Origin of the sequence: Kitasatospora sp. NPDC057904 (genome assembly GCF_042887925.1) — a bacterium.
GTDB lineage: Bacteria > Actinomycetota > Actinomycetes > Streptomycetales > Streptomycetaceae > Kitasatospora.
The window spans coordinates 54,750-106,172 of record NZ_JBHVOL010000023.1 but is presented as its reverse complement, the minus strand read 5'-3'; the positions used below and the strand labels follow the sequence as shown (position 1 = coordinate 106,172).

Genomic DNA, 51,423 nt, shown 5'->3' with positions numbered 1-51,423 from the left:
CCAATGAAGATCGCCCCTGATCGAGCAGCAGCCCGCTACACTCCACCGCGCAGCCCTCTGAACAGGCAAAACGTCGAAGTCCTGCTGGAGTACTAGTCCGCCCAGCACGCCGGCCCGGCCCGGGCCGGCGGCCACGCACCGCGGGGGAGGGGCGGCCCATGCCGGAGCAGCCGTCGACGTCGACCGGCACCACGGCACCCGAACGGACGCTGCACGGGCTGCTGCTCCTGACGGAGGCGGTGGTCGAGCTGTGTCTCGCCCCGCTGGGGCAGGACGTTCCCGTCCTCGGCCTCGACGTCTTCGACCGGCCCGAACCGGGCGCCGGCCGCGGCGACCTGCTCGTCGCCGTCCGCGTCGATCCCCGCTCCGAGCAGGCCCTCGCCCTGGTCCGGGCGGCCGGACGCGACGGCGCCGCGGGCGTCGTCTTCCGCGACGAGGGCGCCGGCCCGCCGAACGGCGCGCTGCGCGCCGCCGCGGCCGAGGCCGGGGCGGCACTGCTCTTCCGCCACAGCTGGGTCGACTGGGCGCAGCTGATCGCGGCCCTGCGCGCCGCACTGGAGGTGGCCGGCGAACCGGAGGCCACCACCGTGCCGCTCGGCGACCTGGACGCGCTCGCCGAGGCGCTGGCCCCCCTGGTGGGCGGGGCGGTGACCATCGAGAGCCCGCACTCCCGCGTGCTCGCCTACTCCTCGAACAACAAGGACGTCGACGACATCCGCCGGGACACGATCCTCACCCACCGGGTACCGCCCGACCGCGTGGAGGCGATGCGCAAGAACGGCTTCTTCCACCGGCTGCGCACCACCCCGGGCGCGCTCCACCGCCGCCCGCTCGGGGACGTCCCCGAGCGCGCGGCCATCGCGGTCCGCGCCGGCGAGGAGATCCTCGGCTCGATCTGGGTCGCACCGACCGACCGCCCCCTGCCGCCCACCGTCTCCGACGCCCTCCAGGCCGCCGCCCGCGTCGCCGCCGCCCACCTCCTGCACGACCGGGTGCGCCGCGCCGGACAGCGCGAGCAGGTCCTGGAAGCCGCCCGAGCCCTGCTGGACGGCCGGGGCTCGGCCGACGCACCGGCCCGCACCGGGCTGCCCCCGGCGCAGCCGTGCGCCGTACTGGCCATCGCCGCCACACCCGAGAGCCCTGACACCGACGGCCGGCTCGCCCGCACGGCGGCCGGACACTGCACGGGACAGGGCCACCACGCGCTCGCCACGGCCTCCCGCGACGGCGCCCGGGTCCTGCTCGGCGGCCTGGACCGGGACCCGCGACGGGCCGCCGCACAGCTCACCCGCCTCGCCGACTCCCTCGCACGGGAACTGTCCCAGGACCCCGCCCACCCCGTGCGCATCGGCATCGGCGAGGTCCGGGACCGACTCGACCTGGCAGCGGAATCCCGCCGCACCGCCGACCTCGCCCTGCGCGCCCTGCTCTTCGCCCGCTCCGCCCAGGCCGCCGCCCGGGCCTTCGCCTCCGTGGCGGACCTGCCCGACACCGTCGCCCTGCTGCACGCCCTGGACGCGCTGCGCGACGCCGTGCCGCCGGCCGACAGCTCTGTCGAACGGCTGCGCGCACACACCACCCGCACCGGCGAACACGTGCTGCTCGACACGCTGCGCGCCTACCTGGACCACTCCCGGGACGGCGCCAAGGCCGCACGCGCCCTCAACGTGCCCGCCGGCACCTTCCGCTACCGCCTGGAGAAGGTGAAGAAGGTCTGCGGCATCGACCTGGACGACCGTTCCAATCAAGTGAGCAGAAGTGGGTCTTGGACCCAGGTCTGATCACTGCGTGCATCCCGAACGGTGTTGGATGCCCGGCTGGTCGCCCGCGTTCTCGTGGTCCCCGCCCGGGCGCGTGCATCGTGTGCACGGTCCGTGGCGGGGTGGCGGGTTTCCTCGCGCCCCCGGATGCCTGGTCCGGCCTGGGCGGTCCGATGCCCGCGACGATCGCTCTGGTCGTCGTGGGGCGGTGCCGTCCGTCGCCGGATCGGGTGTCCGAGGGCGCGTCGCCCGATCGCGACAGCGGCGCTGTCGTGTCGGGTGGTCTTACGGGTTGGCGTCGCGAGCGGCTTCTGCCAGTGCTGCGCGCCCCACCGGGAGGTGTAGGCGGGGTCCACGGCGACGATGACCAGGTCGAGCTCGGCGGCCATGGAGACGAGGCGGGCACGGAGTTTCCCGGTGGGGATGCCGGAGAGGAGCTGGCGGAAGCGCTTGCGGCGGCCGTGCTTCTCGCGGGTGGTCTCGGCGGTGAAGTCCAGGTTCTCCAGGCCAATCGCTCTCATGCCGCAGCGCTTGGCCCAGTGGAGGAGTTGGGTGATGGCGTGGCGGATCTGGGCGTCGCGGTGGGTGGCGGTGCCGGTCAGGTCGTAGGGGAACCGCTGGGGGTCGCCGACCGGGTTGCCGTGCGTATCGAGGTGCCAGCAGGCGAAGTGGTCGGCGTTGGTGTCCACCCCGACCATCCCGGCCGCGCGGGCCGCCTCCAGCGGCATGGTCTTCACGACGGGGCGGGTCCATGAGGCGTCCAGGTACCAGCGGCCCCGGTCCACGTCCAGGTGGATGCGGTATGCCACCGCCCGGTTGGCCTCGATGCGGTCGGCCCACTCGGTGCCCCGGTGCGGGAATGTCACCTTCGCGGTGAGGACGTACCGGCCGTGCCTGGCGTTCGCCAGGTCGGCGAGCGGGGCGGGCAGCTTGATCGACACTTCGCCGTCGGGGGTGACGCGGATCGTCTCGTTGCCGAACCGCTTGCCGGACTCCCCGTCAGCCGACAGGAACCGGCGCGCCGTCTCCCAGCGTTCCCGCCATTGCTGCTCGGTGAGCTGCGCGGTGTCGAGGTTGTGCCGGGTGTTGAGCAGTTTCCGGCCGCCGCGTACCACGTGCACGATGCCGTTGTCGCGGTCGGCGGCGACAGCCGCGCGTCGCTCCTCAAGGACGTGCAGGCGCCGGGTCTTGACGAACCATTCGTGCTTGGACCGGTATCCGCCCGGCTGTCGCCTGCTGCCCCTCTCGACCAGCGGCAGCGACAGGCGGTGGGAGATCGTGCGGATGCCGGTGTCCAGGTAGTCCAGGTGCGCGGCCTGCCCGCGACGCGACAGCGCCCACTGGTCGTGCGTGGCCTTGGTGATGCTCCCGGCCCAGCGCGACGACGACTGCACGGTCAGGTCACGTTTGCGCGTGGCCCACGTCTGGTTGCCGTGCTCCAGGCCGTCAGCGCAGCGCGCCTTGAGGTCACGCGACGCCAGCGAACCGAGGTGCCCGCCGACCAGCCGCAGCACCTTCTCGTTCTCGGGGGTGAGGCCCTTGAGACGGTCACGGACCGTCACACCCGACGGGCCAAGGGAAACGAACGGCGCGTCGATCCGCCGCAGCGGCTTCCCCGGCCCGGTCACGCCATCCCCCTCTCCGTCAGTGCCACCACCCTGGCACAGGCCACCGACAGTCGCTTCACCGGTCCAACAAGCCATGATCGAAAACGAACTCATGGACACCCACGTGCACGAAAACGACCTCGATCCCCAGCAGTTCACAACCCCCGGCGCTGAGCCCCGCCCCGCCGACTCCGTCGCACGGCACGAAGAAACCGCCCCCGGGCCCTCGCCCCGCACCAAAGGGGCGACCGCCCGCCCGCCGCCCCCGGCCACGACACGGCCCGCACCCCGCACATCCGCGCCGTGGGACGAAGACACGGCCCCCCGGCGCCCGGCAGCCTGGACCCAGGCCCCCGCGAACCCTCCCGGGCCCCACCGACGACACCCAGCGGAGCAGGGCACCATGACCATCCGACAGTCACCCGACCACCCCTCGGCCGCCCGCCGCGAACGCGTCCTGCGGGAAGCCGTCCAGCGCAAACTCCTCGACCCCGAACAGGCCCTGCTCGCCGCCTTCGTCGACCTCGACGGCGTCGAGGCGAGCGTCACCGCCCTGCACCGGGCCTTCCCCGACTCCGTCCACGCGCTGCACACCTTCGCTGCCAAGGCCAACTGCCTCGTCCCGCTCCTCGAACGGCTGCGCCACCTCGGCATGGGCTGCGAGGTCGCCAGCCCCGGCGAGTTCGCCCAGGCGCTCGCGGCCGGCTTCGACCCCGCGCGGATCGTCTACGACTCCCCGGCCAAGACCCGCGGCGAACTCGCCCGCGCCCTGGAACTCGGCGCCGCGGTCAACATCGACAACTGGCAGGAACTCGACCGTGTCGACGCCCTCCTGCGCACCCGCCCCTCCCGCTCCCGCCTCGGCATCAGGATCAACCCGCAGATCGGCGGCGGCACGATCGGCGCGATGTCCACCGCCACCGCCACCTCCAAGTTCGGCATCCCGCTCGCCGACGACGGCAACGCCGAACGCCTCCTCGCCGCCTACCGCGCACACCCCTGGCTCACCTGGATCCACGTCCACGTCGGCTCCCAGGGCTGCCCCCTGGACCTCATGGCCGACGGCGTCGCCAAGGCCGTCGCCTTCGCCGAACACGTCAACGACGCACTCGGACGACGCCGGATCACCGGCATCGACATCGGCGGCGGACTGCCCGTCAACTTCACCGACGACACCACCGACCCCACCTACACCGCCTACGCGGACCGGCTGCGCGCCCACGCCCCCGCCCTGTTCGGCGGCGGATTCCGGGTGGTCACCGAGTTCGGCCGCTCCCTGCTCGCCAAGAACGGCTTCATCGCCGCCCACGTCGAGTACACCAAGACCGCCGGCGGCCGGCACATCGCCCTCACCCACGCCGGCGCCCAGGTCGCCACCCGCACCGTCTTCATGCCCGAAGCCTGGCCGCTGCGCATCACCGCCCACCACCCCTCCGGCGCCGCCAAGCACGGCGACCCCGTCCCCCAGGACATCGCCGGGCCCTGCTGCTTCGCCGGCGACCTCGTCGCCCGCGCCCGGCCGCTGCCCCTCCTGGAACCCGGCGACCTCGTCGCCCTCCTCGACACCGGCGCGTACTACGCGACCACCCACTTCCAGTACAACAGCCTGCCCGAACCCGCCGTCCACGGCTTCACCGTCGACCCCGACGGCACCGTGCACTTCGAACTCCTGCGCCCCGCCCAGACCACCGACGACCTGCTGCCCATCGTCCGCTGACCCGCCGGACGCACTGGGGCGCCGCCACCTCGAACCGCGAGGTGACGGCGCCCCTGTGAACGGCCGACCGGCCGGGTCAGCCCCAGTAGCCTTCGGTGCCCGGACAGCGGCGGTAGGTGTTCGACGCCCACAGGGCGTTGCCGGAGCCGTCGTAGATGACGAAGTTGCCGTCGGCCTGGACGATCGCCTGCGTGCCGCGCGTGCTGTGGGTGGGGGGCTTGGTCAGCGACGACCACAGGGCGACGTTGCCCGACGGCCCCTGGTTCGTCCAGATCACCATGCTGCCCCCGCCCGACCCGCCTTCGAAGTTCACCCAGGTCGTGTTGGAGTTGACCGTCCCGGTGGACCACTTCGGCTCGCCGTTGCTGGTGCAGTAGAGGACCAGGTTCCCGTCCCCCTGCATCTTCAGGACGGTGAACGGCCCCCACCACTCGTGGTAGGGCGTGTAGTTGCCGCCGTCCATGTAGATCGTCGTCTGGTGGTTGCAGCCGTCGCCGCCGGTGCACCCGATCGTCGCACTGGCCGGAGTCGCGGAAGCGACCATCGCGACGGAGACCGCGAGGGCGCCGATCAGCGCGAGGCTGCGGCGCCTGGCCGCGCCGGACACCCGTTGGAGCATGGACCGCATGTGAGCCCGCCTTTCACGTCGGATCACGAGTCGGATTGCCATGTCGCCCGCCGGGGCGCAGTCCTGTCCCGCCCCGACGCCCCAAGCCTGCCGGGAGCGGCCCGGTGAGGTCCCGTATCCCGTACAAGTCCGTACACGCGGCCCGCGTACCCCCGCGCGACCCCGTTCCGCCCGCACCCGAGGCCCCCGATTTCCGAAATCCCCGCAGCACCACCGGAGAATCGACGCCGAGCCCCCGCCGGCCACACGCGAGTGACGCGGCTCACACGGAACCCCGCGCAGCCCGCGGACAGGGAGGGACATGGAACTGTCACAACGAGCGCGCCTGCGCGCCGGCGACCAGGCCGCGCTCGGCGAGGTCTTCGACGCACACGCCCAAGCCGTGTACGGCTACGCGCTGCGCACCCTCGGAGACTGGGCGGCCGCCGAGGACGCGGTGTCGCTGACCTTCCTGGAGGCCTGGCGCCTGCGCGCCAAACTGCACGACGGTGACGACGACCTGCGCCCCTGGATCTTCGGCATCGCCACCAACGTCCTGCGCAACACCGCCCGGGCCGCCCGCCGCCACCGCGCCGCGATGGCCCGCCTCGCCGAACGCGAGGCCGTGCCGGACTTCGCCGACGAACTCGTCTCCCGCATCGACGACAGCGCCCAACTCGCCGCCGTACGACGCGCGTTGCCAGAACTACGCCGGTCCGAACGCGAAGTGTTCCGCCTCTGCGTGTGGGTCGGGCTCGACTACGCGTCGGCGGCCGAGGCCCTCGGCGTCCCGGTCGGCACCGTCCGCTCGCGCCTGTCCCGGGCACGCACCCGGCTGCGCACCCTCGCCGAGACCGAACTCAACGAGCCGGCAAACCGCCGGGAACCCGCTCCCGCCACCGGACAGGTACGGGTCGGCGGCTTCGAAGCCGCCCGGTCGCTGCGGGAGTCGCAGGAGTTGCAGGAGTTGCAGGAGGAAATCCGATGAACAACTCGCCGAACAACTCGCCCGAGCTGCTCCCCGCCGACCGCCAACGGTTTCTGAAGGAGCACCTGATGAGTGAGATCGCCGCCGAGACGAAGGCACCGAAGCCGCGGCGCAGGCTGGTGTGGCTGGTCGCCTCCCCGCTGGCGGTCGGCGCGCTGGCGGCCGTCACCCTGGCCGTCCCGGACCGCCACCACGGCGACGCCGCCCCGGCGGCCCCGGCCCCGTCGGCCTCGTCCGCCCCCAGCCCCAGTGCCAGCCCCACCGCCACCCCGCTCCCGGAGCCGACCGACCCCGCGGGCCTGCTCGCCCGCGCCGCGAAGGCCGCCGCGAGCAGCCCCGACCCCGGCGCCAAGGGCGCCCAGTTCGTCTACCGGCGCGAGATCCAGGACGGCGCCCGCGAGACCAAGCACGAGCGCAAGTCGTGGATGTCGGTCGACGGCAGGTCCCAGGGCCTGATCCTGGATCCGACGATGGGCGGCGGACGGACCGACTGGCCCGCCATGCTCTCGACCGCCTCCGGGGCCCCGCGAACGGCGGGCTTCTCCGCCCCGACCTACGAGTTCGTCGCCTCCCTGCCCACCGACCCGCAACAGCTCCTGAAGCAACTGCTCTCCGCCGACCGCTCCAAGATGGTGGCGGGCATGCCGATGACGCCGAAGCTGTACAACCAGTTCGCCTTCGGGGACGTCCAGATGATCTTCCAGAACATCGCGGCACCGCCCGCCGTCGCCGCCGCGCTCATGGAGGCGGCCGCGAAGATCCCCGGCACGGCCGTCGTCGCCGACGAGGCGGACGCGGCCGGCCGCCACGGCGTCGCGGTGGTCGGCACCAACGGCACCATGCGCGTGGCCCTGGTCTTCGACAAGACCACCGGCGCCTTCCTCGGCGTGCACGAGGTCCTCCTCTCCGACCTCCCGCCCGCCGGCCCCGACGGCCTCCCGCCCGCCGGCACCCCGTCCCCGGGCGCCGGCAACGGCAAGGGCTACGACTACGCCTCAGCCATCCTCACCACGGCCATCGTCGACAAGCCGGAGGCCGAACCGGCCAACTGACCAGGAACCTACGGGCGGTACGAGACGCTGAAGCCCGGCGATGTCGTCCCGAACCGCCCGAGCAGCCGGCGCAGCTCGGAGGCACCCACGGGGGTGGTGCCTTCGAGCTCCGCCCACCCCGTGAAGACCAGCTCACGCGGCATCACGACGAGCCCGGTGACCGCGTCCCAGAACGCGTCCCAGTCCATACCGTAGAACGACGGGAACCCGAGCTCCCGCTTCAGGACGGCGTGCAGGCCCCGCACGTCGCGCACCGGACCCACGTCGATGACCACCCGCCGGGCCGGCGGCGCATCGGGCTCCTCCGGACAGCCCCAGAACGACGGGAGCCACCAGCACAGCACCGACCTGTCCTCCGGCCAGGGCCGCCCGCGCCCGCCGTCCCACTCCTCGAACCGGTCCGTCAGCGGGTCGACCGGCCGCCAGGCGGCGTCGAGCGGCTCGTCCTCGGCCGCCGGGCGCACGAAGTGCCGCTCCCGCTGGTCACAGGCCCCGTAGGCGCGGAAGTTCCGCTGCGCCTCGACGAGCGAGACCCGGTTCGCGCCGCCCGGGGTGAACGGCCACCGGATCTGCACCCGGTCGTCCTCCCAGAAGCAGACCGGGCAGACCGCGAACGAGCCGGGCCAGCCGTCCTCGGCGTCGAAGACGAGGTGGCCGCAGCAGGGGCAGGGACGACGGGTATCCATCCGGCCAGTGTCGTCCGTTCCCCAGCGCGGTAGCGACCGGGTTTTCTCAGCCGTCCTCACCCCGGAAGCCGCCCGCCACCGGGCCGTCGAGCTGGTCGGGGTCGATGCTGAGGGTCACGCCGCCGTAGGTCTCGTCGGCGCTGCCGCGGTACTGGTGGATGCGGTGGTGGCCGGTCCACAGGTCGTCGGGCAGGCCGGTGGTCGTGGGGTTGCGGTCCCAGCGGGCGTACCAGAGGGCGTCGGGCAGGGGGGCGCGGCCGCTGCGGGCGGCGTCGACGATGTCGGCGATGCCGGAGTTCAGGCTGGAGTAGAAGCCGGACCGGTAGCCGGCGGCGTGCAGGGCCTCGGTCCAGCCGACGGTGAAGTCGACGACCGCGCGGCTGCACTCGGCGTCGTCGGCGGGGTAGGCCTCCATGTCGAGGTAGACGGGGCTGCCGGCGCCCAGGCCCAGTGTCCGCAGGGCCGCCGCGGCCTCGTCGGCTTCCTGCCCGCCCTGTTCCTCGGCCCGGGCCGGATCGATCCGCAGCGGCTTGTCCGCGCGTTCGGCGCACGGCGCCTGGAGCCCGACGTGCGTGGGCACCAGCTTCCAGCCCATCGCGCGGGCCTCGGTGACCCACTGCGGCGTCAGCCGCGGCTGCGCGCAGCGGCGCTGGCGACCGCTGCTGTAGATGTTCACCGCGCCGTACGGCGAGGCGGTGCGCCACACGGACAGGGCCTCCAGCGGCGGGGCCGTGCAGGCGTCGAACCCGGCGCCGGTGAACCGGTACTCCGGCAGCGGCGCGGCGAGAGGAGACGGGCGGGAGACCGACGGTTCCGCGGCCGCCACGGGGGCGAGCCCGTGGGCGGTGCCGGGGAGCATGAGGAGCACGGCCGCCGCGGGGAGCGCGGCCAGGGACGGAAGGCGCATCCACCTGTCCTAGCGGCCCGCCGGGCATCCGCTGCGTTACCGGGCCGACACGCCGCGCCCGTTCACCCGCAATCGGGACACCGCCGGGGCCGAAAAGGCCCCGGAGCGGCTCCGGGCGGGCGGCTAGATTGCACGGCATGACCTCCGATACTCCCCAGGCCCTGAGCCCGGTGTCCCGCACCGCGCTGTCCGTCGCCAGGGTGCGCGCCTACGAGAGCGCCCGGCCCGACGCGCTGTTCGTCGACCCGTACGCCACCGCGTTCGTCACCGCCGCCGGAATGGAGGCGGCCGCCTCCCGTCCCGGGCTCAGCGGGCTGGCCAAGGGCCTGGTCGCGCACGGCATCCTGCGCACCCGCTTCTACGACGACCGTCTCCTCGCGGCCGCCGCGGACGGGGCGGAGCAGGTCGTGCTGCTCGCGGCGGGCCTCGACACGCGCGCCTACCGGCTCGACTGGCCGGCCGGCACCCGGGTGTTCGAGCTCGACCTGGACCCGGTGCTGGACTTCAAGCAGACGGTCCTGGACGACGCGGGCGCCGTACCCGTCGGCCACCGCACCGCCCTGCCGGCCGACCTGCTGGACCCGCGCTGGCCCGAGCGCCTGGTCGCGGCCGGCTTCGACCCGGCGCGGCGCTCGGCGTGGCTCGCGGAGGGACTGCTGGTCTACTTCACGGCCGAGGAGGCGGCCGGCCTGTTCACGGCCGTCGCCGCCCTGGCGGCCCCGGGCAGCCGGCTGCTGCTGGAGCGGGGCCGGGACGTGAGCCGCACCCCGCACGACCCGGCGCTCGCCCACGTCACCGGCCTGTGGCGCGGCGGCCTGGGCCCCGACACCCACCACTGGCTCGACCGGCACGGCTGGACGGCCGGGCTCACCGCCCTGGACCAGATCGCGGACAGCTACGGCCGCCCCCTGTCCGGGCCGTCCACCGGGGGGTTCATCGAGGCGGTGCGGCAGCACACGGCCGGCTGACCCGGCTCCCCGGCCCGCACGCCCGGCGCGCGCCGCGAGCCCCGCGCCGGGGGAGCGGTGGTTCGCCGGACCGGACCCGGGCGGTCCGCCTACCCTACGAACTGTCCTGCCGCGCACCGGTCCTGGCCCTTGCACAAGGAGTCCCGTGTCATCGTCGCCCTCGCCCTGTGACCCCCAGTTCGCGCCCGTCGGTGACGTGAGCACGGCGCTCATGGTGATCGACTCCCGGCTCAAGGCGATCTACGACGGCCGGACCGGGGCGGACCCCGAACGCCAGCGCATGCTCGACGAGTTCGCCGCGTCGCTGGGCCCCGCAGAGTTCGCCGAGCTGCTGGACGGCGCGTGCACGCTCGTGTACATGTACATGAGCTGGATGCGGACGGTCTGCGAGGAGCACGACAAGGACGTCGTCGAACACATCGTGCCGACCCTCGTGTCGACGATGCGGATGATGCCGAGGACGTTCAGTCCCGAGGTCATCCCCACCATGGCGGGCCTGCTGATCGCCGCGGGCAGCGGCCTGAGCCCCAACCTCTGGCGCGCGCAGTACGGGCCGTGGACGGACGCCGAGATGAACCCGCTGGAGGCGATGGTCGCCCTGCTCGCCGAGCACGTCAACCGGATGTCCGGCGGTGACCACGACTTCGCCACCCGCCTGATCGCCGACGCCCTGTCCAGGGCCGAGGAGGAGGAAGAGGAGTGAGGGCCGGTCAGCCCGCCAGCGCCTTGGCCGCGGTGGCGGCCAGCTGCTGTTCGACGGCGGCCTCCTGGGCGGCGTTGGCGGCGCCGAGCTCGCGGCGGTCGGCCACGGCCTCGATGCTGTAGTGGTGGCCGGCGAGGGTGAAGACGACCTTCGGCATCCCGCCGTCCTCCTTGTTCTTGAGCAGGACGGCGTCGTCCCCGACCCCGGGCACCGGGGACGAGGTGGACCGGTTGTTGGTGGTCACGGCCGTGAACCGGGTCGCGTCCAGCTCCTTGACGCTCACGAAGGACTGACGGGAGCCCCAGGTGCAGCCCCACGCCACCTCGGTCGACGCGCCCTCCGCGCGGAGCGGGACCGAGGCGGCCAGGGCCCGGGTGACCTGGTCGTTCGTCAGGACCGAGCACGGGTCGGCGGGACGGCTGCCGACGGGCTTCGCGCCGGTGGCGACCGTGGCCGCCGGAGCGCTCGGAGCGCCAGTGACGGGGGCCGGTGCGGCCTGAACCGGGACACTCGCCGGAGCACTCGCCGAAGGAGCGGCCTGAGCGCCCGTCGAGCCGCCGCCCGAGGAACACCCCGCGAGCACGCCCGCCACCCCCAGGGCGAGCACCGCAGCCGCAGCCGCCCGGCGACCCTTCGCGGTACAAGTGTCCACCGTCATCAGCACGTTCCTCCCCTGACCCCTACCGTACTCACCCGCCCGCCGCCGCGCCGCCGAATCCGCCCACACCCGCCGGCGGGGCACACTGACGCCCCGTCCGGGCCGCCCGCCGGATGCACGGCCCGGCCGTCAGCCCAGGGCTTCGGCGAGTTCGGGGAGGTAGCCGGCGAGGAAGCCCAGGTCGGTGGCGCGGGCGTACTCAGGATGCTCACGCCAAAGGGGGAGGCGGGCCAGTGCCGTGCGGCCGTAGTAGCCGCCGTCCCCCGCCCCCACGGAGGCACCGGGGTCGCCGGGCCAGTCGGGGTCGGCCGCGGCGAGCGGCAGGCACCGTTCGAAGAGCCGGTGGCAGACCTGCAGGCCCCGGCGCATCACCACGTGGTACGGCTCCTCGGCGCCGATCGGGTAGGGCTCGCGGGCCAGGACGGGGCCGGTGTCGATGCCCTCGTCGACGCGGTGGAGCGTGGCGGCGAACTCCGTCTCGCCGTCCAGCATGGCGTACACCAGGGCGACTTCGGGCATCCCGCGGTAGGCCGGGAGGGGGCCGTGGTGGACGTTGAGGACGCGCAGGCCGGTGGACAGCACCGGGGCGCGGAAGATCATCCGGTTGTTGACCGACCAGACCAGCCCGTCCGTGCAGGCCGCCGCCAGCTCGTCCGCGACCGTGTTGACGTCCGTGGCGGCGAGGTGGCGGACGCCGGGCGGTGCCGCGCCGCCGTCCGCGGCCGGGCCGCAGACCAGGTCCACCGGCAGCCCGCTGTCCAGGGTGTGCCGTACGGCGCGCCACAGCAGCGCGCCCTCGCCGACGAAGATCATGCCTCGCTCCGTACGGTGTCGACGGCGGTGACGACGCGGCCCAGGGTGAGCCCGTCGCTGAGCGGTCCGAGCCGGTCCAGCAGCCGCCGTTCGGCCGAGCCGCCGGGCAGCTGCCCGCCGAGCAGTTCCTCGCCGAGGGCCGACAGCATCTCCAGCACGGCGAGCGAATCGCCGCCCAGCGCGTGGAAGTCGGACGAGTCGTCGAGGGCCGCGGCCTCGCAGCGCAGGACGCGCGACCAGATCCGCGCGGTCACGGCCGCCACGCCCCGGTCGTCGCCCGGCCCTGCCGGTGCGGTGGCGTCGCCGAAGGGGTCCGGCAGCGCCTTGCGGTCGGTCTTGCCGCTGGCGGTCTCCGGCAGCGCGGGCAGGACGCGCACCACCGTGGGCACCAGGTGCGGGGGCAGCGTCCGGGCGAGCTCGGCCCGGACGGCGCCCTCGTCGAAGGCGGCGGCGCGGGCGTCCCGGGCGAGGACGACGAACGCGCACAGGGCCCGCACGTCCCCGGTCCGGCCGCGGGCGACCACGGCGGCCTGGGCGATGTCCGCCAGTGCGGTCAGCGCCGTTTCGACCTCGGCGGGTTCCACCCGGTGGCCGCGGATCTTCACCTGGTCGTCGACGCGGCCCGCGTACTCCAGCTGCCCGTCGGGCAGGCGCAGCACGAGGTCGCCGGTCCGGTAGGCGCGGCGGCCGTCGGGCAGGAGGACGAAGCGTTCGGCGGTGAGGTCGGGGCGGCCGAGGTAGCCGCGGGCGAGCTGTGCGCCGGTGACGTAGAGCTCGCCGGGCCGGCCGTCGGGGACTTCGCGCCGCTGGTCGTCCAGCACGCTCACGCCGGTGCGGTGCACGGGGACGCCGATCGGCGCCGAGCCGCGGGTGATGCCGTCCTCGACGACGGCGACGGTGCAGGCGAGCGTGGCCTCGGTGGGGCCGTAGGCGTTGACGATGAGGCAGTGCGGGCCGAAGTCCTCGCGCGCCCGGCGGGCGGTGGCCGCGGTGAGGTTCTCCCCGCCGAGCTGCAGGGCGCGGATGCCGGCCGGGCGGATGCCGAGGCGGGCGGCGAGGCCGAGGTGGGTGGGGGTGAGCGACAGGGTGTTGGCGAGCCGGCCCTCGTACATGTCGCGGAGCTTGAGGTGGTCGAGCTCGCCGGGCACCGGCACGACCGCGCCGCCGTGCAGCAGCGGCGGGAAGATCTGCATCAGGGACAGGTCGAAGCCGGGGGAGAAGGAGTAGGCGGCGCGGGTGCGTTCGTCGCAGCGCATGAGCGGGGCCAGCCAGCCGACGGCGTTGACCAGGCTCCGGTGCTCGACCTGCACGCCCTTGGGGCGGCCGGTGGAGCCGGAGGTGTAGATGACGTAGGCGAGGTCGTCCGGGCCCGGCGCGGCGGCGGCGACCGTCTCGCGCGCCTGGTCGTCGATCGGGCTGTCTGCCGTGCTCTCCAAGGGAATCGACGTTCCGTCGAAGTCCTCGGCGAGGCCCGTCCAGGCGGCCTCCGCGAGGCAGTACCGGGCCCGCGCGTCGCCCAGCAGCTCCGCGACGCGGCGCGCCGGGTTGCGGACGTCGACGGGCAGGAACGCCGCGCCCGCCTTGAGGACGCCCCACACGCCCGCGAGCCCGTACGCCGTGCGGTCGGCGAGGACCCCGACGACCTCGCCGCGCCGCACGCCCCGCGCGAGCAGTGCGGCGCAGACGGCGTCCGAGCGCCGGTCGAGTTCGTCGTACGGCCAGTGCGCGCAGTCGCCGGTCACGGCGGTGGCCTGTGGGGAGCGGGCGGCCTGTGCGCGGAAGAGTTGGACGACGGTGGTGTCCAGCGGCGGCAGCCCCTCGGGGCCCGGGGTGAGGAGCCGTTCGGCGGCGCCCGGTTGCAACTGCCGTGGAGCAGTGGCCGGTTCGCCGGTCGTGAGCGCCTCGGCGATGCGGTCGATCAGCGCGTCGCAGCGCTCGCCCACGTCCGCGGCGCCCCGGGCGGAGACCACCAGCTCGGTGTGGCCGGGCAGTTCGAGCAGCACGACGCTGAACGGCACCAGGGGCGCGTGGACGGGCAGCGCGTAGGCGGTCGTCGCGGTGAAGGCGTCGGTGCCGAACTCCGCGGGGTCCAGCCGGCCGGCGTGCGAGACGATCGCCGAGGCGAGGTGGCGGTGCCGGGCCAGTTCCGCGGCCCTGGAGGCGCGGACGAGGGCGGCGGCCGCCGGCAGCGGGAGCCGGGCGAGCGCCGCCTCGGTGCCGGTGGCCAGTTCCCGCCGCTCGGCGAGGGCGTCCAGCAGCCGCCGGTGGACGGTGTCCGGGTCCTGGCCGGGCGGCACGTCGAGGAACACGGGCAGGGTGAGGTTGGCCGTGGCGGACGCGGCCCGCACGTGCCGGCGCAGGTCGACCGGCACCATGATCCGGGCCGGGGCGCCGACGGCCCCGGCGAGCGCCGCCGAGACCCGTGCGGCCGCCGCCGGGGCCCGGCCCGGCACGGTCCGCCGGCGCCACACGGCGACCGGGCCCGCCGGGCCGCCCAGCGGCGAGCGCTGGTCGAGCCCGAGGCGGGGGCGCTGCCCGCTGCGGCCGAGCGCGGCCAGCAGCCGGTGGTCGGTCAGCGGGTCCGCGGCGTCCTGCGCGGGCTCGCCCCGCAGGGCGCGGAAGACCTCGGCGGCCCAGGTCTGCAGGCCCTTGAGGTCCATCACCGCGTGCGCGGCGCGGAAGACGACGGTGGTCGGCTCGACGGCGGGTTCTCCGGCGGCTTTCCCGGCGGGTTCTCCGGTGGCTTCCCCGGTGAGGAGCAGCACCTCGCAGGCCGGGGAGTCCTCGGCCTGCGCCAGGTGGCCGGTCAGCTCGGGCAGTCCGGTCAGCGCGGCGCGGTCGAAGGCGGGCGCGTCGACGGCCACGACCCGGGCCGGCACCCCGCCGTCGTGCCACGTCCGCCCGCGCCGCACGACCCGGGAGCCGGGGCAGGCCCGCGAGGCCCGTGCCACGGCCCCGGCCAGTGCCCGGGCGTCGATCCGCCCGGCGCCCTCGACCACGAGCTGGATCACCATCAGCTCGCCGAGGCGCGCGGCGGCGAGGTAGGACCACTCGGTGGGCGAGACGGGCCGCCGGAAGCCGGAGGTGGAGTGGTGCACGGTCAAGGCTTCACCTTCCTGGTGAACTCGTCGACGCCGCCGATCTCCTCGATCCAGGCGGCCAGCCGGGCCATCCCGGTCGCGTGGTCCACCACCGGCGCGCCCAGGTCGCGGCGCGCCGCCGAGGTGTCGTACGTGGCGGACCGGGTCAGCAGGGCCAGCGAGTAGCGGGACAGGGGCGGGGAGGTGCGTTCGGCGAGCGGGGGCAGCTTCCAGAGCAGGTCCGCGGCGAAGGCGGCGGCCTTCAGCACCGGGAGGGGGACCCGCCGGGTCGGGGGCGTGCCGCCGAAGCGCTCGGCGAGGGCGGCCAGGGTGCTCCACACCTCCACCGGCTCCGGGTCCGCGACGAAGTAGGCCCGGCCGCCCACCCCGGGGGCCCGGGCGGCGCGCACGCTCGCCGCGGCGGCGTTGTCGCAGTGGCACAGCGAGGCGAGGACGGGCTGGCCGCCGGAGAGGTCGGGCAGGCGCCCGGCCATCATCTTCGCCAGCAGGCGCGGCATGAACCCGGAGTGGTCGCGCGGGCCCCACACGGCGCGCGGGCGCAGTGCGACGGTGGTGAAGTCCGGCCGGTCGGCGGCCAGGACGAGGCGTTCGGCGGCGGCCTTGGTCTCCGAGTACAGGTTGAGGAAGCGCCGGGGGTAGGGCTCGCTCTCGTCGATGCCGAGCCGGTCGCCGTCGCGCACGCCCATCAGCGCGCTGGGGCTGCCGATGAAGACGAACCGCCGGGCCCCGGCGTCGCGGGCGGCGGTCATCAGCCGCCGGGTGCCGTCGACGTTCTCGGCGTAGAACCGGGCCCGGGTGCCCCGGTCGGTGACCCGGGCGGCGCTGTGGTGCACCGCGTCGACGCCGTCCGCCGCCGCCCTGAGCGAGGCCTGGTCCCGCAGGTCGCCGAAGGCGAACTCGACGCCCGCCACGGTGCGCAGGTGGCCGAGGTCGCTGCCCTCGCGCACCAGCACGCGGACCTCGTCGCCGGCTCGCAGGCAGGCGTCGACGATGTGGCTGCCCAGGAATCCGGACGCGCCCGTCACCAGGACCTTCACGACGCGCCGCCCTTCGCGCCGGCGCGGGCCCGGCGCCACCACGTCGCCCCGAAGAGCATCGTGAGGGCGGCGGTGGCCGACGGCCTGCGGGCGGTGGCGCGTTCCTGCTCGGCCCGCAGCGCGGCCGGTATCTGCGCCGCGTGGACGACGACGCTCAGGAAGGCGTCCACCCACCACAGCGCGGTGAGCACCGGGTGCTCCCAGGGCAGCAGCGGCCACGCGGCCAGGTACGCCCAGCCGGCCAGCGGCACCGCGCGCAGCGCCAGGTCCGCGGCGCTGGGGCGCCGGCCGCCGGTGAGCCGGTCCTCGGCCCAGCCGGCCAGCAGCTCCCGGCGGATCTTGGCGTTGTGGCGCACGTCGACCGGGAACGCCGGGTGCACCAGGAAGTCCGCGACGGGCTTCGTCATCGGGTGGTCCGCCCCGAGGGCGCGCAGTTCCTCCTCGATGCGCGGCCACTGCTCCCGGCCGGTGCCCGGCGCCAGCTCCACGCACAGCACCGGCCGCCGGCGCCCGCGCGGCCCGACGCCGACCAGCGCGGTGCGCCGCACCCGCGGGTGGGCGTTGAAGACGCCTTCGCAGCGCACCGTGTGCAGGTCGCCTTCGGGGGTCCGCACCCGCTGGCTCTTGCGCCCGCAGAACCAGATCCGGCCCTGCTCGTCGATCCATCCGACGTCACCGGTGCGGTGCCAGCGGGTGTCACCGTCCTGGATCTTGTGGTCGGCGTCGGCCCGCTCCGCGCGGAAGTAGCGGGGGCTGACGGCCCGTCCGCTCACCACGATCTCGCCCATCTCGCCGGGCGGCACGGCCAGGCCGGGCGTCCAGCGGGGCAGCGGGTCGTCGCCGATCGCGACGGTGCGCACCGCCATGCCCGGCGCCGGGCGGCCCAGGCAGACGCCGAGTCCGGCGGCCGGCCCCGCGGCCGGTGAGCCGGTGCTCCCGTCCGCGGTCCCGGCGGCGCTCCCCGCGGCCAGGGCCTCGCGGCTCTCCAGCAGCGCCATGGGCAGGGCCTCGGTCGCCCCGTAGGTGCTGAACACGCGTGCCTCGCCGGGCAGGACGGCGCGCAGCCCGGCCAGCAGCGCGGGGCTCACCGGGGCGCCGCCGGAGATGACCAGGCGCAGCGAGGGCACCGGGGCGCCGGTCGCGGCCAGGTGGGCGGCGAGCGGGGCCAGCAGTGCGGGGGAGGCGAACATCGCGTCCACCCCGAAGCGCCGCACGGCGTCGGCCAGCGACGCGGGGTCGGCGGCGCCGACCCGGGCCATGTCCATCCTCGGCACGACCACGGTCCGCCCGGCCACCAGGTCGAACACGCCCATGAGCGGCATGGTGACCAGGGTGGTCCGTTCGTCGTCCGTGAAGTGGGCCTCCTCGCTGCCCCGTGCCATCGCCAGCAGCATGCCGGCGGTGACCTCGACCGGCTTGGCCGGGCCGGTGCTGCCGGTGGTGTAGCCGATGAGCGCGAGGTCGTCCGGGCCGGTGGGCGCGGGGGCCAGCGGGGGCCGGCCGGCGCCGGCGGTGATCAGCCTGCGCAGCGCGGTGCCGTCCGGGCCGCCCACCGTGACGGAGCTGCGCACGCCGGCGAAGGCGTGCGGGCGCAGCCGGCGCAGCACCTGGGCCTTCGGGACGCCGATGAAGGCCTCCACGCGCACGCGCCGCAGGCAGTCGAGCATGCGCTCCAGGCCCATGCCGGGGTCCACGACGACGGGGACGGCGCCCACGTGCAGCATGGCGAGGACGAGCGTCAGCAGGTCGCCGCCGGGCGGTACCAGCAGGGCCGTGCGGGTGCCGCGGCGGATGCCGTGCGCCTCCAGGCCGGCGGCGCAGGCCGCGACGGTGGCGGCGAGTTCGGCGTAGCCGACGGTGGTGTAGGCGGCGCGGCCGTCCGGTTCGGTGCGGTCCGCGTCGGGGTGGACGAGTGCGGCCGTGTCGGGGGTGCGGGCGGCGTGGTCGGCGAACAGCCGTGCGGGGGAGGCGTGTTGCTCGCGGGGGAGGGAGGGGGCGGGCGTCATCGGACGGTCCCCCCGTCGCCGCTGCCGGTACCGTCGTCGCTGCCGTCGCTGCCGTCCGTGTCGGGGGCGGTCAGGCGGTAGAGCGAGGCCGCCGAGGTGAGCCCGGCGCCGACGGCGAGGAAGAGCACCTGGTCGTGTCCGGCGAGCCGGCCGGTGTCCAGGGCCTGGAGGTAGCCGTGGACGAGCGCGGAGGTGTGCGGGTCGCCGTGGACGCCCTCGACGGTGACGGCGGCGTCGGCGGCCAGGCCCAGGCGCTTGGCCAGGCGGGCGGCGAACCCGGGTGAGGGCTGCGAGGTGACGAGCAGGGTGCGGTCGAGGGCGAGGCGGGCGCGGCCGTCCTCGGTGCCGTCCCCGGTGCCGTCCTCGGCGCTCAGGACGGTGCGCACGGCGTCGGCGGCGAGGTCGAGCATCCGGTCCAGGGCGTCGCCGTCGCGCTCCACGACGATGCTGCTGCGCCCGCTGGCGCCGACGTCGGGCAGCGGCAGGTAGCCGTTGACCCCGTGCCCGCCGGGCAGGGAGCGGTGGTGCACCCGGCCGAAGCCGCGTCCGTCGTCGGTGCGTTCGAGCAGCAGGGCCGCCCCGGTGCTCGCGTATGGGAAGGCGGGCGTGCCGGCGCGGGAGGCGTCCGACGACGGGTGGGTGTCGGCGCAGACCACCATGACCCGGCGGGCGCCGCCGGTGGCGAGCAGGGCGTCGGCCGCCTGGACGGCGTTGAGCACGCCGCAGGCCCCGTTCATGAGGTCGAAGGAGAACGCGGCCCGCCGCTCGGGGGAGCGCAGGTAGTCGAGGTTGATGCCCAGGCGCTTCTGGATGAGCGCGGCGACGGACGGCTCGACGATGTTGGAGTCGCGGTAGACGCCGACGTTGATCAGGACGTCGACGTCGGCGGAGGCGAGCCCGGCCCGCTCCAGGCAGGCGCGGCCGGCCGCGGCCGCGTGGCCGATGGAGCTGCCGGAGCCGTCGGCCGGGGCGAGCGTGGCCGAGGTTATGACGGTGGCCATGGGGTCACACCTCCAGGGAGGAGACGGTCGCGGACAGGAAGCCGGTCACGACACCCGAGGCGGCGGGCACCATCAGCACCTTCGACCCCCCGGGTATGCGGCCCTCGGCGAGCGCCTGGTGCAGCACCAGGTAGTGCGAGGTGGTGGCGGTGTTCGCCAGCCGGTCGACGACCGACAGGGACGGCGGCATGGGCGCGCCGAAGCGGCTCGCGCCGGTGGTGTTCATGAAGTCCACGAACCGGGTGCCGACCTGGTGCTGGATGACGAAGTCGTAGCCTTCGTCGGCGAATTGACGCCCCTGTTCGGCGAGTTTGTCCCCGTGGAAGGCCGGCCACAGCGAGAGCCGGTCCTCGGCGTGCATCTCCTTGTTGTTGGTGTACATGGCCATGCCGCCGGTGCCGTCGCTGGGCATGCCGAGGCACAGGTGCGAGTACTCCGAACACGTCATCAGCTCGATGTCGTGGATCACGTCGCGGTCGTCGGTCGCGCGGTCCATCACCAGCGCGACGGCGGAGTCCCCGACGGACATCGACGCGAACTGGGGGTCCCTGCTGTCCTCCATCTCGCGCGCGGCGGTGAAGGCGATGGGGGTGATCTGCTCCCCGCTCAGGACCAGGCCGTTGCGCACGGTGCCGGCGCGGATCATCCGGTCCAGCAGGAGGACGCCGGTCATCATGCCGGCACAGGCGTTGGAGACGTCGAAGCGCAGGGCGTGGTGCGCGCCGATTTCCTCGGCGATGCGGTGCGCGAAGGAGGGCTCGAACTGCAGGCGTCCGCCGTCGGCCATGCGGCTGATGGAGCAGGAGATCACGGCGTCGATGCCGTCCGGCGCGTGGCGGGAGCGTTCCAGGCAGTCCCGGGCGGCGGCCACGGCCATCGTCAGGCTGTCCTCGGGGTCGTGCGCGGTGTCGTCCGCCACCCGCCGCTCCGTCGTCCCGGTGATCTTCACGAGGTCGAACTCCGGCGCCTTCTCCAGGCGGCCGAGGAGTTCCCCGGTGCTCATCACCGTCGTGGGGAGGTAGGCCCCGATGGCTTCTAACCGAGTCTTGTTCACGACACCCTTCTTTCTTTCCAGCGCGGGTCCGGCTGATTAAAGGCACGTAAAATCACGCGAGGTGATTCGACATCACCCCGCCACGACCTTCATGCACGCCTGAACCCGATGTGCCCATGGCTACTTCGCGGACTTCTCCCAGGTCAGGGGAGTGCCGCTACGTGACGCGAGCGCGCCAATCACCGTCGGAGACTATCGCATTACGCAAAGCGACCGGGCCTCATGGGCATGTGACGATCGCCACCCGCTATTTCCGGCCGCGTTCGCGCGAGGGCACAACCATCCTCTCTGTACGGATGGTTGTGGCCGTCCGATGGCCGATCCGAAGGGCGGGACGGGTGATCCGGAAGGGACCATGGCCCTCTTTTTCCCGGATATCCCGCCCCGCCGCTATCGCGCGAGGTCCTGACGGACCGTCGCGAGGACCTCGGGGTCCAGCCTCCCGGTGCCCACGTCAAGCAGCCACCGCTCCAGCTCTCGCCCCGCGTCCTCCAGGCGGCGCGGCGGCCCGTCCGGGCCGTGCAGGGTCACCAGTCCGCCGGACACGACGATCTCGGCGGCGTCGTCGTCCGCGCCGGTCCCTACTCGCAGTCCCCGGTAGCCGAGCCCGTCCCGTGGCCGCGCGCCGGCGCCCGCCGGCGCCAGCGCCTCGATCCGGCGCGCCAACTCGCCTGCCGCGGCGGGCTCCAGGGGGAAGCGGGGGTTGGGGCGGCCGCTGTAGAGGTCCACCTCGACGATCACCGGTGACCGCCCTTCAGCGGATCCGCTGCCGCTGGCTGTTGCAGCCGTAGAAGTAGCCGCAGAAGATCGTGTAGGGCCCGCGGTCGGCCGTCTCCGGGTCGTAGATCACGTTCCCGCTGTTGTCGTAGTTGCGGGCCGCCGTCCCGCCCGGCTTATGGCCCCAGAAGCCCTCCTTCTGCTTCCGGTACCAGTGGAAGTCGCCGCCGCCGGGGATGACGACCAGGGCGACGAGGAAGCGCGGCTTCTCGCCGTCGGGGAAGCAGTCGAACCGGTGGTGCATGCCGTCGCAGAGCGCCGCGCGGGTCATCTCGCCGCAGTCGATCCGCGTGTACATGCTGCCGCAGCCGCGACCGGGCTGCGCGAAGGTGTTCGTGCGCCAGTTGCTGGCGTAGTTGTAGCAGTTGTTGCCGGCCTGGACGGTCGGGTCGTTGTTCCAGAACCCGGGGTTGAACGCCCCGAGCTCGATCGTGCAGGTGACCGCGGGGCGCTCCTCGCGCGCGCCGCCGGCCGGCTCGACCCCGTCCTGCGCGGAGATCCCGCTGCTGCCCGACAGCTGCCCGAGCAGGAACTCCCGGAAGGACGCGTCGAGCGGCGGCGTCGCTCCGGCGAACGTGTCGGGGGCCTGGCTCCAGTCCGCGATGGTGATCAGCCGCTCGGCGACCTCCGCGACGCGCCCGGCGGGCGCCTGCGGTCCCACCGGGACGTAGAGGCGCGAGTCCACGTCGAAGTCGCGCGCGAGCCCGTCGTCGAAGGTCTCCAGCCAGAACCCGCGCAGGCCCAGACCGCCCGTCAGCGGTTCGGAGGGCCGGGAGCCGGTGAACAGCGTCCGGTCCCGCGTCAGATCCCGAAGAGCCGCGCGTGCCTGCGCCTCATCGGTGATGTCCGCGACGGGGTCGGGCCGGCCGGAGTAGACGTCGGCGGTGATTCTCAGCATGCGTCCGGGTCTCCTTGGGTGAGGAGTGGCTTGGGGCTTCGGGCGGCGACCGCGAAGCGTCCGCCGCCCGGCCAGGTGCAGCCGTTTCTACACGTCCCGTCACGGGCCGGAACCCCGCCGCGCGGCGGCCCGGGCGGATGTCGTCCCAGCGGTTCAACGCCGCACGGGCACGCGCACGGTGGGGCCGGGACGCCTCACCCCGCGGTCGGGGCGAGCAGGTGGTCCAGGACCCGTCCGAACACGGCCCGCCCGGCGGCGGCCACCAGCGGGTCGAACAGGCGGGGCAGGCCGGCGATCCGCAGCTCCTCCTCCCACACGGCCTCGCTGCCCGCGCCCAGCGCGCGCACCCGCAGTTCGGCGTGGCCGCGCACCACGCGCCCGCGTTTCTCCAGCCGACACAGCCCGGGCAGACCGTCCCCGGGGGCATCCAATGCGACGATCTCCATCGGGTCGTCAAAACCCAGCGGCCCCAGCCCGGTTCGCGCCAGGACGACGTCCCCGGTCTCCCGCCCGCCGCCCCGCACGGCCCGCACACGCGTGAGCGGCACCCGGTCCCCGTGCCGGGGCCAGTCGGTGAGCCGCGCCCAGCACTCGTCCGGCGGCAGCGGGCAACGACGGGTCAGGACGAATCGGGCCATTCCGCCACTCTAGTGCCGGGCGGACGTCAGGCCGGGCGCAGGCCTTCCAGGACCGGCGTGACGAGGAGGGGACTGCGCAGGGTCTCCTCGGGGCCGGCGCCCAGGAGGACGCGGTAGTAGACCGGGGCGTAGAGGATGTCGACCATCGTGCGGGTGGGCAGGTCGGCGCGGAGCTGGCCGGCGGCGACGGCGGTGTCGAGGCGGCGCACGCACCGCTCGATGCGGGGTTCGAGGAAGGTGGCGCGCAGGGCGGCGGCCAGGGCGGGGTCGCTCTGGGCCTCGGCGATGATGCCGCGGTAGAGCGTGCCGGTGTCGCCGGTGAGCATGGCGGCCACGGCGGTGAGCTGGGCGGTGAGGTCGGCGGCGACGTCCCCGGTGTCGGGGAAGTCCATCGAGTCGCCGATCCGGTCGTTGACGGCGTCCAGGGCGATCGCGCCCTTGGAGGGCCACCAGCGGTAGATGGTCGGCTTGCCGACGCCCGCGGTCGCCGCGACGGCCTCGATGGTGGTCTTGCCGTACCCCTTGGCCGCGGCCACCTCGAAGACGGCGTCCAGGACGGCACGGCGGGCGCGTTCGCTACGGCGTTCGGGGTTCGGCTGGGGGCTCATGGTCCGGAGTCTAGCCCAGACGTGACGTTACGTTTCGTTTTGACAGTCGGCGCGGGACCGCTCTAGCCTCATCGACGTTACGAAACGTTTCGTAACGCCAATCCGGAATCCCAAGGAGTCCCCCGTGACCGCTCCCGCCGCTCCCGCCACCCCGTCCGCCGACCGCCACGCCCGCGGGCTGGCCCTCCTGCACGAGGTCGCCGGCCCCGAGGGCGCCGGAGTCCTGGACGGCCTCGCCGGCATCGCCCCCGACCTCGCCCGGCTGACCGTCGAGTTCGGCTACGGCGACGTGTACACCCGCCCCGGCCTCACCCTCGCCCAGCGCCAGCTCGTCAACGTCGCCGCCCTCACCGCGCTCGGCACCGCCGCCCCGCAGCTGCGCTTCCACATCGACGGCGCCCTCAACGTCGGCGTCGAGCCGTCCGCGATCGTCGAGACGGTCCTCCACACGGCCGTCTACGCCGGTTTCCCGGCGGCACTCAACGGCATCGCCGTCGCGAAGGCCGCCTTCGCCGCCCGGCCGGGGCTCGACTACACCCCCGTCCGCAGCGAGGCCGACGGCGCGGAGACGCTGCGCGAGCGGCACGAGCGCGGGCTCGCCGCGCTGGAGCGGGTCGACGGGGAGGCCGGGGAGCGCGTCGTCGCCTCGCTCGCGGACATCGCCCCCGCCCTGGCCGACCACATCGTCGACTTCGCCTTCGCCGACGTCTACTCCCGCCCCGCCCTCGACCTGAAGACCCGTGAACTGGCCACCGTGGCCGCCTGCACCGCGCTCGGCACCGCAGGACCGCAGCTGCGGGTCCACCTGCACGGCCTCCTCAACGTCGGCGGCACCCGGCAGGAGGCGGTCGAGACGATCACCCAGATGGCCGTCTACGCGGGCTTCCCGGCCGCGCTCAACGGGATCGCGGCCGCCCGCGAGGTGTTCGCCGAGCGCGACGCAGCAGGCCGGACGGGGCAGTAGGCGTCCGACGTAGCCTGCGCATATGGCGATCAACAGCTTCGGGGACGGGGGCGGCTGCATCAGCCCATGCTTTCCGGTCTTCGCGGTCGGCTTGTGCATCGCCATCGCGCTGGCCGGCACCCCGGAGCCGGTGTACGGGACGCCGAGGCTGTCGAGGAGGCCCTGGAGCTTGCCGTCCTCGGCCCACTGGCCGGCGATGGCCAGGAAGGCCATGTCCGTCTCGCGGACGCGGTCGGTGAAGTCCTTGTCGGTCGGGTCGAGCACGACGTGCGCCAGGTGCCGGCGGACCAGTGACTCGCGGACGGCCTCGCCGGAGATCAGCGAGCGGTCGCGCTCACCGGAACGGCCGCCGGTGACGAGCGCGATACGACGTTCAGCAGACATGCCCATCTTCCTTTTGTCACAGTCTGGTTCGGAATGCGTGGGACTTCGGGCAGGGGCCGGGCGAGCCGATAGCGTCGACGGGAAGGACGCCCCGGGCCGGGGCGGGTGTCGATGGAGTGGAGCCACCGTGGTCCCCATGACCTTGCAAGAGATCGCCGAGGCCGTCGGGGGTGCCCTGCACGACGCCCCCGACCCGGGCGCGGTGGTGGACCGGCCCGGCGTGATCGACTCGCGGCTGGTCGAGCCAGGGGCGCTGTTCATCGCGCTGCCCGGTGAGCACACCGACGGGCACCAGTTCGCTGGGGCCGCCGTGGCCGCGGGTGCGGTGGCGGTGCTGGCGGTACGGCCGGTCGGGGTGCCGGCGGTCGTGGTGCCGGACGTGCAGGACGCGATGGGCGCCCTGGCCCGCGCGGTGCTGGCACGGCTGAACGCGCCGACGGTGATCGGGCTGACCGGCTCGGCCGGGAAGACCAGCACCAAGGACCTGCTGGCCCAGGTGCTGCAGACCATGGACACGACGGTGGCCACGCCGCTGTCGTTCAACGGTGAGATCGGCCTGCCGCTGACCGTGTTCCGGGCGGACGAGAGCACCCGGCTGCTGGTGTTGGAGATGGGGGCGCGCGGCGCCGGGCACATCAAGTACCTGACGGGGATCGTCCCGCCGAAGGTCGGCCTGGTGCTGAACGTCGGGACCGCGCACGTAGGCGAGTTCGGCGGCGGGAAGGAGTCGATCGCCGTCGCGAAGGGCGAACTCGTCGAGGCCCTGCCCGCCGACGGCCTGGCGGTGCTCAACGCCGACGACCCGTACGTCATGTCGATGGCACCGCGCACGGTCGCGCCGGTCCTGACCTTCGGGGTGCACGCCGGGGACGTACGGGCCCTCGATGTCGAGCTGGACGCCGCGGGCCGGCCGTCGTTCACCCTCACGTACCGGGGCGACAGCGCCCCCGTGAAGCTGGGGCTGCACGGCGCCCACCACGTGTCCAACGCGACGGCCGCCGCCGCGGTGGCGATCGGCCTGGGCGCGAGCGTGCGGCAGGCGGCGGAGGCGCTGAGCGGTGCCCGGCAGCTGACGCCGGGCCGGATGGACGTCACCGAACGGACGGACGGCGTGACGGTGATCAACGACGCGTTCAATGCGAACCCCGATTCGATGGCCGTCGCCCTGTCCGCGCTCACCGCCATCGCGGGCGGCGGGCGGAGGACGGTGGCGGTGCTGGGCGAGATGCGGGAGCTGGGCGAGGAGTCCGAGGCCCACCACGCGGAGCTGGGCCGCCTCGTTGCCCGTAGCGGGATCACCGACCTGATCGCGGTCGGCGACTGGGAGGCCCGGCTGGTGCACACCTGGGCGGTGGAGGGCGGCGTCAACGGCACGCTGGTGCCGGACCGGGACGCCGCTCTCGACCTGCTGCTGACCTACCTCAAGCCCGGAGACGTGGTGCTGATCAAGGGCTCCCACAGCGTCGGGCTGGAGGACACCGCGATGCGGCTCGCCAAGCCCGACGCTGCACGCTGACTACCTGGCCGGGACCGCCACCGGGGTCTCGGCCAGCCGCAGCAGGACCGCCCGTCCGACGCGACCGGCCGTCCCGGTGCCCATCGTCATCACCAAGTCGCCGGGCTCGACCAGCTCGGCCACCACGTCCGCCACGTCGCGCCCGTCTCCCGCGGTGTGGGCCCGGCCGCCGTGGGCGACGACCTGCGCGGCGATCGGCGCAGTGCTGACCCCCGTCAGCGGTGACTCGACCGTGGCGTGCACGTCGAGGAGGACGACCTCGTCGGCCGCCGCGAGCCGGCGGCCCATCTCCTCGCCGAGGGCGGCGGTGCGGGTCCAGCCGGTCGGCTCGAACACCGCGATCACCCGGCCCTCGGTGAGCATCCTGGCGGCGGCCAGGTCGGCGGTGATCTCGCTCGGGTGGTGGGCGTAGGAGTCCAGCACCGTGATCCCGCCGCGCCGACCGGTGATGGTGAGCCTGCGCTGGACGCCCTGGAAGGCGTTGATACCGCCCACCAGGTCGACGGGCTCGGCTCCGAGCACGCGGCCGGCGGCGAACGCGGCGGCGGCGTTCATCGCGTTGTGGCGGCCTGGGACGGCCAGGATGAACTGGTGCCGGGCCCCGTCGGTGTCCTGCACGGTGACGTGACTGGCCTGCCCGTCCCACAGGACGCGCATCACGCGCACGTCCGCGCCCCGGCTCTCGCCCACGGTCACCACGCGCGGGCCGGGGGCGAGCTGAAGGCGCTCGGCCAGCAGCCGGGCTCCCGGGTCGTCGGCGGAGACGACCAGCACGGAGCTGTTGCGGGCCAGGCGCTCGATGGTGTCGAGGACGTCGTTCAGGTCGACGTACTGCTCGGGGTGGTCGTCGTCCACGTTCAGGACGACGGCGACCTGCGGGTGGTAACGGCCTGCGGTGCGGTCGCTCTCGTCCGCCTCGGCGATCAGGAGGCCGCCGGTGCCGTGATGGGCGTTGGGGCGGCCGACGGGGGCGCCGCCGATGGAGTACGACGGGTCGAGGTGGGCGAGGGCGGCGCTGAGGATGGCGGTGGTCATGGTCTTGCCGTGGGTGCCGGCGACGGCGACGGACCGTTCGGCGCCGGCGATCAGGTGGGCGAGCACGTCCGAGCGGTGCACCACCGGGATGCCGCAGCGGCGGGCGGCGGCGACCTCGGGGTTGCTCGGCGTCACCGCGCTGGACCACACGAGGACGGTGGCGTCGGCGGGCAGGTTGGCGGCGGTGTGCCCGACGAAGACGCAGGCGCCGGCATCCTCCAACGCACGCAGGGCGGCGGTGTCGCTGGTGTCGGAGCCGGAGACCCGGCTGCCGCGCTCCAGCAGCAGGCGGGCGACCGCCGACATGCCGGCACCGCCGATGCCCACGAAGTGCGGGCGGGCGAGGTCGATGGGTCCGTCGTGGACGGGGACGATCACGTTCCTGGTTTCCATGCTGTGCGCTCCAGTTCGGAGTCCAGCCCGTGGTGGGCGATCGGTGGAAGGGCGCTACGCGCGGGTGTCGTCGTTCGGCGCCGGGTAGGCGGCCGGGCGAGCACCGATTCGGGCCGTGTCGAAGTCGTTGTGCACGATGACGCCGAGCAGGACGATCACCACCGCGTTGCCGACCGCCCACAGGACACCGAGGAACGCGCCGACGGGATCGCGGTGCCGGCCTCGGTGGCGGGACGGGGACTCGTACACGGCTAACTCCTCGCGGCAGAAAGGAAGATGGACGGCTGGTGCCGGCCGGGCGCTGGAAGTTCGCGTCCGATGGGGTAATGACAGCCGGAGGCAGGATCGTGACGGGATGGTGAGCTAAGGTCACTCACGGTTCATTCATCACTCACTGGGGGCGGAGCGGATGGAGACGAGGGCCGACCACGACGCGGTCGACCAGGCCATGGAGGCGTTCGCCGCCGAAGTCGCCCACTGGCGGGAGGTGCGCGGCCTCTCCAAGCGCGGGCTGGCCGGGAAGATGGGCTTCGACCCCTCGTACGTCAGCCACATCGAGTCCGGCCGCCACAAGCCCACCGAGGAGTTCGCCCGCCTCGCCGACGAGACCCTCAACGCCGGGAAAGCCATCTGGCGGCGCTGGCTCGACTACGACGCCGCCCGCTCCCGCAGCCGCACACCGACCACACCGCCGGCGCCGCGCCGTTCCGAGCAGCCGTACGCCTCCGGCTCCGCACTTGTGGTCGAGCACGACGAAGCCGCGCTCCAATTCGACGGATGCACCTACCGGTTGACCATGCGCCGTCGGCTACGGAACACCGGCACCGAGCCCGTCACCCGCTACCTCATCCGCATCGCCGTCGACCGCTACCCCGGCGAACCCGAGCGCTCCAACGCCCACTACCGTGAGCACCCACTGACCTGGGACGAACTGGCGCTCAGTGCCTCGTGCCAGGGCGAGGACATGCGGTGGCAGGCCAAGCACGACCGCGACGCGTTCAAGGAGGTCTGGCTCCTGTTCGACAACGAGCACGGCCGCTTCCCGCTCTACCCGGGCGACGCCACCTGGATCGAGTACGCCTACAGCGTCGGCGCCGACAAGTGGGGCCACTGGTTCCAGCGCGCCGTCCGCCTGCCCACCGAACACCTCGCCGTACGCCTCGACTTCCCCGCCGCCCTCGACCCGGTGGTGTGGGGCACCGAGACCTCCATGACCGCCGAGGCCGTGCCGCTCCGCACCGCCGTCAGCCGCCACGACGACGGCGAGCGCCGGCACTTCGCCTGGGCCACCGACAGCCCGCCGCTGCACGCCCGCTTCCGCCTCGAATGGCGCTTCCGCGCCACCGCCAACAACCAGCAACAGACCAAGGAGACCAGGTGATCGAGGTGCGGCCCAGCCAGCAGATGCAGTCCCTCGGCGTCATCCAGCAGGGCACCCCCATCCTCAACCGGCAGGCGGAGCCCTTCGACCTACCGACCGAACGGGCCACCGCGCAGGCCGTGATCGACGAACTGTTCACCGCCGTCGACCGGATCGGCCGCGTGCACTCCTTCGCCAAGGGCATGGGCCTCGCCGCCCCGCAGATCGGAATCCCCCGCGCCGCCGCGATCGTCCTGCCACCCACCCCCGGCGCGGAGCCGATCATCCTGCTCAACCCGAAGGTCACCGCCGTCTCCGACGAGACCGACGAACAGTACGAGGGCTGCCTCAGCTTCTTCGACGTCCGCGGCATGGTCCCGCGACCCCTGCGGATGGACGTCACCGCCGCAGCCCTCGATGGCACCGTGACCACGGTGCCGTACGCGTTCGGCCTCGCCCGCCTCATCGCCCACGAGATCGACCACCTCGACGGCATGCTCTACACCGACCGCATGCGCTCCGACGTGCACCCGATCCCGGTCGAGGAGTACCGCGGCACCGGCTCCACCTGGAGCTACTGAGGCCGATCACGTACCTGCAGCGGCATGGAGACGCCGGTTCGGCTGCCCATTCACCAGTTCCTGGAGAGCCAAGCAGTCTACAGCTCGCCCCCCTCGGACGAAGATTCTGCCGTCGTCGCGGACGGCCTCTACATGCCAAGGCAGGCAGTCGAGGCAAGGCCAGATCTTGAATCCGTGATGTTTGGTGGCGCGCCTGAGTTCGACCGCAGTTGGCTGCCACTGCGTACCCATGGCCCTGCTGGGTGACAGCGGCCAACTCCACGGCCTCAGGTGAGGTATCGAATCTGGCGTGGCGGGGGATCCCTTCCGAAGGTTCTGTGCGGCTCGAAGCTGGGCGCGCTCGCCCGAATCCCGAGGCGGAGCCGATAAGAGGTTCAGACTGATATCAGGGGCCACGTGCCACGCGTGGGGTCGAGATCTAGACGTGCGTGGGCGATGTCCAGGAGGTGGACGATATGGCACCTGGGGAACCTCCTCCCCTTACTACTGACAGCAGATCACGGCTGGCGAGTCTGAGGTGCTGGAAGGACGAGAAGGAAGCCCTTATGGACAGGCTTCCGTACTGGCTTTTGTTCAAGTCTTGGAAATGGATCCTGATCGTCTTAATTCCTTTTATGATCTCTGGATTCGTGATCGGCTTTGGCGATGCCTGGGAGATCCTCGTTGGCCGGAGCTCCGCCAGGAATGCAGGATGGCCAGCCGTCACCTGGCCGCTGTCCGTCCTGGGCTGGCTCGTTGTACCGGCCTTCATCGCCGGCGTAGTCGGCTACATCGTTAGCAGGCAGATCAGTGACCGCCACGAGAATCCGACCGGCAAGGTCGCTCGGGAGCTACACGAGAATGCACCTAGCCTGCACGAGGGTGGACCATGAGGACCTTGGCGGATGTACACAGAGGCGGTGGGGACGGCAGACTGTTTGCGACCGACTTCGTGAAGGTGCACGGCGGTGACTGGCCGGAGGCGAGTGAGCACTGGCGGCTAACTGTCCTGCACTTCTTAAAGGAGTCCAGTGACATGGAGGGAAAGTCGAAAGCGCGGAAGCTTGAGCTGGCCGAGTGGGCGGCGCAGGAGAGCCTCTGGCTCGATGCCAAGGACGGATTCTGTGGCTACCCAAGGTAACGTGAGGTTTCCGCCTTGATCGTCAGGGAAGGTGAAGTGCATGAAAGACCGTGGCAAGCGATCGAATCAAGAGATCATGCGTGACCTGCTGGTTGCCAACCGCCCTGACATCGATCAGAAAGTGGTGGATGAGCTTTCCCGTGCCATGGCCGAGAACGCCGACGTGGGGGCGCCGAGCGAGAGGCAGATCGATGATCTTCGAGAGCGATTCCCGTCCCGCGGTACGGCCCCCACGGAGGCGCATCGCCAGGATTCGGACCGCGAAGCGACGGCACCCAGGGGTAGGAGCATGACCGCTCGCGACATCATGCACAGTCGCTCTGCGTGCATTGCCGAAACGGCGACGCTCTCCGAGGCTGCCGAGATGATGGCGGAGAAGGGCGTGAGCGCCCTGCCCGTCTGCGACTCCAGTGGACGCCTCCAAGCGATTATCACCGAGCGTGACATCATCATCAAATGCGTCGCTCTAGGGAAAGATCCCTCGACGATGACAACCGCCGAGGCGGCCGGAGCGGCGCACGCCGTTCACGCAGACGACCAGATCGAGATGGTTCTGAGGAGGATGGAGCAATACCAGATTCGCCGAGTCCCGGTGATCGACAACGGCAAACTGGTTGGCATGATCAGCGAAGCCGATCTTGCAGTGGCCCATCGTGGAGGCTCACGCCTCACGGATGCCCAAATCCTGGACTTCATGGCCTCGGTGTACGTGCGTCCGTGACGCCCTCCGACACCTACTGCGCGGCCCCAGGGCGAGCTCGGTAACATGAGCAAGCTCACCGCCGTGGCCGCCATAACTTGCGCCCAGCCAGCGCAGCCACCGTGGCCGCCTGCACCGCGCTCGGCACCGCAGGACCGCAGCTGCGGGTCCACCTGCACGGCCTCCTCAACGTCGGCGGCACCCGGCAGGAGGCGGTCGAGACGATCACCCAGATGGCCGTCTACGCGGGCTTCCCGGCCGCGCTCAACGGGATCGCGGCCGCCCGCGAGGTGTTCGCCGAGCGCGACGCGGCGGGCCGGACGGGGCAGTAGGCGCCCGACGTAGCCTGCGGGCATGGCGATCAACGGCTTCGGCGCGACCGAGTTCCAGCTGGTGCTGCTGCGCAGGATGGCCGACTACCACCCCGACCTGGTCGAGGACGCGGTCCGGCGGCTCGGGGCCACCCGGGCCGGGATGCGCGAGGCGAACAAGCGCTGGCAGGCGATGGTCCGCGCGCCCGGCTTCCCGCGCGGCGCCGCCCGCTACACCGCCGTCCTCGGACCGCCCGGGGCGAGCGTGGCGCGGCCGATCGGGGACCTCGCCTGCACCGCGCGGCAGTGGGAGCTGCCGCTCTGGCCCGGCCTGCGCTTCGAGATCCTGCTCGGCCCGGCCGACGCCGGCGCCCCGCTGCTCAACGAGTGGCTGGTGCGCGCCGCCGGCACCCCGGCGCCCGAGCTGCGCACCCCCGCCGACCTGGCGCCCTGGAGCTGCGTGGTCGGCGACGTCGCCACCGCCTTCCCGCCCGCCGTGCCGCGCGAGGGCGGCGCCCCCACCCGCTTCCAGCTGGACTTCGGCGTCCCGGACGAGGACGGGCGCGTGCGCGCGTACACCGCGGACTTCACCTGGGGGCTGCTCCAGGAGGTGCGGGAAGCGTGAAGGGCATGACCGGGAGATGAAAGGAAGGATTCAGTTTATACCTTGCATTTGCAGGTCGATGCGGGACTGTGTCAATGTAATCGCAGACATCAAGCGGGATTGACACGGGAAAGCGAAGGATCATGTCGTACGGCGCACGCGTCATCGTCGGAGTGAACGGCTCGCTGCACAGCCTGACCGCCCTGCACCGCGCGGCGGCCGAGGCCCGGGCCCGGGGCGCCGTCCTCGTGCCGGTGCTCGCCTGGACCCCCGTCGGCGGCGAGCGCAACTACCGTGCGCAGCCCTGCCCGCCGCTGCTGCGCGAGTGGGAGGACGCCGCCCGCACCCGCCTGGACCGCGCGCTGGAGGAGGCCTTCGGCGGCCTGCCGATCGGCGTGCCGGTGGAACCGATGGTGGTCCGCGGTCAGGCCGGGCCCGTCCTGACCGGGCTGGCAGAGCGCCCGGGCGACCTGCTGGTGGTCAGCACCGGCCGCCAGGGCGGCGCGCGCGGCAGGCTGCGCCGGCTGCTGCCCGGCTCCGTCACCCGCCACTGCCTCAACCGGGCGCGCTGCGGCGTGCTCGCCGTGCCGCCGTCCGGTCTGCTCGACGACCTGCGCGCCCTGCACCGCGGCATCGACCTGCGCGAGCTCGTCGCCGCCTGACGGGCGCCGCGCCGTCCGGCGAGCTCCGCGCCCGGGAAGCTCCGCGCCGCCCGGCGGGCACCGCGCCCGGCATGCTCCGCGCCTAGGATGGGGAGCGGTTCCCGGAGCCGGGGTTCCCCCACCCGCGAGCCGGTGTGGCCCCGGCTCCTGCGAGGTTCGTCCCGCCATGGCGCATCCCCTCACGTTGCTGCGGACGGCGATGGGCGTGTCCCAGGCCGAGTACGCCGGTCTGGTGGCCCGGGCCCACGCCGACCTGGGCCTGGGGCAGATGGCTGCCCGCCGGGAGAAGGTGTCGCGCTGGGAGGCGGGGCGGATCGTCCCCGAACGCTCCGCCCAGCTCGCCATGGCGCGCATCCACGGTGTCCCGGCCGGCGAGGTCCGCCGCCTCGGCTGGCCGCACTGGCTGCACCTGGCGGGAGCGGAGGCGGCCGAGGGCGGTACCGGCACGCCCCACGACGGCCGGCGGCCGTCCGCGGAGGACCGCTGGTCCGCCTTCGCCCTGCAGGGCCCCGCGCTCGCCGCCCGGCTCACGCGCACACTGGCCCTGCTCGGCGCCGCCGGGCCCGGATCCGGCCGCGCCCCGGGCCGCGAGGGCCCGCCCCTGTGCGAGGAGCGCCTGCAGTGGACCGAGGCCAGGACGGCCGCCCTCGAACAGCACGAGAACGGCACGCTCGTCCCGCTGGGCGCGCTGTACGCCGCTGCGCTCGCCGAACACCGCCTGGCCGTCCACCTGGTGACCACCACCGGCTACGACGGGCCCACCGCCCGCCGGCTCCTGCGGCTCGTCTCCCGCACGGCCCTGGTCTGCGCGTGGCTCGCCAGTACCCTCGGCCAGGAGCCCAGGGCCGAGCGCCACAACCTCGCCGCCGTCCGCGCGGCCGCCGCCGCGGGGGACACCGGGTGCGTGTCGGCCGCCCTCGCGCAGCTCGCCAACCGTCACATCATCGCCGGTGACGCGGCCGACGCCCTGGCCGTCGTGCGGGCCGCCCGCCTCGCCGACCCGCACCCCGCGCCGGGCGGCTCGGCCGGGCTCCACCTCAAGGAGGCGATCGCCCTTGCCCGCCTGGGGGAGGGCGAGGCCTGCGCGCGGGCGCTGGACCGGGCGGAAGCCGTGGCCGGCACCCCCGACGACCGCCACCCGCCCGACCCCTCCGCCGAGTTCGACCTGCACGAGCGCTACCTGCCCGTCGCCCGCGCCACCGCCTGGCTCCACCTCGGCCGCCCCCGCCGGGCCCAGCCGTACTTCGGCCCGCTGACGCACCCCCGGCCCCCGGCGTCCGCCGCCCCGCCGTCCCCCTACACGCCCCTGGCCCTGCTGTACACACTCGACGCGCACCTCGCCCTCGGAGAGTTGGGCCCCGCCGCCACGACCGTCCACCACGCCATCGACGTCACCGGGGTCCTCCCGCCCGGCATCGCCCTCCGCTACCGCGAACGGCTGGCCCCGCACCGGCACGAGCCCCTCATCGGCCAGGCCCTCGACCACCTGGCCGACAGTACTTCCTGACGCACCGGCGCTCCCTGACGGACCGGCGTTCTCTGGCGGACCGGCACCTCCCCGCGCCGGGAGCTGTACGAACGACCACCCACCACGGGCTTCATCACGATGTCATCGCCCGCTGTCACTGTCGTCCGGACACCTCGGCCGACCGCCCAGCGCACCGCACCACACCGGAGAGCGGACGCGTCGGCCCACTGCGTGGGGAGAAGCGAATGCGAGCACGAAGGATCGCGGCCGCCGCGGCCGGACTCCTGATGACCACCGGGCTGACGGCGGCCCAGGGCACCGTGGCCCAGGCCGCCACGACGCGCGTGACCGCCCCGTGCGAGGGCACCTACACGATCGTCGTCGGCGGCACCGGCAGCAAGTGGTGGGACGACGGCTTCCGCGGCAACATCCAGCAGCACGTCGGGTATCCCACCGACATCCCGAACGGCGCGAGCACGCGCGCGGGCGTCAACGAGCTGAACCGGCTGGTGCGCGACCAGCGTGCCGCGTGTCCGGGCCAGCACGTCAAGATGGCCGGGTACTCCCTGGGCGCCGGGGTCGTGCACGTCTGGGTCAGCGAGAACTGGCGGACCTTCGACAACGTCAACGCCATCCTCGTATCGGACCCCAAGCGCCAGGGCCCGCCCGGGGCCAACGGCGGGGCGGTGCCGTTCGGCGGCCTCATCGGCTACCCGCTCGCCGGCGCCGACCGCAACTTCGGCAACGTGCCGGTCAAGACGATCTGCAACTGGGACTACGTCTGCGACGAGTCGGCCGGCATCTGGACCTACCCGGCCAACCACGTCAACAACTACAACGTGGACCGCGACATGGACCACCACAACGACAGCGCCAACGAGGAGTGGTACAACGGCGTCTGGCACCCCGCCTCCTGGTAGGCGCGCGGACGCGCACGGCACGCACCACCCTTCGGCCGCCCGGCAGTCCGCCGGGCGGCCGCCCCCGTCACCGGGATTTCATCGCCCCTCCCTAGCGTGACCGTGTCCAGACAGAAGCACGGGAACGCAGGGGAGAGGACGGCCCGATGGCACGGAGGAGATCGACGATGCGGCTGCCGGTGGCGCTCATGGCCGCGGCGGCCCTGCTGGGCACGATGGCGGTCGCCAAGGCACCCGCCGGCACACCCGACGCAGCGCCGGGGCCGGACAGGCCGACGATCCGGTACACCGAGTACGGGATCCCGCACATCATCGCCTCGACCCTGGGCGGCCTGGGCGAGGGCTACGGGTACGCCGCGGCCAAGGACAACATCTGCACCCTGGCCGACACCTACCTGATGGTCAACGCCCAGCGCTCCCGCTACCTGGGCCCCGACGGCAGGACGAGCCCCGGCGAGAAGCAGAACACCACCACCAACCTCAACAGCGACCTGTACTTCCAGCGGATCAACGACAACCGGGTGGTGGAGCGGCTGATCGACCAGCCCGCCCCCAACGGGCCGGAGCCGGAGGTCAAGGATGCCATCCGCGGCTACGTGAAGGGGTACAACCGCTACCTCGCCGAGACCGGCGTCAACAACATCTCCGACCCGGCCTGCCGCGGCGCGGCCTGGGTGCGCCCGATCACCGAACTCGACGTCTACCGGCACGCGCACGCCGAGATCATCATGGGCGTCGCCGACCCGCTGCTGGACGGCGAGGTCAACGCCGCACCCCCGGGAGCATCGGCGGCACCGCAGGCCGCCGCACCACGGGCGAAGGCCGGACAGCAGGAGGCCGCTCCGCGGGAGGCCGCGCCGCAGACCGCCGCTCCGCAGGCCTCGCCCGAGGAGACCGCGGCGAAGATCGCCGACGCGATGGCCGCCGCCCGCAGCGAGGGCAGCATGGGCAGCAACGCCCTGGCCGTCGGCGCGCAGGGCGTGGCCGCGGGCACCGGTACCGGCATGCTCCTCGCCAACCCGCACTTCCCCTGGCAGGGCAAGAACCGGATGTGGCAGAGCCAGCTCACCATCCCGGGCCGGTTCAACGTCTCCGGAGCCAGCCTGCTCGGCCTGCCCGCCGTGAACATCGGGCACACCGACGACGTCGCCTGGAGCCACACCGTCGCCACCGTCGCCCCGTTCGGCCTGTTCGACGTGCAGGTGGACCCGCTGCACCCGACCAACTACCTGGTGGACGGCGCCTGGCAGCCCATGACCTCCCAGCAGGTCGGCGTCGACGTGCTGAACGCGGACGGCACCGTCGGCCGGGTCACCCGCACGCTGTGGTCCACCCGCTACGGGCCCGTCACCACCTCCATGCAGGGAATCCCGCTGCCCTGGGTGGTGAGCGCCCATGCGGTGCGCGACGCCAACATGGACAACCTGCGGGCCCTGAACACGTGGCTCCACCTCGACCAGGCCAAGGACGTCAACGACGTCGTCAGCGCCCTGGAGACCACCGAGGGCGTCCCCTTCTTCAACACCGTCGCCGCCGACCGCAAGGGCAACGCCCTCTACGCCGACATCCAGGCCGCCCCGAACATCACCGACGCCCACGCGCAGTCCTGCCTCACCCTGACCGGCCAACTGCTGTTCAACCAGCCCCTGAAGCTGCCCAACATCCCGCCGATCTCCATCTTCGACGGCAAGCGCAGCGAGTGCGACTGGCCCGACGACCCGAACGCGGTCGCGCCCGGCCTGCTGGACCCGCACAAACAGCCCCGCCTGATCCGCTCCGACTTCGCCGGCAACGCCAACGACAGCGCCTGGCTCGCCAACCCCGAGCAGCCGCTGGCCTTCCCGCGCGTCATGGGCGACACCGCCGCACCCCGCTCGCTGCGAACCCAGGAGCTGATCCTGACCGCGCAGAACCGGATCAACGGCACCGACGGCCTGCCGGGCCGGGGCTTCACCCCGGAGAACATGCGCCAACTGCTGTTCGCCGACAACAGCAGGGCCGCCGACCTCGCCCTCAACGCCACGGTGACGGCGTGCCAGAACACCCTGTTCGGGCTCGTCCTGGTCGACGGCAACCTCGTCAACATCAGCGAGGCCTGCCCGATCCTGGCCGCCTGGGACCACAAGTACACGGCGGACAGCCGGGGTTCGTGGCTGTTCGAGAACTTCTGGGCCTACCTGACGAACGGGCAGACGCCCGACAAGCTGCCCTGGCGGGTGCCCTTCGACCCCAAGGACCCGGTGCACACGCCCAATTCGCTGGACCCCGGCAACGACGCCGTCCGCAACTCGCTCGCCCGCGCGGTCCTCGCGCTGCGCAACTCCGGCATCGCGCTGAACGCGCGGCTGGGGGACGTCCAGAAGATCACCCGCAACGGCGAGCAGATCCCAATCCACGGCTCGATCCACGAACTGGGCGTGCTGAACGTGGTCACCCCCGGCATGGTCGACGGCAAGCTGGACATCACCTTCGGCTCCAGCTTCATCCAGCAGACGCTGTTCACCGCCGACGGCCCGCCGCAGTCCGCCTCGGTGCTGACCTACTCCCAGTCCGCCAACCCCAACTCGCCGCACTACGCCGACCAGACCCGGCTGTTCTCGGCGGGCCAGTGGGTGACGGAACGGTACACCGAGGACCAGATCGCGGCCTCACCGGCCCTGGAGGTCAAGGTCCTCGACTGAGACCGCGCCGTACACCGCACCACACCGCACCACACCACACACGAGGGGGAACAACACCGTGACGAAGAAACCCACCCGCTGGCGAACGGTGGTGGCCCTGCTGGCCGCCGTCGTCGGATTCGTCGGGACGGCCGCCACGGCCGTCCCGGCCCAGGCGGCCCAGCCGGCCCCCGCGGGGCCGCCCCGGATGGCGGACGGCTTCGGCCTGACCCAGGTCGACACGACCGTCGGCGGACCCACCAACTTCTACCTCACCGTCACCACGCCCGAGGTCACCGGCAAGCACCACATCAAGATCATCCTGCCGAGCGGCTACTACGACGACCCCGCCAGGCGCTACCCCGTGCTGTACTTCCTGCACGGCTCGCCCGACGACCCGATCCAGCAGAACTACCCCGCGCTGACCACCTCCAACGCGATGATCACCGTCATCCCGGACGGCGGCCCCCGCGGCTGGTACGCCAACTGGCTCAACCAGAACACCGTGCTCGGCGCCCAGAACTGGGAGAACTTCCACCTCAACCAGGTGATCCCGTTCATCGACGCGAACCTGCGCACCCTCGCCACCAAGAAGGCCAGGGCGATCGCCGGCGTCTCCATGGGCGGGTTCGGAGCCTTCCACTACGCCCAGGACCGCCCCGACCTGTTCAGCCAGACCGCCTCCCTGTCGGGCGACATCGACCTGTCCGCCGACTCCATGGACCTGCGGCTGGCCGCCGTCGCCACGCTCGTCGACGCGCAGGGCGTGGTCTGCGCCTCGGCGTCCGGGTTCTGCGACCCGAACAACGACCCCTACAAGCCCGGTGTGGACAGCGACGCCCTGTTCGGCTCGCCCTACCCGGTGTTCAACGTGGACTGGCGCTGGAACGCGGTCGACCCGTCGCAGCACATGGACAAGCTCGCCGGTGTCGGCGTCTCCGTCTACGTCGGCAACGGCCGCGGGGTGCCCACCGACCTGGAGTTCTGGCTGGAGGGCGCGTCCAAGCACGTCAAGGACCGCATGGACGCCCTGGGCATGCCGTACTACTACGTCGACTACGGCGACGGCTCCGCCTGGGGCACCCAGTGCAACGGCGGCCACAACGGCTACTGCTGGGAGCAGGACCTGCGCGACCTGATCCCGCGCCTGGAGCGGGCGTTCGCCTCCTGACGGCCGTACGGAACCGCTGAAGGCCTCGGTCTCACCGCACGACGGTGGTGAGACCGAGGCCGGCCTCGTCCCCGTGCAGGATCATCTGGTGGGTGCGCCGCAGCATCCGGCTCGGCGCGACACCCAGGTCGTCGGCCAGGTGCCGGCAGGCGCGGGCGAACACGGCCAGCGCGTCGGCCTGCCGGCCGCCGCGGTACAGCGCGCGCATCAGCATCGCGGCCACCGGCTCGTTCAGCGGGTGCTCCGCGGACAGCGCGAACAGCTCGGCCACCGCCTCGGCGGGCCGGCCCAGCCGCAGCTGCCACTCCGACTTGCGCTGCGCGACGGCGATCCGGCGCTCGGTGAGCCGCACCCGTTCCAGCTCGGCGAGCGGACCGGGCAGCCCGGCCAGGAGCTCGCCGCGGAAGAGGTCCAGCGCCCGCGCGCACAGGCGCACCGCCTCGGCCGTGTCGCCCGCCCGGTGGGCGCTCCTCGCCCCGGCGACCAGGTCCTCCATGCGCGCCAGGTCCACGTCGGCCGCGCCGGGGACGAGCCGGTAGCCGCAGCGGTCGTGCTCGATCACCTGGTCCGGGCCGTCTCCCAGGCGCAGCGCCTTGCGCAGCCGGTAGACGTAGACCGGCACCACGTTGGTCACCGGCGGCTCCTGGCCCCAGACACCGTCCAGGAGCTCCTGGCGGCTGACCGTCCGTCCGCCGCGCAGCGCCAGCGCCGCGAGCACGGCCTGCTGGCGCAGGTGCCCCAGGTTCAGCGGGCGCCCGTCCTGCCAGGCCCGCAGCGGCCCGAGCACGGAGATCCGCACCCGCGGCCCGCCCGCCCGCGCGGCGCCGCCACTGCGCAGCACCGGGCCCGCCTCCCGCGTGCGGGGGCCGCGGCCGGGGGAGACGAGCCCGCAGTCGAAGGCGTGGACGATGGCGGCGGCCCGGTCCCGCAGCCCGAGCTTGGCCAGGATCCGCGCGAGGTGCCCGGCCACGACCTCCTCGGGGACGGCCAGCGCCGCGGCGATCTCGTCGTCCCGCAGCCCGCAGCCGACCGCGTGCAGCACCTCACGCTCCCGCCGGTCGAGTTGCTGCTGCCCGAGCACGGCGGCGCTCGGCCGGCCGGCGGTGACGGTCATCGACATCGCTGCTCCCTGGACTCCGGGCCGGCCGCTCGGGCGGACGGCGTCGACAAGCTAGTGGGGCAGTGACCGCCACGTAATCCGGAACGATCCGGGGTAACCGGGTGCATGATCCCGAGACGTGCCTTCCGCGGCGGCGGACCGGTGAAGGAGCAGCGCCGCCTGGCCGTCCCGTCCTGATCGCAGGTCTCGGCAGTCCTGCCCGGGCAGGGCGGGTGTGCCGTCCTCGGTGTGCATGGTGGCGCGCGCCCGCTGGACGTACCGGTCGATCAGGTGGCGTAGCACGCTGACGGTGGCGGCGACGTCCGGGTCGGGGACGCCGTCCAGTGCGTCGGCCAGGCCGGTGATGTTGGCCTGTTTCAGCCGGTCGAGCACGGCGTGTCCCTCGGGGGTGAGTTCGACCTGGCGGGCCCGGCGGTCCGTCGGGTCCTGGGTGCGGGCCACCAGCCGCTGGCCCTGGAGGCGGTCGATCTGCCGGGTGACGTGGGAGGACTTGACCATGAGGCGGTGGGCGAGGTCGGTGACCCGGCTGGCGTCCTCGGCCTCGGCGAGCGCGCGCAGCAGGTAGATGCCCGAGCGGGCGGTGGTGATGCCAGTCAGGGCCATAGCAATCCCCGCGAGTGCGGGGCCGACTCGCCGCAACCAGCGCCATGACGGCCATGATGAGAGCAATCCCCGCGGGCGCGGGGCTGACGGCCGGGCGCCGATCCAGCCGAACGTGGATGCCGAGCAATCCCCGCGGGCGCGGGGCCGACATCGCGGCCGGGCTCGACCTCGCCGAGATGCTGGAGCAATCCCCGCGAGCGCGGGGCCGACGCTTCGGCTATGCAGAGCCTCAGCTGGCTGACGGAGCAACCCCCGCGAGCGCGGGGCCGACTACTTCCGGGCGCACAGGACCCCGATCCAGCTGGAGCAATCCCCGCGAGGGCGGGGCCGACAGGATGGCACGGTGATCGTCCCCGCGACCAGGGAGCAATCCCCGCGAGCGCGGGGCCGACGACGGGCGCCACGATCACGCCGCCGGGGGCGAGGAGCAATCCTCGCGAGCGCGGGGCCGACGTCTCGACCAGCGTGGGTCAGCGGTACTCCGGGGAGCAACCCCGCGAACGCGGGGCCGACGCGATGGCCGCCTGCGCGGCCCTGTGGAGCCTGGAGCAATCCCCGCGAGCGCGGGGCCCACCGTACCGGCACCTGTAACGGCTGTGACCTGGGGGAGCAATCCCCGCTAGCGCGGGACCGAAAAGAACAACGTGATTGTCTCACCAAACTCCTTCAGGCAATCCCCTCGAGTACGGGCCTGACGACGCGACCAGCATCGACGGCTTCGGGCTCAAGTAGCAATCCATGCATGCGCGGGCCGACCCACGTTCGGTATCCACTCCAGCCGACCCGACGAGCAGCTTCCGAGCGTACGGGGCCAGCTCCCGACGGGTGCCGGCCAGCCGCTGCCTGGGGGAGCAGCCCTGTGTGCAAGGCTGACACCTTCTGACCGGTGATGACTAGGGGTGTCGCGGGGCCGAAGCCCGCTGGCGCCTGCAGCATCGTCCTGGCACTGGAGGGAGTAGCGGTTCGCCTGGTACAGGCGACGCTTGTCGTGCGGCAACGGCGTGCAGTGTTTGTTTGGTCGGTTTCTGGGCAGCGGTGGTGGGTCGTTGCGGCTCTGGTTGGTTTCTGTGTCCAGTCGGGTTGGCCAGTGACGAATGTTGGGTGGCTTTTCCGCAGGTCAGGGTGATTGCCAGTGTTTCGCTGGTGCATGCTGGCCCGAGCAGGTGAATCCCAGATCACATCCGTGGCAGGCCGATTGCGAGAATCGCAACTCGGCGGTACGGTCACAGCATGGATGCCGAACTGATTGAGCGCGTTCGTTACGTCATCGGCACAGCGGGTGAGAGCCAATCCGTCGTGGCCGCGCGCATTGGAATCTCCCCGGACAAGCTGTCAAAATCCCTCAAGGGAACACGGCGGTTTACGTCCCTTGAACTGGCATTGATCGCTGAGTACGGTGGGACAACCATCGACTGGCTTCTCCGCGGTGTCGAGCCGCGTACGGCTGTAGGAACAGCTGCCCGGAAGTCCATCGAGGTCGATCACAACACTGCTGATGTACGTGCCATTCTCAGCCGGTACGAGCAGGTCATCGATGGCCTGCACCGCATCGGATACACGTTGCCACTTTCACCCCTTCTCGAGCCGAACCAGGTCGGCACCAGTGTCGAACGTGGCAACGACCTGGCCCGTGCGGCGACTAAGGCTCTCCCACGCGAGCCGTGGGGTCGCTCCACTCGGGAACTAGCGGCGGACTTCGAGCAGGCCTTTGACGTGGTGATCGCCTCCACCGCGTTGCCGGACAAGCTGGACGGCCTGTCGTGGTCGACCGAGCTCTTTCACCTGATCCTCGTCACACAGACCCGGGTGTGGACCCGTCAGCGATTCACGCTAGCGCACGAGCTCGGGCACATCCTCGCTCGCGACGCCTACGACGACGCCGTCGTGGAGAAAGTCCAGCCCGGTCGGACCGCCGACGCCAGGGAAGTACAGGCGAACGCTTTCGCTGCAGAGTTCCTCATGCCGACAGAAGCCATCCTGTCCGAAGCCGGCGCTTCGCCCAAGCGGGTCGATGTCCTGCGGATGGCCTGGCACTTCAAGGTCTCTCCGAGTGCAATGGCAACGCGGCTGAAGGTGCTTGGGCTGCTCACCACAGCTCAACTACGAGAGTGGGGAGCGACATCAACGGTTGACTGTGCGCACGCCGCCGACGCGTTTGATCAGCACATGCTCAACGCTGAAGCGAGCAACGGTGGTTGGCATCCACGAGCGCTAACTCGCTTGGCAGTTAAGGCATATGCTCGGGGTGACATTACCGTCCGACCGCTGGCGACCCTCCTCAGCCTCGATCCGGACGAGCTCCTGGATATCCTTGAGCCCGCTCCGCCCGAGCCCGCGCAGACGTCGCCGATGCCGTCCGATTCCGGAACGGAGATCGCGTTCAGCCCATGAGCACCTTCTGCTTCCCCGACACCACCGTGATCTGCAACTACGGATCGGTCGGCAGGATCGATCTCCTGGAGATCTACCTGGAACGTCGGGGACGCTGGGTGGAATCCGTCTGGCGAGAGACCCACGACGCTACCCGGATGGTGTTCGAGCTACGCCGCATGAAAGTGCAGGACCTCGAACACTTCCTAGGTCCGCCGATCGAGATCGCGGATGCTGCCGCAGTTGAAGACATCCGTGTCGGTCGACTCGGCGCCTCGCCGGACGAGCCGCGCAAGAACCTCGGCGAGGCCCAGACGCTCCACCTGCTCATGACGGATCCGGACTTCAAGGGCGCGATCTGGATAAGCGACGATCGGCACTCGACGAGCTTCGCCACGCGCCGCGGCATCACCACCGTCGATACGACAGGGGTCATGGAGTCGCTCTGTGCGAGCCGCTACCTGTCGGCCCAGGCGGGCTACAACCTCCTGCGTCAGATGGTTGACGGGGGCAACAACGTGCGACTGCCGTCGAGTCCGCACCACCTGGCACTCTGATCGTGCTGCTGTGCCCCGTCCGATGCCTTCCCCGGCTGATCCCGCGTGTTCACCGGACGTGGTCGATGAACACGCGGGATCTGTTATGCAGGTCGATCGTCGAGCAGTGGCCGACAGCCGGAGGGAGCAACCCCCGCGAGCGCGGGGCCGACACGCCGGTGCGCGGGGCCTCGACGGGCAGGCCGGAGCAATCCCCGCGAGCGCGGGGCCGACTGCGAGCGCGCTGCCGGGCGCCGTCTGGCCCCGGAGCAATCCCCGCGAGCGCGGGGCCGACAGCGATCCGTTCTTGTAGATCTGGACGAACCGGGAGCAATCCCCGCGAGCGCGGGGCCGACGTTCAGGCCGGCCGGGTCGCTCCCGCGAATCCAGAGCAATCCCCGCGAGCGCGGGGCCGACGGGTGCGGAAGGCCCAGGGGTTGCCCCATCGGCGAGCAATCCCCGCGAGCGCGGGGCCGACGCGGGGTGGTAGCGGGGATGGGCGGCGCCGGGGGAGCAATCCCCGCGAGCGCGGGGCCGACGCAAGCCGCTGCCGCAGCGCATCGCCGACGCGGGAGCAATCCCCGCGAGCGCGGGGCCGACCAGCTCGACGAGCTGGGGTTGGAGGGTGACGCGGAGCAATCCCCGCGAGCGCGGGGCCGACACCGCCCAAAACGCCACGCTGCGCCGTACGCTGGAGCAATCCCCGCGAGCGCGGGGCCGACCGGGGCGGGCAGGCCCCGGCCGGGGTTGATCAGGAGCAATCCCCGCGAGCGCGGGGCCGACGCACCAACGGGCGCCCGTTCGGCGTCGAGGGCGGAGCAATCCCCGCGAGCGCGGGGCCGACGCCGCGGAGCTCCATCGACTTGGCGAACTCGACGAGCAATCCCCGCGAGCGCGGGGCCGACCTACCATCCGGACGCCAGGTGGCCGCCCTGCCGGAGCAATCCCCGCGAGCGCGGGGCCGACGCCCGGCCGGTCCCGGCGGCGGCCGCCGTACGGGAGCAATCCCCGCGAGCGCGGGGCCGACTGTCGTTCGGCAGTGGCAATCCGCTCCTGCCGAGAGCAATCCCCGCGAGCGCGGGGCCGACCGTTCCATGGCAACGACAAGCTACCCGAACGCGGAGCAATCCCCGCGAGCGCGGGGCCGACGTCTTCATCGTTCAGTAGATCCGCTGACTACAGGAGCAATCCCCGCGAGCGCGGGGCCGACGTCCGCTGCTTGACCTGTTCGGCCTCCTCGATGGAGCAATCCCCGCGAGCGCGGGGCCGACACTTGTTGACCTGCGGTGATCTGCCTCAGTGGGTGCGTTCTGAGTTAGTTCGATTGGCTGTCAGCTTCTCGACGAAGTGGGGCATTATCTCATCATTCTTTGCTGCTGGCCGAGTTGTCAGTCCCGTGCCCTACGCTCCTGAAGCCTATCTTGCATGGGAGGTCGGACGATGGTCGATGACCGCTGGCGGCGGTATCCACCGCAGGTCAGGGGCTGGCTTGGTGCCTTGTGGGGCAAATCCGCAGGGCGGGCCGGCGGCACTGCCAACCTGTTGCTGTCGCACATGCTGGACACTGCCGCGGCCGCGGAGATCGTGTGGGACCGTTACCTGCCGCCGGTGACACGGGTTCGTCTGGACGCCCTCGCGGGCGGCCGGGGCAAGGGGCGGAGGCTGTTCGCCTGGTTGTGCGGGATTCATGACTGTGGCAAGGCCACGCCGATGTTTCAGCACCTTGATCCCGTCGGCGCGGAGGCGGTCCGTTGCGCAGGGCTCGTGTGGGACAAGTACCCAGTAAAGGGCGCGACTTGGCGGCACGACAAGGCGGGTGCCCGCGTGCTGCGAGCGCTTTTCGACGAGGCCGGCTGGTCGCATGACCAGCGCGACTGGGTGTGGCCGTTGATCGCCGGCCACCACGGAAGCTTCCCGACGCTGGGGCAGTTGAGTCCGAAGAAGGAGGAGTGGCAAGGTCGTAGCCCGTCCTGGAAGTTGGCCCAATCGGCGCTGGTCGACGTCTTCTCCAGGGAACTCGGCTACGAGGGCGAGGCTCCGCTCGCGCCGGTTGAGCCGGTGGTGGTGCCGAGCCGTGCGGTGCAGCTGCAGCTGTCCGGCTTCGTGGTGATGGCGGACTGGATCGCCAGCGACGAGCGGCACTTCAAGGGTGTATCCGATCTGGCGAAGGTGACGATGCCGGAGGCGCGGAAGCGGGCCGCGGCCGCGTGGTCGCAGCTGGGACTGCGGGGTGGCTGGGGGGAGTTGGCCGTTCCCGGGCCCGAGACCTTCCGCGACCGTTTCGGCCACGGGCCCCGGCCGTCGCAGGAGCTCGTGTTTGATGTGGCCCGGCGGATGAGTGGCCCCGGGTTGGTGATCATCGAGGCGCCGATGGGGGAGGGGAAGACGAAATCGGCGTTGGCGGCGGCCGAGTTCATGGGTGCCCGCCACGGCGCGGATGGCGTATTCCTGGGTATGCCGACCCAGGCGACCGCAGACCCGATGTTCTCCCAGCTCCGGCTCTGGCTTCGCGAGATCGAGGACGGGCTGGAGAGCCAGGTCGCGCTGCTGCACGGCAAACGGATGTTCAACAAGGAATGGCGAGGCCTGCTCGACGACGCGGGGGAGTGGGGGCAGGACGCCGACGACTGTTACACGTCGGTGGCCGAGGACGAGTACGGTCTGCCCTCCCAGTTCGCGCAGGCCGGGCAGGACGCGGAGCGCAAGGCACCTGCCGAGTGGTTCCTCGGCCGTCGTCGCGGCCTGCTGAGCCCGTTCGCGGTCGGCACCATCGACCAGCTCCTCTACGCCGCTACCCGCACCAAGCACGTCATGCTCCGCATGGCCGGCCTGGTGGGCAAGGTGGTCGTCCTCGACGAGGTCCACGCCGCCGACGTCTACATGTCGCAGTTCCTGCTGGAAGGCCTCTGGTGGCTTGGGCAGGCCGGCGTGCCCGTGGTGCTCCTCTCGGCAACCCTGCCTCCGGAGCAGCGGCGCCGGCTGGTCGCCGCCTACCTGGCTGGTGCGCAGTCGATCGAGGCAGCCTTGGCAGCGCCGGAACTGCCCGAGCCACAGGGCTATCCGAGCGTCACGGCGGCCTGGCTCGGGCGGGACGCACGGCCGGAACTGATGGTGGAGAGCACGACGTCCTGGCGCGCCGACCTGCCGGTGCGGGTCGAGGTGCTGGACGAGCCGCAGGACTCCCGGACGCTGAACGGCGGCGCGGGGCCGGAAGATGACGCCGTGACCAGCCTTCTGCGCGAGCGTCTCGTTGACGGCGGATGCGTCCTCGTCATCCGCAACACCGTCGCCCGCGCCCAGCGTACGTTCGAGGCCCTCCGGCAGGAGTTCGGTGCCGACGTTCGGCTCCTTCATGGCGGCCTCCACGCGGGACATCGGGCCGACCGTACGCATGAGGTCCTGCAACTGCTCGGGCCGCCCACCAGTGAGGCCGACCGGCCCGACAGGCTGATCGTCGTCGCCACCCAACTCGCGGAGCAGTCCTTCGACGTCGACGCGGACCTGCTGATCACCGACCTCGCACCGATCGACCTGCTCCTCCAGCGCATCGGCCGCCTCCACCGCCACGACGGCGTCGAGCGTCCCGGCCCGCTGTCCAAGCCCACCGTCGTCATCACCGGCCTGGGCTGGCGGAACGATGGCCCGCCGCACATCCTGCGGGCCTCCGAGAAGATCTACGGGCGGTACCTCCTGCTGCGCACGGCGGCCGAGGTAACCAGCGCCGCGGGCGGGCAGTGGGACATCCCCGGGCAGGTGCCCGAGCTGGTGGCGCGGGTCTACGGCACCCATCCGGTCGTTCCCGCCAGCTGGGCAGAAGCGGAGGCACAGGCCCGGCAGGAGTGGGAGGTACGCCAGCAGAAGCGGCGGGACGAGGCTGCGCAGTACCTGCTCACGCGTGCGGGCGAACACGGATCCCAGACCTTGGCCGGACTGCACTACGGCGGCCAAGGCACCCTTGCGGAGGGGCAGTTCGAGGCGCTCGTTCGCGACGGTGACCGGAGCGTCGAGGTCGTCCTGGTACGCCGCAGCGGTGATGGCTTCCGCGCGGTGACAGGGCGCAGGCTCGGGCCGAACGGCGAGGTCGCGGCCGAGGTAGTGGACGACGTGCTCGCCGGCACGGTGCGCCTGCCCGCGTCCCTCACCGAGGCGGCCGAGCAGGCGCTGAGGCCGCTGCCGGGCTGGCGTGATCATCCGTGGCTGCGGCACGCTCTGGCGCTCGAGCTCGACGAGAACGGTGCTGCGGTTCTCGGTGACTTTCGGCTGCGCTATGACGATCTGCTCGGACTTGTGGTCAGTGGAGGGCGCCCGTTCCGGTAGGGCGCGTGGGCGGAGCCGACAGCCTGCCGGCTCCGCCAACACGGCCCCAACCCCGCGACCGCGGGGCCGACTTGCAGCCAGGTGAGGCTCGCAAACACGGCCAGGGGCCATCCCCGCGCAGGCTGTCCGCGGGGCCGAGGGGCAGTTTAAGCATTAGCCCCACAGAGGGCCTCCGGCAATGCCACGATGAACCCGAACCAAGCTCTAAACAGGGCCAGTTGGGAGAACAGCGCGTGCCTGGGTACAACCTTGCCGAAAAACCGTGGCTGACGGCACGGCCCGTCGGCGGCGGGCCGCCCGTGACGCTGGGGATCGCAGAGGCCATGGCCCGGGCACACGAGCTCGAGGGCCTCGTCGTCGAGTTCTCGACCCAGCTCCCGGCCGTCCTACGCCAGGTCCTTCTACCCGTCGTCGCCGACGCCACCGGTGCACCCCAGACCCTGCGGGAGAAGGGTGAGCGGTTCGCGCAGGGAAGGTTCACACCGGCTGAGCTCGGCGACCTCGGGACCTACCTCGGCGAGCACCGTGCGAGGTTCGACCTGTTCGATCCGGTCGCCCCGTTCGGGCAGGTCGCCGGACTACGGACTGCCAAGGACGAGACGAAGGGCTCCGCCGCCCTGGTCGCGACCGCGGCGAGCGGCAACAACGTCCCGCTGTTCGCCAGCCGCACCGACGCGGACCCGCTCGACCTGACCCCGGCCCAGGCCACCCACTGGCTCCTGCACGCCCACTGCTGGGACACGGCGGCGATCAAGACCGGAGTCGTCGGCGACCCCCAGGTCAAGGCGGGCAAGACGACCGGGAACCCCACCGGTCCGCTCGGCCAGCTCGGGGTGATCGTCCCCACCGGGCGCACGCTGTACGAGACTCTCCTGCTGAACCTCCCGGTCACCCCTGCCGGGGCCCTGGGGGTCCCGCAGTGGCTGCGCGGCCCGCACGGCCCCGGGTGGAAGCCACGCGCGGCCGAGGGCCTCATCGACCTGTGGACGTGGCAGGCACGGCGGATCCGACTCATCCCGCATCAGGACGAGGGCGGCGAACTGAAGGTCTCCCGGGTGGTCATCGGCGCCGGCGACCGACTCACGCCCATGTCCGAACTGGAACCGCACACCGCCTGGATCTTCACAGCCCCCGCCAAGAAGTCCGCCTCGGCGCTGCCCGAACGCAGGCCGCGCCGCCACACCCAGGGCAAGGCCGCCTGGCGCGGCCTGGAAGCCCTCCTCGCTCCGACACGCCAGAGCACCGACGGCTTCGAGACCAGCATCCTGCTCGACCAGATCAGCGCCCTGCAGGAGGACGGCCAACTCCCCGCCGACTACCGGCTGCAGGTCGAGACCTTCGGCATGGTCTACGGCACCCAGTCGGCCATCGTCGAAGACATCATCCACGACGCCATCCCCCTCCCCCTGCTCGCCCTCCACCAGGACAGCGAAGCCCACCAACTCCTCCTGGACGTCGCCGAGCAGGCGGAACGCCTCGCGAAGGCCGTCAACAACCTGTCCGCCGACCTGCGCCGGGCCGCCGGCACCGACCCCATCCCCTGGGACAAGGGCCAGCGCCCCGGCGAACTCCTCCTGCACACCCTCGACCCGCTGGTCCGCCGCCTGCTCGCCGGCGTCCGCGACGCCGGCACCGACGAGGACGCCCTGGAGAAGGGCCGACTGGCATGGGAGGAAGTCGCCCACCGCCACGCGCGGGATGCGGCGAACACGCTCCTGCTGGCCGCGCCCGCCGGCACCTTCGGCGGCCGCACCCTCGACCAGCCCGGAAAGGCGGGCAAGACGCTCGCCTACCGACTCGGTACCGCTGGCGCCAACTTCCGGCGCCAGGTCGACGAGATCCTCCCCCGGTACGCCGACGCCCGGCGGGAAGCGGCCGCCGCCCGGGCGGCCGAGACTGCCACCACCCTCGACCCCGAATCCGACCCTGGAGCGGACCTTGACGACTGAGCAGAAGGTCGCGGCCAAACCGCGCCGGTACTGGGACAAGTTCACCGGCCCCGACCACACATGGCGTACCGACCAACGCACCAAGCAGCCGTACCGGCCCCCGGGCGAGGACCTCGCCGCCCTGCGCTCCGGCCTCGGACGGCCCGTCATGGACAGCCCCAAGATGTGGCCGCTCTACAGCTGCGAGGTCAACGACGTCCTCGCGCTGCGCGACGAAGTCTCCGACGAACAGAAGGCCGAACACGCCGCCCTGGCCCTCTACGGCCTCCACCAACAGAGCCAGTCCAAGCCGATGCACCGGCGCGGCGTCAAGCTCGGCGAGGCGATGCGCGCCCTGCGCCGAAGCGGAAAGTTCAGCGAGGAGGCGCTCGACACCCGGGTCGCCCAGCTCGCCAATGCGACCAGCGTGTCCGCACTGCTGGTCCACCTGCGAGGCCTGATCACCCAGCTGCGCACCGTCGGTCAGCCGCTGGACTACAACCACCTGATGGCCGACATCCAGGCCTGGCACAGCACCGACCGACGCCCGCAGATCCGCCTCAAGTGGGCCATCGGCTACCAGGCGTGGAAGGACACGGCGCCCGCCGGCTGACGGCACCTGCGAAGCTCCGCAACCGCGGCCCAACCACCACAGGAACCACCATCCCCGAGGGAGTAGCGCATGACCGACCGCCTCTACATCGACGTGCACATCCTGCAGACCGTCCCGCCGGCCAACCTCAACCGGGACGACAACGGCAACCCCAAGGAGGCCTACTTCGGAGGCAAGCGCCGCTCCCGCGTCTCCTCCCAGGCCTGGAAGCGCGCCACCCGCATCCACTTCGCCGAAAGCCGCGACCCGCAAGACCTCGCCACCCGCACCAAGCGAATCGCCGCCCAGCTCGCCAAGGGCATCGCCGAGCGCACCGGCATCGACGCCGAGGACGCCCAGCGGATCGCCGGCGCCCTGATCAAGTCGACCGGCATCTCCGCGGGCAAGAAGGAAGGCGACACTGCCTACCTCCTCTTCTACGGACGCCGCCAGCTGGACGGCATCATCGACCTCGTCGCGAGCAGCGCCGCCGACCTCGCCGCCCTCGACGGCAAGGGTCTC

At 72.6% G+C, this 51,423-nt stretch carries 44 protein-coding genes and 1 CRISPR repeat array (1 of these 45 cut by a window edge); of the genes, 25 read left to right on the top strand and 19 right to left on the bottom strand.

Annotation, left to right across the window (positions count from 1 at the left end; translation table 11 throughout):
* Positions 1 to 158: 158 nt before the first annotated feature.
* Positions 159 to 1,781 (top strand): PucR family transcriptional regulator, encoded by a 1,623-nt coding sequence (locus ACFVSN_RS37390; RefSeq protein WP_387600560.1) that lies wholly within the window; start codon positions 159 to 161, stop codon positions 1,779 to 1,781.
* Here ACFVSN_RS37390 and ACFVSN_RS37385 read toward each other — a convergent pair.
* Positions 1,745 to 3,388, bottom strand: coding sequence for an IS200/IS605 family accessory protein TnpB-related protein (locus ACFVSN_RS37385; protein WP_387957869.1), 1,644 nt, complete (start codon positions 3,386 to 3,388; stop codon positions 1,745 to 1,747). The two genes, ACFVSN_RS37390 and ACFVSN_RS37385, sit on opposite strands and share 37 nt — an antisense overlap.
* Positions 3,389 to 3,770: 382 nt before the next feature.
* Between ACFVSN_RS37385 and ACFVSN_RS37380 the strand changes: the two genes are divergently transcribed.
* Positions 3,771 to 5,084: a diaminopimelate decarboxylase gene (locus tag ACFVSN_RS37380; protein WP_387600554.1), complete on the top strand. Its 1,314-nt coding sequence runs from the start codon at positions 3,771 to 3,773 to the stop codon at positions 5,082 to 5,084.
* Positions 5,085 to 5,160: 76 nt separating this feature from the next.
* Here ACFVSN_RS37380 and ACFVSN_RS37375 read toward each other — a convergent pair whose 3' ends face one another.
* Positions 5,161 to 5,712, bottom strand: a complete 552-nt coding sequence (locus ACFVSN_RS37375) for a hypothetical protein (RefSeq protein ID WP_387600551.1) — start codon at positions 5,710 to 5,712, stop codon at positions 5,161 to 5,163.
* Between the two features lie 301 nt (positions 5,713 to 6,013).
* On the opposite strand from ACFVSN_RS37375, the gene ACFVSN_RS37370 reads away from it, so the two are divergent.
* The gene (locus ACFVSN_RS37370; protein WP_387600548.1) at positions 6,014 to 6,679 is read left to right on the top strand and encodes an RNA polymerase sigma factor; all 666 of its coding nucleotides are present in this window, start codon (positions 6,014 to 6,016) and stop codon (positions 6,677 to 6,679) included.
* Positions 6,676 to 7,731 (top strand): CU044_5270 family protein, encoded by a 1,056-nt coding sequence (locus ACFVSN_RS37365; RefSeq protein WP_387600545.1) that lies wholly within the window; start codon positions 6,676 to 6,678, stop codon positions 7,729 to 7,731. The genes ACFVSN_RS37370 and ACFVSN_RS37365 overlap by 4 nt, the downstream gene beginning before the upstream one ends.
* A gap of 8 nt (positions 7,732 to 7,739) precedes the next feature.
* Here the strand turns inward: ACFVSN_RS37365 and ACFVSN_RS37360 are convergent, their stop codons facing one another.
* Complete coding sequence (locus tag ACFVSN_RS37360) at positions 7,740 to 8,417, bottom strand: CPCC family cysteine-rich protein (RefSeq protein WP_387600542.1); 678 nt, start codon at positions 8,415 to 8,417, stop codon at positions 7,740 to 7,742.
* A gap of 46 nt (positions 8,418 to 8,463) precedes the next feature.
* Entirely contained in the window at positions 8,464 to 9,324 is an 861-nt protein-coding gene (locus ACFVSN_RS37355; RefSeq protein ID WP_387600540.1) for a DUF1906 domain-containing protein, read from the bottom strand.
* Between the two features lie 137 nt (positions 9,325 to 9,461).
* On the opposite strand from ACFVSN_RS37355, the gene ACFVSN_RS37350 reads away from it, so the two are divergent.
* Positions 9,462 to 10,292 (top strand): SAM-dependent methyltransferase, encoded by an 831-nt coding sequence (locus ACFVSN_RS37350; protein WP_387600537.1) that lies wholly within the window; start codon positions 9,462 to 9,464, stop codon positions 10,290 to 10,292.
* Between the two features lie 211 nt (positions 10,293 to 10,503).
* The gene (locus ACFVSN_RS37345; protein ID WP_380440464.1) at positions 10,504 to 10,995 is read left to right on the top strand and encodes a hypothetical protein; all 492 of its coding nucleotides are present in this window, start codon (positions 10,504 to 10,506) and stop codon (positions 10,993 to 10,995) included.
* Between the two features lie 7 nt (positions 10,996 to 11,002).
* Here the strand turns inward: ACFVSN_RS37345 and ACFVSN_RS37340 are convergent, their stop codons facing one another.
* The 11 genes from ACFVSN_RS37340 to ACFVSN_RS37290 form a co-directional block, all read right to left on the bottom strand.
* Entirely contained in the window at positions 11,003 to 11,653 is a 651-nt protein-coding gene (locus ACFVSN_RS37340) for a hypothetical protein (protein ID WP_387600535.1), read from the bottom strand.
* 129 nt (positions 11,654 to 11,782) lie between these two features.
* The gene (locus tag ACFVSN_RS37335) at positions 11,783 to 12,466 is read right to left on the bottom strand and encodes a formyltransferase family protein (protein WP_387600532.1); all 684 of its coding nucleotides are present in this window, start codon (positions 12,464 to 12,466) and stop codon (positions 11,783 to 11,785) included.
* Positions 12,463 to 15,564 (bottom strand): non-ribosomal peptide synthetase, encoded by a 3,102-nt coding sequence (locus ACFVSN_RS37330; RefSeq protein WP_387957871.1) that lies wholly within the window; start codon positions 15,562 to 15,564, stop codon positions 12,463 to 12,465. Before ACFVSN_RS37330 ends, ACFVSN_RS37335 begins: the two co-directional genes overlap by 4 nt.
* Positions 15,565 to 15,566: 2 nt before the next feature.
* Positions 15,567 to 16,604 carry an NAD-dependent epimerase/dehydratase family protein gene (locus ACFVSN_RS37325; RefSeq protein ID WP_387957867.1) on the bottom strand — a complete coding sequence of 346 codons (1,038 nt, stop codon included), beginning with the start codon at positions 16,602 to 16,604 and terminating at the stop codon, positions 15,567 to 15,569.
* Positions 16,601 to 18,610: a fatty acid CoA ligase family protein gene (locus tag ACFVSN_RS37320; protein ID WP_387957865.1), complete on the bottom strand. Its 2,010-nt coding sequence runs from the start codon at positions 18,608 to 18,610 to the stop codon at positions 16,601 to 16,603. The genes ACFVSN_RS37325 and ACFVSN_RS37320 overlap by 4 nt, the downstream gene beginning before the upstream one ends.
* Complete coding sequence (locus tag ACFVSN_RS37315; protein WP_387957864.1) at positions 18,607 to 19,611, bottom strand: hypothetical protein; 1,005 nt, start codon at positions 19,609 to 19,611, stop codon at positions 18,607 to 18,609. The genes ACFVSN_RS37320 and ACFVSN_RS37315 overlap by 4 nt, the downstream gene beginning before the upstream one ends.
* Before the next feature lie 4 nt (positions 19,612 to 19,615).
* Entirely contained in the window at positions 19,616 to 20,665 is a 1,050-nt protein-coding gene (locus ACFVSN_RS37310) for a 3-oxoacyl-ACP synthase III family protein (protein ID WP_387957862.1), read from the bottom strand.
* A 390-nt stretch (positions 20,666 to 21,055) separates the two neighbouring features.
* Positions 21,056 to 21,406 (bottom strand): hypothetical protein, encoded by a 351-nt coding sequence (locus ACFVSN_RS37305; protein ID WP_387957861.1) that lies wholly within the window; start codon positions 21,404 to 21,406, stop codon positions 21,056 to 21,058.
* A 13-nt stretch (positions 21,407 to 21,419) separates the two neighbouring features.
* Positions 21,420 to 22,340 carry a hypothetical protein gene (locus ACFVSN_RS37300; RefSeq protein WP_387600516.1) on the bottom strand — a complete coding sequence of 307 codons (921 nt, stop codon included), beginning with the start codon at positions 22,338 to 22,340 and terminating at the stop codon, positions 21,420 to 21,422.
* 194 nt (positions 22,341 to 22,534) lie between these two features.
* Positions 22,535 to 22,978, bottom strand: a complete 444-nt coding sequence (locus ACFVSN_RS37295; protein ID WP_387957859.1) for an SRPBCC family protein — start codon at positions 22,976 to 22,978, stop codon at positions 22,535 to 22,537.
* Between the two features lie 26 nt (positions 22,979 to 23,004).
* Positions 23,005 to 23,586, bottom strand: coding sequence for a TetR/AcrR family transcriptional regulator (locus tag ACFVSN_RS37290; RefSeq protein WP_380495899.1), 582 nt, complete (start codon positions 23,584 to 23,586; stop codon positions 23,005 to 23,007).
* A 124-nt stretch (positions 23,587 to 23,710) separates the two neighbouring features.
* On the opposite strand from ACFVSN_RS37290, the gene ACFVSN_RS37285 reads away from it, so the two are divergent.
* Complete coding sequence (locus ACFVSN_RS37285) at positions 23,711 to 24,550, top strand: carboxymuconolactone decarboxylase family protein (RefSeq protein WP_387957857.1); 840 nt, start codon at positions 23,711 to 23,713, stop codon at positions 24,548 to 24,550.
* Positions 24,551 to 25,061: 511 nt separating this feature from the next.
* Positions 25,062 to 26,450, top strand: coding sequence for a UDP-N-acetylmuramoyl-tripeptide--D-alanyl-D-alanine ligase (murF, locus tag ACFVSN_RS37280; protein WP_387600507.1), 1,389 nt, complete (start codon positions 25,062 to 25,064; stop codon positions 26,448 to 26,450).
* Here the strand turns inward: murF and murC are convergent, their stop codons facing one another.
* Both murC and ACFVSN_RS37270 read right to left on the bottom strand, forming a co-directional pair.
* A complete protein-coding gene (murC, locus tag ACFVSN_RS37275) occupies positions 26,451 to 27,878 on the bottom strand; it encodes a UDP-N-acetylmuramate--L-alanine ligase (RefSeq protein ID WP_387600504.1) in 1,428 nt (475 codons plus the stop codon). It abuts the gene before it with no gap.
* A 54-nt stretch (positions 27,879 to 27,932) separates the two neighbouring features.
* Positions 27,933 to 28,127: a hypothetical protein gene (locus ACFVSN_RS37270; RefSeq protein WP_387600501.1), complete on the bottom strand. Its 195-nt coding sequence runs from the start codon at positions 28,125 to 28,127 to the stop codon at positions 27,933 to 27,935.
* A gap of 160 nt (positions 28,128 to 28,287) precedes the next feature.
* Here ACFVSN_RS37270 and ACFVSN_RS37265 point away from each other — a divergent pair, with 160 nt between their 5' ends.
* The 11 genes from ACFVSN_RS37265 to ACFVSN_RS37215 all read left to right on the top strand — a co-directional run bounded on the left by ACFVSN_RS37265 (position 28,288) and on the right by ACFVSN_RS37215 (position 39,435).
* Positions 28,288 to 29,259 carry a helix-turn-helix domain-containing protein gene (locus ACFVSN_RS37265; RefSeq protein WP_387600498.1) on the top strand — a complete coding sequence of 324 codons (972 nt, stop codon included), beginning with the start codon at positions 28,288 to 28,290 and terminating at the stop codon, positions 29,257 to 29,259.
* Entirely contained in the window at positions 29,256 to 29,819 is a 564-nt protein-coding gene (locus tag ACFVSN_RS37260; protein ID WP_387600495.1) for a peptide deformylase, read from the top strand. The genes ACFVSN_RS37265 and ACFVSN_RS37260 overlap by 4 nt, the downstream gene beginning before the upstream one ends.
* Positions 29,820 to 30,364: 545 nt before the next feature.
* Entirely contained in the window at positions 30,365 to 30,691 is a 327-nt protein-coding gene (locus ACFVSN_RS37255) for a DUF6313 family protein (protein ID WP_387600492.1), read from the top strand.
* A gap of 288 nt (positions 30,692 to 30,979) precedes the next feature.
* The gene (locus ACFVSN_RS37250; RefSeq protein WP_387600489.1) at positions 30,980 to 31,660 is read left to right on the top strand and encodes a CBS domain-containing protein; all 681 of its coding nucleotides are present in this window, start codon (positions 30,980 to 30,982) and stop codon (positions 31,658 to 31,660) included.
* A gap of 101 nt (positions 31,661 to 31,761) precedes the next feature.
* The gene (locus ACFVSN_RS37245) at positions 31,762 to 31,971 is read left to right on the top strand and encodes a carboxymuconolactone decarboxylase family protein (protein WP_387600486.1); all 210 of its coding nucleotides are present in this window, start codon (positions 31,762 to 31,764) and stop codon (positions 31,969 to 31,971) included.
* Between the two features lie 22 nt (positions 31,972 to 31,993).
* Complete coding sequence (locus ACFVSN_RS37240) at positions 31,994 to 32,575, top strand: hypothetical protein (protein WP_387600483.1); 582 nt, start codon at positions 31,994 to 31,996, stop codon at positions 32,573 to 32,575.
* Between the two features lie 122 nt (positions 32,576 to 32,697).
* Positions 32,698 to 33,216 (top strand): universal stress protein, encoded by a 519-nt coding sequence (locus tag ACFVSN_RS37235; protein WP_380440413.1) that lies wholly within the window; start codon positions 32,698 to 32,700, stop codon positions 33,214 to 33,216.
* A 166-nt stretch (positions 33,217 to 33,382) separates the two neighbouring features.
* The gene (locus ACFVSN_RS37230; protein ID WP_387600481.1) at positions 33,383 to 34,723 is read left to right on the top strand and encodes a hypothetical protein; all 1,341 of its coding nucleotides are present in this window, start codon (positions 33,383 to 33,385) and stop codon (positions 34,721 to 34,723) included.
* Positions 34,724 to 34,929: 206 nt separating this feature from the next.
* Positions 34,930 to 35,604 carry a cutinase family protein gene (locus ACFVSN_RS37225; RefSeq protein WP_387600478.1) on the top strand — a complete coding sequence of 225 codons (675 nt, stop codon included), beginning with the start codon at positions 34,930 to 34,932 and terminating at the stop codon, positions 35,602 to 35,604.
* Between the two features lie 146 nt (positions 35,605 to 35,750).
* Positions 35,751 to 38,285 (top strand): penicillin acylase family protein, encoded by a 2,535-nt coding sequence (locus ACFVSN_RS37220; protein WP_387600475.1) that lies wholly within the window; start codon positions 35,751 to 35,753, stop codon positions 38,283 to 38,285.
* A gap of 97 nt (positions 38,286 to 38,382) precedes the next feature.
* A complete protein-coding gene (locus ACFVSN_RS37215; protein WP_387600563.1) occupies positions 38,383 to 39,435 on the top strand; it encodes an alpha/beta hydrolase in 1,053 nt (350 codons plus the stop codon).
* Between the two features lie 31 nt (positions 39,436 to 39,466).
* Here the strand turns inward: ACFVSN_RS37215 and ACFVSN_RS37210 are convergent, their stop codons facing one another.
* A complete protein-coding gene (locus ACFVSN_RS37210) occupies positions 39,467 to 40,555 on the bottom strand; it encodes a BTAD domain-containing putative transcriptional regulator (protein WP_387600472.1) in 1,089 nt (362 codons plus the stop codon).
* 51 nt (positions 40,556 to 40,606) lie between these two features.
* Positions 40,607 to 41,158, bottom strand: coding sequence for a MarR family winged helix-turn-helix transcriptional regulator (locus tag ACFVSN_RS37205; RefSeq protein ID WP_387600470.1), 552 nt, complete (start codon positions 41,156 to 41,158; stop codon positions 40,607 to 40,609).
* Positions 41,159 to 42,388: 1,230 nt separating this feature from the next.
* Here ACFVSN_RS37205 and ACFVSN_RS37200 point away from each other — a divergent pair.
* The 6 genes from ACFVSN_RS37200 to cas7e all read left to right on the top strand — a co-directional run.
* Entirely contained in the window at positions 42,389 to 43,549 is a 1,161-nt protein-coding gene (locus ACFVSN_RS37200) for a helix-turn-helix domain-containing protein (protein WP_387600467.1), read from the top strand.
* Positions 43,546 to 44,085 (top strand): hypothetical protein, encoded by a 540-nt coding sequence (locus tag ACFVSN_RS37195; protein WP_387600464.1) that lies wholly within the window; start codon positions 43,546 to 43,548, stop codon positions 44,083 to 44,085. Before ACFVSN_RS37200 ends, ACFVSN_RS37195 begins: the two co-directional genes overlap by 4 nt.
* Positions 44,086 to 44,208: 123 nt before the next feature.
* A CRISPR array of direct repeats spans positions 44,209 to 45,335; the repeat unit is 29 nt; unit sequence GGAGCAATCCCCGCGAGCGCGGGGCCGAC.
* Positions 45,336 to 45,504: 169 nt separating this feature from the next.
* The gene (gene cas3, locus ACFVSN_RS37190; RefSeq protein ID WP_387595985.1) at positions 45,505 to 48,381 is read left to right on the top strand and encodes a CRISPR-associated helicase Cas3'; all 2,877 of its coding nucleotides are present in this window, start codon (positions 45,505 to 45,507) and stop codon (positions 48,379 to 48,381) included.
* Between the two features lie 233 nt (positions 48,382 to 48,614).
* Positions 48,615 to 50,330 (top strand): type I-E CRISPR-associated protein Cse1/CasA, encoded by a 1,716-nt coding sequence (gene casA / locus ACFVSN_RS37185; protein WP_387595988.1) that lies wholly within the window; start codon positions 48,615 to 48,617, stop codon positions 50,328 to 50,330.
* Positions 50,320 to 50,922 (top strand): type I-E CRISPR-associated protein Cse2/CasB, encoded by a 603-nt coding sequence (gene casB, locus ACFVSN_RS37180; RefSeq protein ID WP_387595991.1) that lies wholly within the window; start codon positions 50,320 to 50,322, stop codon positions 50,920 to 50,922. The genes casA and casB overlap by 11 nt, the downstream gene beginning before the upstream one ends.
* Positions 50,923 to 50,991: 69 nt before the next feature.
* Positions 50,992 to 51,423, top strand: the 5' end (the start) of a protein-coding gene (gene cas7e, locus ACFVSN_RS37175) for a type I-E CRISPR-associated protein Cas7/Cse4/CasC (RefSeq protein ID WP_387595993.1). 708 nt of this gene lie beyond the right edge of the window; 432 of the gene's 1,140 nt are visible here — the first part of the coding sequence; its start codon is at positions 50,992 to 50,994; the stop codon falls past the right edge of the window.

Bases quoted from the DNA above. Each gene is read 5' to 3' on its own strand.
- ACFVSN_RS37390 (WP_387600560.1), top strand. From the start codon at position 159: ATGCCGGAGCAGCCGTCGACGTCGACCGGCACCACGGCACCCGAACGG.
- ACFVSN_RS37380 (WP_387600554.1), top strand. From the start codon at position 3,771: ATGACCATCCGACAGTCACCCGACCACCCCTCGGCCGCCCGCCGCGAA.
- ACFVSN_RS37375 (WP_387600551.1), bottom strand. From the start codon at position 5,712: ATGCGGTCCATGCTCCAACGGGTGTCCGGCGCGGCCAGGCGCCGCAGC.
- ACFVSN_RS37370 (WP_387600548.1), top strand. From the start codon at position 6,014: ATGGAACTGTCACAACGAGCGCGCCTGCGCGCCGGCGACCAGGCCGCG.
- ACFVSN_RS37365 (WP_387600545.1), top strand. From the start codon at position 6,676: ATGAACAACTCGCCGAACAACTCGCCCGAGCTGCTCCCCGCCGACCGC.
- ACFVSN_RS37360 (WP_387600542.1), bottom strand. From the start codon at position 8,417: ATGGATACCCGTCGTCCCTGCCCCTGCTGCGGCCACCTCGTCTTCGAC.
- ACFVSN_RS37355 (WP_387600540.1), bottom strand. From the start codon at position 9,324: ATGCGCCTTCCGTCCCTGGCCGCGCTCCCCGCGGCGGCCGTGCTCCTC.
- ACFVSN_RS37350 (WP_387600537.1), top strand. From the start codon at position 9,462: ATGACCTCCGATACTCCCCAGGCCCTGAGCCCGGTGTCCCGCACCGCG.
- ACFVSN_RS37345 (WP_380440464.1), top strand. From the start codon at position 10,504: ATGGTGATCGACTCCCGGCTCAAGGCGATCTACGACGGCCGGACCGGG.
- ACFVSN_RS37340 (WP_387600535.1), bottom strand. From the start codon at position 11,653: ATGACGGTGGACACTTGTACCGCGAAGGGTCGCCGGGCGGCTGCGGCT.
- ACFVSN_RS37335 (WP_387600532.1), bottom strand. From the start codon at position 12,466: ATGATCTTCGTCGGCGAGGGCGCGCTGCTGTGGCGCGCCGTACGGCAC.
- ACFVSN_RS37320 (WP_387957865.1), bottom strand. From the start codon at position 18,610: ATGACGCCCGCCCCCTCCCTCCCCCGCGAGCAACACGCCTCCCCCGCA.
- ACFVSN_RS37315 (WP_387957864.1), bottom strand. From the start codon at position 19,611: ATGGCCACCGTCATAACCTCGGCCACGCTCGCCCCGGCCGACGGCTCC.
- ACFVSN_RS37300 (WP_387600516.1), bottom strand. From the start codon at position 22,340: ATGCTGAGAATCACCGCCGACGTCTACTCCGGCCGGCCCGACCCCGTC.
- ACFVSN_RS37295 (WP_387957859.1), bottom strand. From the start codon at position 22,978: ATGGCCCGATTCGTCCTGACCCGTCGTTGCCCGCTGCCGCCGGACGAG.
- ACFVSN_RS37290 (WP_380495899.1), bottom strand. From the start codon at position 23,586: ATGAGCCCCCAGCCGAACCCCGAACGCCGTAGCGAACGCGCCCGCCGT.
- murC (WP_387600504.1), bottom strand. From the start codon at position 27,878: ATGGAAACCAGGAACGTGATCGTCCCCGTCCACGACGGACCCATCGAC.
- ACFVSN_RS37265 (WP_387600498.1), top strand. From the start codon at position 28,288: ATGGAGACGAGGGCCGACCACGACGCGGTCGACCAGGCCATGGAGGCG.
- ACFVSN_RS37255 (WP_387600492.1), top strand. From the start codon at position 30,365: ATGGACAGGCTTCCGTACTGGCTTTTGTTCAAGTCTTGGAAATGGATC.
- ACFVSN_RS37250 (WP_387600489.1), top strand. From the start codon at position 30,980: ATGAAAGACCGTGGCAAGCGATCGAATCAAGAGATCATGCGTGACCTG.
- ACFVSN_RS37240 (WP_387600483.1), top strand. From the start codon at position 31,994: ATGGCGATCAACGGCTTCGGCGCGACCGAGTTCCAGCTGGTGCTGCTG.
- ACFVSN_RS37235 (WP_380440413.1), top strand. From the start codon at position 32,698: ATGTCGTACGGCGCACGCGTCATCGTCGGAGTGAACGGCTCGCTGCAC.
- ACFVSN_RS37230 (WP_387600481.1), top strand. From the start codon at position 33,383: ATGGCGCATCCCCTCACGTTGCTGCGGACGGCGATGGGCGTGTCCCAG.
- ACFVSN_RS37225 (WP_387600478.1), top strand. From the start codon at position 34,930: ATGCGAGCACGAAGGATCGCGGCCGCCGCGGCCGGACTCCTGATGACC.
- ACFVSN_RS37220 (WP_387600475.1), top strand. From the start codon at position 35,751: ATGGCACGGAGGAGATCGACGATGCGGCTGCCGGTGGCGCTCATGGCC.
- ACFVSN_RS37210 (WP_387600472.1), bottom strand. From the start codon at position 40,555: ATGTCGATGACCGTCACCGCCGGCCGGCCGAGCGCCGCCGTGCTCGGG.
- ACFVSN_RS37205 (WP_387600470.1), bottom strand. From the start codon at position 41,158: ATGGCCCTGACTGGCATCACCACCGCCCGCTCGGGCATCTACCTGCTG.
- ACFVSN_RS37200 (WP_387600467.1), top strand. From the start codon at position 42,389: ATGGATGCCGAACTGATTGAGCGCGTTCGTTACGTCATCGGCACAGCG.
- ACFVSN_RS37195 (WP_387600464.1), top strand. From the start codon at position 43,546: ATGAGCACCTTCTGCTTCCCCGACACCACCGTGATCTGCAACTACGGA.
- cas3 (WP_387595985.1), top strand. From the start codon at position 45,505: ATGGTCGATGACCGCTGGCGGCGGTATCCACCGCAGGTCAGGGGCTGG.